This window comes from Amycolatopsis sp. NPDC004368 (assembly GCF_053602515.1).
Genome location: NZ_JBSGDT010000001.1, coordinates 113657 through 169089 on the forward strand (window position 1 = coordinate 113657; position 55433 = coordinate 169089).

The 55433-nt window shown below is 70.4% G+C and carries 56 protein-coding genes (2 of these 56 running past the window's edge); 22 read left to right on the forward strand and 34 right to left on the reverse strand.

Translation table 11 applies throughout. The features are described from left to right. The 5 genes from purF to ACWEOE_RS00475 form a co-directional block, all read right to left on the reverse strand. A protein-coding gene (gene purF / locus ACWEOE_RS00455) for an amidophosphoribosyltransferase (protein WP_452001824.1) crosses the window boundary here: on the reverse strand, positions 1–524 show its start. It extends 1012 nt beyond the left edge of the window; only the first 524 of its 1536 coding nucleotides appear in the window; its start codon is at positions 522–524; its stop codon lies beyond the left edge, outside the window. Between the two features lie 215 nt (positions 525–739). Continuing rightward, positions 740–1105: a hypothetical protein gene (locus ACWEOE_RS00460; protein ID WP_452001827.1), complete on the reverse strand. Its 366-nt coding sequence runs from the start codon at positions 1103–1105 to the stop codon at positions 740–742. After that, positions 1092–1331, reverse strand: coding sequence for a DUF397 domain-containing protein (locus tag ACWEOE_RS00465; RefSeq protein ID WP_220245081.1), 240 nt, complete (start codon positions 1329–1331; stop codon positions 1092–1094). Before ACWEOE_RS00465 ends, ACWEOE_RS00460 begins: the two co-directional genes overlap by 14 nt. Positions 1332–1784: 453 nt before the next feature. Beyond that, positions 1785–2660, reverse strand: coding sequence for a helix-turn-helix domain-containing protein (locus ACWEOE_RS00470; protein WP_452001831.1), 876 nt, complete (start codon positions 2658–2660; stop codon positions 1785–1787). Between the two features lie 188 nt (positions 2661–2848). Beyond that, the gene (locus ACWEOE_RS00475) at positions 2849–3229 is read right to left on the reverse strand and encodes a sterol carrier family protein (RefSeq protein ID WP_452001834.1); all 381 of its coding nucleotides are present in this window, start codon (positions 3227–3229) and stop codon (positions 2849–2851) included. 59 nt (positions 3230–3288) lie between these two features. Here ACWEOE_RS00475 and ACWEOE_RS00480 point away from each other — a divergent pair, with 59 nt between their 5' ends. The 6 genes from ACWEOE_RS00480 (at position 3289) to ACWEOE_RS00505 (ending at position 9139) form a co-directional block, all read left to right on the forward strand. Continuing rightward, positions 3289–3966, forward strand: coding sequence for a type VII secretion system-associated protein (locus ACWEOE_RS00480; protein WP_452001837.1), 678 nt, complete (start codon positions 3289–3291; stop codon positions 3964–3966). Between the two features lie 255 nt (positions 3967–4221). Continuing rightward, positions 4222–5013, forward strand: coding sequence for a lysozyme (locus ACWEOE_RS00485; protein WP_452003284.1), 792 nt, complete (start codon positions 4222–4224; stop codon positions 5011–5013). Between the two features lie 172 nt (positions 5014–5185). Continuing rightward, positions 5186–6082: a lysozyme gene (locus tag ACWEOE_RS00490; RefSeq protein WP_452001840.1), complete on the forward strand. Its 897-nt coding sequence runs from the start codon at positions 5186–5188 to the stop codon at positions 6080–6082. Between the two features lie 185 nt (positions 6083–6267). Beyond that, on the forward strand, positions 6268–7119 hold the full coding sequence (locus tag ACWEOE_RS00495; RefSeq protein ID WP_452001843.1) for a hypothetical protein: 852 nt from the start codon (positions 6268–6270) through the stop codon (positions 7117–7119). A 3-nt stretch (positions 7120–7122) separates the two neighbouring features. Continuing rightward, positions 7123–8190, forward strand: coding sequence for a pentapeptide repeat-containing protein (locus ACWEOE_RS00500; protein WP_452001846.1), 1068 nt, complete (start codon positions 7123–7125; stop codon positions 8188–8190). Between the two features lie 103 nt (positions 8191–8293). Next, on the forward strand, positions 8294–9139 hold the full coding sequence (locus tag ACWEOE_RS00505) for a GNAT family N-acetyltransferase (protein ID WP_452001849.1): 846 nt from the start codon (positions 8294–8296) through the stop codon (positions 9137–9139). Between the two features lie 45 nt (positions 9140–9184). Here ACWEOE_RS00505 and purL read toward each other — a convergent pair whose 3' ends face one another. Continuing rightward, the gene (gene purL, locus ACWEOE_RS00510) at positions 9185–11461 is read right to left on the reverse strand and encodes a phosphoribosylformylglycinamidine synthase subunit PurL (protein ID WP_452001852.1); all 2277 of its coding nucleotides are present in this window, start codon (positions 11459–11461) and stop codon (positions 9185–9187) included. Positions 11462–11623: 162 nt separating this feature from the next. Here purL and ACWEOE_RS00515 point away from each other — a divergent pair, with 162 nt between their 5' ends. After that, positions 11624–13252: an ABC transporter ATP-binding protein gene (locus ACWEOE_RS00515; RefSeq protein ID WP_452001855.1), complete on the forward strand. Its 1629-nt coding sequence runs from the start codon at positions 11624–11626 to the stop codon at positions 13250–13252. Further along, a complete protein-coding gene (locus ACWEOE_RS00520; protein ID WP_452001857.1) occupies positions 13249–14988 on the forward strand; it encodes an ABC transporter ATP-binding protein in 1740 nt (579 codons plus the stop codon). Before ACWEOE_RS00515 ends, ACWEOE_RS00520 begins: the two co-directional genes overlap by 4 nt. On the opposite strand, the gene ACWEOE_RS00525 is transcribed toward ACWEOE_RS00520, so the two are convergent. Then, positions 14989–16272 (reverse strand): serine hydrolase domain-containing protein, encoded by a 1284-nt coding sequence (locus ACWEOE_RS00525; RefSeq protein ID WP_452001860.1) that lies wholly within the window; start codon positions 16270–16272, stop codon positions 14989–14991. It lies immediately after the preceding gene. A gap of 81 nt (positions 16273–16353) precedes the next feature. On the opposite strand from ACWEOE_RS00525, the gene ACWEOE_RS00530 reads away from it, so the two are divergent. Beyond that, a complete protein-coding gene (locus ACWEOE_RS00530) occupies positions 16354–16947 on the forward strand; it encodes a TetR/AcrR family transcriptional regulator (protein WP_452001862.1) in 594 nt (197 codons plus the stop codon). A 47-nt stretch (positions 16948–16994) separates the two neighbouring features. Beyond that, entirely contained in the window at positions 16995–17777 is a 783-nt protein-coding gene (locus tag ACWEOE_RS00535; RefSeq protein ID WP_452001865.1) for a TIGR02452 family protein, read from the forward strand. Here ACWEOE_RS00535 and ACWEOE_RS00540 read toward each other — a convergent pair. Continuing rightward, a complete protein-coding gene (locus tag ACWEOE_RS00540; protein WP_452001868.1) occupies positions 17687–17914 on the reverse strand; it encodes a winged helix-turn-helix transcriptional regulator in 228 nt (75 codons plus the stop codon). The genes ACWEOE_RS00535 and ACWEOE_RS00540 overlap by 91 nt on opposite strands. A gap of 20 nt (positions 17915–17934) precedes the next feature. On the opposite strand from ACWEOE_RS00540, the gene ACWEOE_RS00545 reads away from it, so the two are divergent. Further along, a complete protein-coding gene (locus tag ACWEOE_RS00545) occupies positions 17935–18150 on the forward strand; it encodes a zinc-binding dehydrogenase (RefSeq protein WP_452003287.1) in 216 nt (71 codons plus the stop codon). 85 nt (positions 18151–18235) lie between these two features. Here ACWEOE_RS00545 and purQ read toward each other — a convergent pair whose 3' ends face one another. Continuing rightward, a complete protein-coding gene (gene purQ / locus ACWEOE_RS00550) occupies positions 18236–18913 on the reverse strand; it encodes a phosphoribosylformylglycinamidine synthase subunit PurQ (RefSeq protein WP_452001871.1) in 678 nt (225 codons plus the stop codon). After that, complete coding sequence (gene purS, locus ACWEOE_RS00555; RefSeq protein ID WP_360597951.1) at positions 18910–19149, reverse strand: phosphoribosylformylglycinamidine synthase subunit PurS; 240 nt, start codon at positions 19147–19149, stop codon at positions 18910–18912. The genes purQ and purS overlap by 4 nt, the downstream gene beginning before the upstream one ends. 218 nt (positions 19150–19367) lie before the next feature. On the opposite strand from purS, the gene ACWEOE_RS00560 reads away from it, so the two are divergent. Next, positions 19368–20954 carry a GMC family oxidoreductase gene (locus tag ACWEOE_RS00560; RefSeq protein WP_452001875.1) on the forward strand — a complete coding sequence of 529 codons (1587 nt, stop codon included), beginning with the start codon at positions 19368–19370 and terminating at the stop codon, positions 20952–20954. A 179-nt stretch (positions 20955–21133) separates the two neighbouring features. Here ACWEOE_RS00560 and ACWEOE_RS00565 read toward each other — a convergent pair whose 3' ends face one another. Both ACWEOE_RS00565 and ACWEOE_RS00570 read right to left on the reverse strand, forming a co-directional pair. Beyond that, entirely contained in the window at positions 21134–22297 is a 1164-nt protein-coding gene (locus tag ACWEOE_RS00565; protein WP_452001877.1) for an alpha-hydroxy-acid oxidizing protein, read from the reverse strand. A 59-nt stretch (positions 22298–22356) separates the two neighbouring features. Next, a complete protein-coding gene (locus ACWEOE_RS00570; RefSeq protein WP_452001879.1) occupies positions 22357–23853 on the reverse strand; it encodes an aldehyde dehydrogenase family protein in 1497 nt (498 codons plus the stop codon). Between the two features lie 941 nt (positions 23854–24794). Between ACWEOE_RS00570 and ACWEOE_RS00575 the strand changes: the two genes are divergently transcribed. Continuing rightward, on the forward strand, positions 24795–25430 hold the full coding sequence (locus ACWEOE_RS00575; protein WP_452001881.1) for an MBL fold metallo-hydrolase: 636 nt from the start codon (positions 24795–24797) through the stop codon (positions 25428–25430). Positions 25431–25471: 41 nt separating this feature from the next. On the opposite strand, the gene ACWEOE_RS00580 is transcribed toward ACWEOE_RS00575, so the two are convergent. From ACWEOE_RS00580 to ACWEOE_RS00595, 4 genes are all read right to left on the reverse strand, one after another. Next, positions 25472–26176, reverse strand: a complete 705-nt coding sequence (locus tag ACWEOE_RS00580; protein ID WP_452001884.1) for a DUF2334 domain-containing protein — start codon at positions 26174–26176, stop codon at positions 25472–25474. A gap of 65 nt (positions 26177–26241) precedes the next feature. Continuing rightward, positions 26242–26763 (reverse strand): NADPH-dependent FMN reductase, encoded by a 522-nt coding sequence (locus tag ACWEOE_RS00585; RefSeq protein WP_452001887.1) that lies wholly within the window; start codon positions 26761–26763, stop codon positions 26242–26244. A 97-nt stretch (positions 26764–26860) separates the two neighbouring features. Continuing rightward, the gene (locus ACWEOE_RS00590; RefSeq protein ID WP_452001890.1) at positions 26861–27697 is read right to left on the reverse strand and encodes a patatin-like phospholipase family protein; all 837 of its coding nucleotides are present in this window, start codon (positions 27695–27697) and stop codon (positions 26861–26863) included. Between the two features lie 57 nt (positions 27698–27754). Then, positions 27755–28642 (reverse strand): phosphoribosylaminoimidazolesuccinocarboxamide synthase, encoded by an 888-nt coding sequence (locus tag ACWEOE_RS00595; protein WP_452001893.1) that lies wholly within the window; start codon positions 28640–28642, stop codon positions 27755–27757. 47 nt (positions 28643–28689) lie between these two features. Between ACWEOE_RS00595 and ACWEOE_RS00600 the strand changes: the two genes are divergently transcribed. Both ACWEOE_RS00600 and ACWEOE_RS00605 read left to right on the forward strand, forming a co-directional pair. Beyond that, positions 28690–29481, forward strand: coding sequence for an SAM hydrolase/SAM-dependent halogenase family protein (locus tag ACWEOE_RS00600; RefSeq protein WP_452001896.1), 792 nt, complete (start codon positions 28690–28692; stop codon positions 29479–29481). Positions 29482–29549: 68 nt separating this feature from the next. Further along, positions 29550–30788 carry an alpha/beta hydrolase family protein gene (locus ACWEOE_RS00605; RefSeq protein ID WP_452001899.1) on the forward strand — a complete coding sequence of 413 codons (1239 nt, stop codon included), beginning with the start codon at positions 29550–29552 and terminating at the stop codon, positions 30786–30788. Here ACWEOE_RS00605 and ACWEOE_RS00610 read toward each other — a convergent pair. The 11 genes from ACWEOE_RS00610 to ACWEOE_RS00660 form a co-directional block, all read right to left on the reverse strand. After that, complete coding sequence (locus tag ACWEOE_RS00610; RefSeq protein ID WP_452001902.1) at positions 30730–32088, reverse strand: FAD-binding oxidoreductase; 1359 nt, start codon at positions 32086–32088, stop codon at positions 30730–30732. The two genes, ACWEOE_RS00605 and ACWEOE_RS00610, sit on opposite strands and share 59 nt — an antisense overlap. Positions 32089–32216: 128 nt before the next feature. Beyond that, a complete protein-coding gene (locus ACWEOE_RS00615; RefSeq protein ID WP_452001904.1) occupies positions 32217–32957 on the reverse strand; it encodes an amino acid ABC transporter ATP-binding protein in 741 nt (246 codons plus the stop codon). Continuing rightward, on the reverse strand, positions 32954–33706 hold the full coding sequence (locus ACWEOE_RS00620; protein WP_452001907.1) for an amino acid ABC transporter permease: 753 nt from the start codon (positions 33704–33706) through the stop codon (positions 32954–32956). The genes ACWEOE_RS00615 and ACWEOE_RS00620 overlap by 4 nt, the downstream gene beginning before the upstream one ends. A 7-nt stretch (positions 33707–33713) precedes the next feature. Further along, a complete protein-coding gene (locus ACWEOE_RS00625) occupies positions 33714–34481 on the reverse strand; it encodes a transporter substrate-binding domain-containing protein (protein ID WP_452001910.1) in 768 nt (255 codons plus the stop codon). 43 nt (positions 34482–34524) lie between these two features. Further along, entirely contained in the window at positions 34525–35328 is an 804-nt protein-coding gene (locus ACWEOE_RS00630) for a substrate-binding periplasmic protein (RefSeq protein WP_452001913.1), read from the reverse strand. A gap of 151 nt (positions 35329–35479) precedes the next feature. Beyond that, the gene (locus ACWEOE_RS00635; RefSeq protein ID WP_452001916.1) at positions 35480–35686 is read right to left on the reverse strand and encodes a hypothetical protein; all 207 of its coding nucleotides are present in this window, start codon (positions 35684–35686) and stop codon (positions 35480–35482) included. A gap of 93 nt (positions 35687–35779) precedes the next feature. Beyond that, the gene (gene purB, locus ACWEOE_RS00640) at positions 35780–37207 is read right to left on the reverse strand and encodes an adenylosuccinate lyase (RefSeq protein WP_452001919.1); all 1428 of its coding nucleotides are present in this window, start codon (positions 37205–37207) and stop codon (positions 35780–35782) included. 410 nt (positions 37208–37617) lie between these two features. After that, positions 37618–38508: a DUF4380 domain-containing protein gene (locus tag ACWEOE_RS00645; RefSeq protein WP_452001921.1), complete on the reverse strand. Its 891-nt coding sequence runs from the start codon at positions 38506–38508 to the stop codon at positions 37618–37620. Then, complete coding sequence (gene dgoD / locus ACWEOE_RS00650; protein ID WP_452001923.1) at positions 38502–39650, reverse strand: galactonate dehydratase; 1149 nt, start codon at positions 39648–39650, stop codon at positions 38502–38504. The genes ACWEOE_RS00645 and dgoD overlap by 7 nt, the downstream gene beginning before the upstream one ends. 42 nt (positions 39651–39692) lie before the next feature. Continuing rightward, complete coding sequence (locus ACWEOE_RS00655) at positions 39693–40397, reverse strand: SDR family NAD(P)-dependent oxidoreductase (protein ID WP_452001926.1); 705 nt, start codon at positions 40395–40397, stop codon at positions 39693–39695. A 29-nt stretch (positions 40398–40426) separates the two neighbouring features. Further along, positions 40427–42535: a hypothetical protein gene (locus ACWEOE_RS00660; RefSeq protein WP_452001929.1), complete on the reverse strand. Its 2109-nt coding sequence runs from the start codon at positions 42533–42535 to the stop codon at positions 40427–40429. Positions 42536–42672: 137 nt separating this feature from the next. Here ACWEOE_RS00660 and ACWEOE_RS00665 point away from each other — a divergent pair, with 137 nt between their 5' ends. From ACWEOE_RS00665 to ACWEOE_RS00675, 3 genes are read left to right on the forward strand one after another with little or no spacing between them, the layout of a single operon-like run. Beyond that, complete coding sequence (locus ACWEOE_RS00665; protein ID WP_452001932.1) at positions 42673–43617, forward strand: sugar kinase; 945 nt, start codon at positions 42673–42675, stop codon at positions 43615–43617. Then, positions 43614–44228 carry a bifunctional 4-hydroxy-2-oxoglutarate aldolase/2-dehydro-3-deoxy-phosphogluconate aldolase gene (locus ACWEOE_RS00670; protein WP_452001935.1) on the forward strand — a complete coding sequence of 205 codons (615 nt, stop codon included), beginning with the start codon at positions 43614–43616 and terminating at the stop codon, positions 44226–44228. Before ACWEOE_RS00665 ends, ACWEOE_RS00670 begins: the two co-directional genes overlap by 4 nt. After that, positions 44225–45223, forward strand: coding sequence for a lactonase family protein (locus tag ACWEOE_RS00675; RefSeq protein ID WP_452001937.1), 999 nt, complete (start codon positions 44225–44227; stop codon positions 45221–45223). Before ACWEOE_RS00670 ends, ACWEOE_RS00675 begins: the two co-directional genes overlap by 4 nt. Positions 45224–45289: 66 nt before the next feature. On the opposite strand, the gene ACWEOE_RS00680 is transcribed toward ACWEOE_RS00675, so the two are convergent. The 4 genes from ACWEOE_RS00680 to ACWEOE_RS00695 are packed head-to-tail and all read right to left on the reverse strand — an operon-like array spanning position 45290 to position 50448. After that, positions 45290–47338 (reverse strand): alpha-galactosidase, encoded by a 2049-nt coding sequence (locus ACWEOE_RS00680; protein WP_452001940.1) that lies wholly within the window; start codon positions 47336–47338, stop codon positions 45290–45292. Then, on the reverse strand, positions 47335–48222 hold the full coding sequence (locus ACWEOE_RS00685; protein WP_452001943.1) for a carbohydrate ABC transporter permease: 888 nt from the start codon (positions 48220–48222) through the stop codon (positions 47335–47337). Before ACWEOE_RS00685 ends, ACWEOE_RS00680 begins: the two co-directional genes overlap by 4 nt. Positions 48223–48224: 2 nt before the next feature. Next, the gene (locus ACWEOE_RS00690; protein WP_452001946.1) at positions 48225–49109 is read right to left on the reverse strand and encodes a carbohydrate ABC transporter permease; all 885 of its coding nucleotides are present in this window, start codon (positions 49107–49109) and stop codon (positions 48225–48227) included. Between the two features lie 31 nt (positions 49110–49140). Beyond that, entirely contained in the window at positions 49141–50448 is a 1308-nt protein-coding gene (locus ACWEOE_RS00695) for an ABC transporter substrate-binding protein (RefSeq protein ID WP_452001948.1), read from the reverse strand. A gap of 162 nt (positions 50449–50610) precedes the next feature. Here ACWEOE_RS00695 and ACWEOE_RS00700 point away from each other — a divergent pair, with 162 nt between their 5' ends. Then, positions 50611–51315, forward strand: coding sequence for a FadR/GntR family transcriptional regulator (locus ACWEOE_RS00700; protein WP_452001951.1), 705 nt, complete (start codon positions 50611–50613; stop codon positions 51313–51315). Between the two features lie 4 nt (positions 51316–51319). Here the strand turns inward: ACWEOE_RS00700 and ACWEOE_RS00705 are convergent, their stop codons facing one another. From ACWEOE_RS00705 to ACWEOE_RS00715, 3 genes are read right to left on the reverse strand one after another with little or no spacing between them, the layout of a single operon-like run. Then, the gene (locus ACWEOE_RS00705; RefSeq protein WP_452001954.1) at positions 51320–51919 is read right to left on the reverse strand and encodes a TetR/AcrR family transcriptional regulator; all 600 of its coding nucleotides are present in this window, start codon (positions 51917–51919) and stop codon (positions 51320–51322) included. A gap of 36 nt (positions 51920–51955) precedes the next feature. Further along, the gene (locus tag ACWEOE_RS00710) at positions 51956–52663 is read right to left on the reverse strand and encodes a hypothetical protein (protein ID WP_452001956.1); all 708 of its coding nucleotides are present in this window, start codon (positions 52661–52663) and stop codon (positions 51956–51958) included. Next, positions 52656–53165, reverse strand: a complete 510-nt coding sequence (locus ACWEOE_RS00715; protein ID WP_452001959.1) for a SigE family RNA polymerase sigma factor — start codon at positions 53163–53165, stop codon at positions 52656–52658. The genes ACWEOE_RS00710 and ACWEOE_RS00715 overlap by 8 nt, the downstream gene beginning before the upstream one ends. A gap of 137 nt (positions 53166–53302) precedes the next feature. Between ACWEOE_RS00715 and ACWEOE_RS00720 the strand changes: the two genes are divergently transcribed. The 3 genes from ACWEOE_RS00720 to ACWEOE_RS00730 all read left to right on the forward strand — a co-directional run. Continuing rightward, on the forward strand, positions 53303–54319 hold the full coding sequence (locus ACWEOE_RS00720) for a threonine aldolase family protein (RefSeq protein ID WP_452001962.1): 1017 nt from the start codon (positions 53303–53305) through the stop codon (positions 54317–54319). After that, complete coding sequence (locus tag ACWEOE_RS00725; RefSeq protein WP_452001965.1) at positions 54316–54897, forward strand: HAD family hydrolase; 582 nt, start codon at positions 54316–54318, stop codon at positions 54895–54897. Before ACWEOE_RS00720 ends, ACWEOE_RS00725 begins: the two co-directional genes overlap by 4 nt. Positions 54898–54989: 92 nt before the next feature. Then, positions 54990–55433: the 5' portion of an SAM-dependent methyltransferase gene (locus tag ACWEOE_RS00730; protein WP_452001968.1), read on the forward strand. Its footprint extends 369 nt past the window's final position; only the first 444 of its 813 coding nucleotides appear in the window; its start codon is at positions 54990–54992; its stop codon lies beyond the right edge, outside the window.

A 55433-nucleotide genomic window follows, 5' to 3' on the forward strand; every position in this document is an offset into this window, starting at 1 on the left:
GCTTCCTCGATGCCCTTGTCGGCGGCGTTCGCGGCGAGCAGGCCGCAGACCAGGTCGGAGTCGCTCGACGAGCCGGTGAGGCCCGCGTGCGGCTTGAGGCCGGCGGCCTTCGTGCGGTCGCGCAGCTCGGCGGTGTTGACGAGGTTGCCGTTGTGCGCGAACGAGATGCCGCTGCCGGTGGCCGTGGTGCGGAAGATCGGCTGCGCGTTTTCCCACACCGTGGCGCCGGTCGTGGAGTAGCGGCAGTGCCCGACGGCGATGTGGCCCTGCAGCGACTGCAGCACCTGCTCGTCGAACACCTGGCTCACCAGGCCGAGGTCCTTGAAGACCACGATCTGCGAGCCGTCGGAGACGGAGATGCCGGCCGCTTCCTGGCCGCGGTGCTGAAGCGCGTACAGGCCGTAGTAGGTCAGCTTGGCGACTTCTTCCCCGGGAGCCCAGACGCCGAAGACGCCACACTCCTCGCGGGGTTCCGGTTCGGGCTGGTCGAGTCGATCAGTGCTGGCGGAGGGGTCGGAAACCACCGAGGAGCTCCCAGGAAGACGTGGGCGGGCCAACTCCAAGTGTAAGGGAGGTGAAGACGCGGTTCGCCTCGCTCGACGTGGTTCTCCCCACTCCGGCGCGGCGCCGGGGAGAGCAGTGCTCGCGTTTTGGATCTTGGTTCCGGAGCCGGAACGTGAACCAGGCCCCGCACGACGTGGCTGTCCACGTCGCACGGGGCCTGAAGATCAAGGGAGTGTCAGCGGGCCGCGAGCCACTTCGAGGTGCCGCCGCGCCCGGGTACCCAGCAGCCCTTGGCGCTTTCGGCGCTCTGCTCGTCCGGCAGCGCGAGGACCTCGGAGAGCACCTGGGCCACTTCGCCGCGGCGGCGCCACAGCCACTTCTCGGGCTGGAAGACGTTGTCCTCCGTGCCCGGCATGCGCGTGGCGACGGCGTCGTCCTCGGCGTTGAGCCGCACGACGTCCACCACGTTGTCGTGCACCCGGACCCCGACCACGGCCTCGAACTCGCCGTTGGCGTCCGTCTCGTGCACGAACTGGTAGCCGCGGCCGATCAGCGCCTGGAGACCGGACTCGACGGTCTCCAGCGCGTCAGCCGAGGACATCGTCGAATTCGCCGTCCTTGGCGCCGGCGAGGAACGCGGCCATCTCGGCGCGCGTGTAGACGAGCGCCGGGCCGGTCGGGAAGCGGGAGTTGCGCATCGCGATCTCGCCGGACGCGAGCGGGGCCACCTCCACGCAGTTGCCCACCGCCCCGCTGTAGCTCGCCTTGCGCCACTGGGCGCCGGTCAGACGGTCGGCCGGAATGCCGTTCTCGAACCGCTCAGCCATGATCCCCACCTTCCGGGACGGTGAAAAGCTCAGGAATCTGCACGTGCATCTACCTGTGACAGGGACGCTAGCACGCGCCCATGCAACGGTAAATGCACGTGCAGAAACTTCTGCAAGTTTCTCACTGCGTGACGACAGACTTCAGTAGAAAGTCCCAGTCGGGCGATTACATCACCACTCGAAGGGGTGAAAAATCACGCTGGGTCGCGATTCTGGCGGTCGCGGTCGCGCTCCGCGAACTCGCCAACGGGAGGCGGTGGCAACGGGTGAACGCCAGCTACGGATTGTGAGCACCGAAGTTTTCAGCGGACGAGCGGTTTTCGAGCCGGTGAGCCGCAGATGGGCATGGCGAGACGCTCACAACGCGGCGAGCGGGCCTTCAAGTGCGCCGATACGAGATCACCAGCACATGCAGACGCGCGGGATAGAAAACCCCGGGACAGGGCAGCCCGATCAGATCTCCGCGCGCCGCTTCGCCAACCGAGCGCGGCTGCGCTCCGGCGTCTCCGCGTCCACGGCCAACAGGTCGAGCGCGCGGCCGTACTTCTCGATCTCGTCGCGCTTGTCGAGGTAGTGCGCGCCCGTGAGGTACTCCACGTAGGCGATGTTCGGCAGCTCCGACTCCGCGAACCGCAGCAGCGTGAAGGCGTGTTCGGCGGACAGACCGCTGCGGCAGTACGGCAGGATCTGCACCGACACGTGCGGCAGCGTGGTGACCTCGAGCAGGTACTCCAGCTGCTGCTTGAACACCTTCGGTCCGCCGATCGGCCGGTGGAGCACCGACTCGTCGAGCACGGCCCACACGCGCGGGGCGTCGGGCCTGGCCAGCATCTTCTGCCGGCGCATGCGCAGGGCCACGAGCTGGTCGACCTTCTCGTCGGCCATCTCCGGGCGGCCGTGGCTGAAGATCGCCCGCGCGTACGGCTCGATCTGCAGCAGGCCGGAGACGAACAGCGGCTCCCAGATCTGGATGCGCGACGCGGCTTCTTCCAGGCCGACGAGGTCGGTGAACCAGCCGGGCACGGTGTCGCCGAACTTGCGCCACCAGCCGGCCTCGTTCGACTGCTTGACCATGTCCAGGAAGGCCCGGCGCTCACCTTCGTCGGCGACGCCGTACATGGTGAGCAGGTCGGCGACGTCGCGTTCCTTGAAACCGACGCGGCCCAGCTCGAGTCGCGAGATCTTGGACTCGGAACCCCGGATGTTGTAGCCGGCCTGCTGACGCGTGATCCCGGCTTCCTCACGCAGCTTGCGCAGCTGCGAGCCGAGGATCATCCGGCGCGCAGTCGGGCCGAGACTCTGCTCGCCGGACGCGTTCACCGCGTTCATGACCGGGGACCTTCCGTACGTCGCTCGCCTTGACCTGGGGATTCCAGCCCGACTACCCAAAGTACACGTACAGAGCCAACCCGTATAGCACGGCTCGGCACGCGTCGGGTTTCAGTTCCCGATTCTACGGAGAGGACGAGACCAACAACAGCGGCGGGTGAGTATTCACCGGTCACGGCCCCGGACGGTCAGAGCCGAACCACCGGCAGCCAGTGGGACAGGTCGGCGCGCGAGCCCGACGCCGTCACGCGCGCGCTGTCCACGGCGCTGGGCCAATCGAGCAAGCCCGTCGCCAGTTCGAGCCACGTCCGGGGGTCGGTTTCGATCACGTTCGGTGGCGTCCCGCGGGTGTGGCGGGGACCTTCGACGCACTGGACGGCGGCGAACGGCGGCACGCGCACTTCGACACTGCGCCCGGGCGCGTCGGCGGCGAGCGCCTTGAGGCTCAGCCGCACCGCGGCGGCCAGCTCCGACCGCGCCGGATCCGGGCCGTCACCTCGCAACCAGCCCGAAACGGCCAGCACCGCCGCTCGTAACTCAGCGGGATCGACCGAACGCGAAGAGGCCATGGCCCAACAGTAGAGTGACATCGGACGAACTTTCAGGCACCCGGCACCGAGGGACGGCGATGGCGCAGCGGGACGAGGCAGATCGGATGGTTTCCCCGACCACCCCCGCGGGGCGCCGCGGCAAACCGGCGGGCAAACCCGCCACCGCCGGGCGGCACGGCCGGCGCGGACCGCAGGGCAAACCGGAGATCACCCCCGAGATGCGGGCCAACGCGCGCGCCAACCCCAACAGCTGGCTCTACGTCATCGACGAGGCATTCGACCCCGGCGGCCCGGTGCCGTCGTGGGCCGTTGTGGGCGCCTACCCGGTGAACGCCGCGGGTGACGTCGTCGAGGACTTCCACCCCAACGACCGCTACCGGCCCTCGCCGAAGGCGCTCGGTTATCCCGAGCCCGGTACCGAGCTCGAGCGGCTGCTGCAGCTCGTGCGAACCGAGCACCGCCCGGCCGAGGATCTGCCGAAGGTCATCCTCGACTCGACGCTGTTCGTCTACGCCATGTCGCCGGTCCAGCGCACGGTCATCGGCTTCCACAACACCGACGGCCGCGTGATGGTGCCCGCCTACACGGCCAAGTCGCTCGTCCCGCGCGAGTGGCCGCACGCGCGCGCGGTGCTGGGGCGCGACATCGTGGGTCTGCTCGCCGGCCACCCGGTGGCCATCAACCCGCACGACGTCATCACCGCCGTCGTGCCGGCCGAGCACCTGCTGAAGGCGCTGGCCGAAGAACGCCGCTGAGCTTTTCACCGTCCACTCAGGTCGAATTGCTACGAAAAGCCTGCTGTCCACTTCAGACGGCGGGCTTTTTCGTATCCCGAATCCGTCACCCTCACGGATCCCGACCCCTTCCCGACCTGCGGCGCTCACTCGATCAGGTGATCACCGAGTCGCCGGAACGGCGGCTTGCGGGCATCGTTCACGGCGGTGGGAGTACCCGCGTCCGGCAGGGAGTCCAGGGTGAAGCGTCGTGATCCGTTGCTGCGCCGACCGATCCTGCGCGGCCTGACCGCGGGGGGCGCACTCGTCGTTTCCGCGCTCACGCTGTGCACCCCGGCCACGGCCGCGCCGAGCTACGAAGGCGCGGAAGACCACTACGCCGGCTCGCAGATCGAGAAGTACGAGGGCGTCGGGGGCACGCCGAACGTCGAGTACACCGCGAGCGACCAGGTCCTCGGCCACGACGTGAGTGGCCACCAGGGCGCGGTCGACTGGGGCGCGGCCGCGCGGGCCGGCTCGAAGTTCGTGTACGTGAAGGCCACCGAAGGCACGGGGTTCGTCAACCCGCAGTTCGCCCAGCAGTACAACGGTTCGTACCAGGCCGGGATCATCCGTGGTTCGTACCACTTCGCGCGTCCCGACGTGTCGGACGGCGCGACGCAGGCGAACTACTTCCTCGCCCACGGCGGCGGCTGGTCCGGTGACGGCAAAACGCTGCCGGGCGCGCTCGACGCGGAGTACAACCCCTACGGCGAGACCTGTTACGGCAAGGATCCCGCCGGCATGGTCGCCTGGATCAAGTCCTTCTCGGACACTTACCGCGCGCGGACCGGGCGCCTGCCGACCATCTACACGTCCACGAGCTGGTGGAAGCGCTGCACCGGGAACAGCCCCGCGCTCGCCGGGAATCCACTGTGGCTCGCGCGCTACAACACGCAGATCGGCGAGCTGCCGGCCGGCTGGCACAGCCAGGCGATCTGGCAGTTCGCGGACACGGGTTCGCTGCCGGGCGACCAGAACTGGCTCAACGGTCCACTCGCGAGTCTCCGCAATCTGGCAATCGGGTGAACATTTATTACGACCTCACGAATTGGTCGCCATGACCCGATGAAAATCACCCTCGCGTGCCTCTGACTTCACGGATCTGGATGACAAACCGCGTTGTGTCATCAAGAATCTCCTCCGGGCGGCTACCTGCAATAGCCGCCCTCAGCGAGGGTATCTGTGAAGGGATTCAACGATGTCCACTTCCCGAAGAGGACGGCGAGCGACCCTGCTCTCCGCCCTGGCCATCCCCACCGTGGCGCTCCTGCTCGGCTCCGCGGTCCAGGCGACGGCTGCTCCGTACAACCCTGATCAGTCGGCGAGCGCGATCAACGCGATCAACGCCGACATCCAGCAGCACAACCACGAACTGGGGTCGCAGATCCGCCGCGTGGAGGGCGATTCCTCCACGCCGGCGTCCAAGACCGCCGCCCAGCAGCCGCAGCCCGCGGCCGCCGTCCCGAACCAGGCCCTGGCCACCGTGCCGGGCATGGACGTCGCCAGCTACCAGGGCAACGTCAACTGGGCGAGCTGGTGGAACCAGGGCAAGCGGTTCGTGTGGACGAAGGCGACGGAAAGCACGAGCTACACCAACCCGTACTTCGCCCAGCAGTACAACGGTTCGTACAACCAGGGCTTCATCCGCGGTGCGTACCACTTCGCCACCCCGAACACCTCCAGCGGCGCGGCGCAGGCGACCTACTTCGTCGCCCACGGCGGCGGGTGGTCACGCGACGGCAAGACCCTGCCGGGCGCGCTCGACATGGAGTACAACCCGTACGGCGCCACCTGCTACGGCCTGAGCCAGGCCGCGATGGGCGCGTGGATCCGCGACTTCCACGACACCTACCACGCCAAGACCGGCCGCTGGCCCGTCATCTACACCTCGACGAGCTGGTGGAACCAGTGCGTGGGCACGTCGCAGAACTTCTCGTCCACGGTGCCGCTGTGGGTCGCGCGGTACGCGTCGTCGGCCGGCACGCTGCCGAACGGCTGGGGTTACTACACCGTCTGGCAGTACACCTCGAGCCCGCTCGACCAGGACACCTTCAACGGTGCCTTCGACCGGGTGCAGGCGCTCGCCAACGGCTGATCGAGCACCGAGAGTTCCCGGCCACCCCGACCTGGGCGGGTGGCCGGGAACTTCGTTCACCCCGTGTCTTTTGTGCCGGGGCTGCCGACCTTGCAGAATGCACCTCACGTGGGGAGGAACCGCCGGCGCCCGCCGGTCGTCAGACCACGGCGCGAAACGGTGCACCAGGAAGGGCGGAAGCGGAAATGACCTACCCACCGCAGCCAGGGCAGGGCGGCCAGCCGGACCCCTACGGCCAGGGTTGGCAGCAGCCGGGCACAGGCGGGGTTCCCCAGCAGCCGGGGTGGGATCCGAACGCCCAGCAGCAGGGCCAGCAGCCCGGCTGGGACCCGAACACCCAGCAGTACCCCGGGCAGCAGCAGCCCTACGGCCAGCCCTACCAGCAGCAGTACCCGGGGACCCAGCAGTACCCGCAGCAGGGCTGGGATCCCAACAACCCCTATGGCGGCGGGTACGGCGTTGGCCCGCAGCCGCCGAAGAACAACAAGACCGGGCTGTGGATCGGCATCGCCGTGGCCGTGGTGGTCGTGGTGGCGCTCGGTATCACCGGCTTCGTCGCGCCCGGGTTCTTCCTGAGCAAGGACTCCGGGACCACCGCGCAGTCGCAGAACCCCACGCCACCGCCGCAGGTGCCGACGTCGCGCCCGCAGCTGCCCACCGGTGAACCGTCGCTGCCGGGCCTGCCGACCGACGAGACCGGCATCCCCGGCACCGGCATTCCCGGCTCCGGCGACGGCGCCAACTCGCCGGCCGAGGGAAAGCAGGCCGTCGACGCGTTCGTCGCGAAGATCAACGCCAAGGACGGCGCCGGCGCCACCGCCATGACGTGCCAGGGCAGCGAGGCGTTCTCGAAGGACAGCATCGACGAGGCCACCGGCGGCAGCCCGCAGCTCAAGGTCGAGGGCTACGACGGCACGGCCACCGTCACCGCGACGCTCGACGGCAGCCTGTCCGGAAAGGACGCCAACGGCTCGGTGATCGCCACCAGCGTCGGCGGCAACTGGTGCATCGGCTTCTTCTTCGTCATCGCGTTCTGACGGGTGCGGTCCCCACTGGTCTGGACGTTCGTCGCGTCCGTGCTGCTGCTGTGCGGGGTCGGGGGCTGGCTGCTCACCGACCCCGCCACCAGCCGCAGCGATGCCCTGAAAACGGCCGGCCTGGCCGGCGGCGCGGTGGTGGCGCTGTACGCGCTGTGGCTCAACGACCGGCGCCGCCGCGTCGAGGAGGCGCGGCAGGAAATCGAGCGGCAGCGCCACGACCTGGAGATGCGCCGCGCCGAACAGGACCGTGAGCGCGTGTCCGACGAGCGGTTCGCCAAGTCGGTGGAGCTGCTCGGGCACGAGGCCGACCAGGTGCGCGTCGGCGCGCTGCACGCGTTGGCGGGACTGGCCCGCAGCCGGCCCGCGTACACGCAGACCGTGCTCGACGTGCTGTGCTCGTACCTGCGGCGGCCGTTCAAGCACCAGCGCTACGACTCGACGGTCGAGGAGAGCCCGGAGCAGGAGCGGGAGCTTCAGGTGCGCCTCACCGCGCAGCGGCTGGTGACCGAGCTGCTGCCGTTCGCGTCCGAAGAGGACGGTGCGAGCTACAACCTCGACCTCACCGGCGCCACGCTGGAGTACCTCGACCTGTCCCGCCGCCGCATCGGCGGCCTGCTGCTGCGGTACGCGTCCTTGCACAGCAGCACGAACCTCAGCGGCTGCGTGATCACGCGCCGCGCCTACTTCACCGCCGCGGGCACGGACCACGGCCGGCTCATCGGCTACTTCCGCTGCCGCGGCGCGACTTTCCTCGACTACGCCTGGTTCAGCGGCACCGCGTTCGCCGAGGACGCGGACTTCACCGAGACGACCTTCGCCGGCCGCACGGACTTCAAGGAAGCCGTGTTCGCCAAGGACGCCGTGTTCACCGACGCGGTGTTCACCGATTCGCTCGACCTGCGACGCACGTCGTTCGGCGGCCAGACGGACCTGCGGTTCGCGCGGTCACCGGAACACTTGTCGTTGTACAACACGACCTGTTCGTCCACAAAGGACGTCCAGCTCCCCGGCGGCTGGGCGTTGGAACCGCTCGAAGACGGTGTTGCCCGGATCACCGTGGCCGAGTAGCCGGTGCCCGCGAGGCACTTTACTTGCCTTTTCGCCGCTGGTAGCGCCCCTTGACGACGGTGGTGTACTCGATCTTGTGGCGTCGTCCGAAGGAGGGCCGAGGATGAACACCGGCATACCCGGCGCACTGTCCGACCGCGCCGAAGCCGAGGCGTACTTCGACTTCGTGCAGGGCGCCGACGAGCGCACCCGCGAGATCCTGGATCTGGAGACCACCCGGATCGCGGGCGCCGCCGTGCTCTCGGCCCGCAACGACTCCTCCGGGTTCTGGACCCGGGCGCAGGGGTTGGGCCACGACAGTCCGCTCACCACCGAGCGGCTCGACGAGGTCCTCGGCTACTTCCGCGGCCGAGGGCACGAATCCGCCGCGCTGCACCTCGACTCCGACGCGCTCCCCCACGACTGGGCGACGCTGCGGGTCCGCCACGGCCTGTCGGCCGGCCCGAAGTTCGCGAAACTCGTGGCCCGGGTGGGGACCGTCCTGGCCGCGGCCGGGGAGACCAAGCTCGACGCCGCGCTGCGGATCGCGCCGGTCGTTCCCGAGCAGGCCGCGACCTGGGGTTCGGTGATGTGCGAGGTCTTCGGGTGGAGTGCCGTCGCCGGGCTGCCCGAGCTGTGCGCGAGTTCGGTGACGAGGCCGGAGTGGGCGCCGTTCGCCGTCTGGGCGGGTGAGCGCATGGTCGCGACAGCCAATGCGCACCGGTTCGCCGGCACCGCGCACATGTTCGGCGGCGCGACCCTGCCGGAGTTCCGCAACCGCGGCGCGCAGTCCGCGCTGCTGCTGGCCCGCGCCGAAGCGGCGGCCGAGGCCGGCTGTGAATGGCTGGTGGCCGAGGCCTACGCGCCGGACGAGGGCAAGAACCCGTCGCTCACGAACATGCGCCGGCTGGGTTTCGAGGAGTACCAGCGGCGCCCGGTGTGGCGCTGGGCGCGCGCCGACGAACGGTGACCGAGGGCTCCCGGGCGGCCGTGACCGCCCGGGAGCGACCAACGATCAGTCGAACAGCGCCGGGAGCGTCTTCTCCCACGGCTCACGCAGCTCGTCGAGCGTGAACTCCGTGATGCCCTGCAGCTCGAGCGTGCCCGAGTCCGGGTCGACGACGCCGGTCTTGCGCCACGGCAGGCCGCGGGCGGTGCACATCTCCGTGAAGCGCAGCTCTTCCGTGCGCGGCACCGCGACGAGCACCCGGCCCGAGGACTCGGAGAACAGCTGGACGAACGGGTCCTGGTCGCGGTCGAGGAACACCCGCGCGCCGCACTGTCCGATGAGGACGGTCTCCACCAGTGCCTGGGCGAGGCCGCCGTCGGCGAGGTCGTGGGCGGCGGAGATCATGCCGTCGCGCGAGCCGGCGACGAGGACCTCGCCGATGAGCTTCTCGCGGGCGAGGTCGACCTTCGGCGGCACGCCGCCGAGGTGGCCGTGGAGCTCACGGGCCCACGCGGAGCCGTCGAGCTCGTCGTGGGTGTCGCCGAGCAGCAGGAGCGTCTCGCCGGCCTCCGCGCCGATCCCGGTGGGGATGCGGCGGGTCACGTCGTCGATCACGCCGAGCACGGCGATCACCGGCGTCGGCAGGATGGCCGTGTCGCCGGTCTGGTTGAAGAAGCTCACGTTGCCGCCGGTCACCGGGATGCCCAGCTCGACGCACGCGTCGGCCAGCCCGTGCACGGCCTGCTCGAACTGCCACATCACGGCCGGGTCGGTCGGGGCACCGAAGTTGAGGCAGTCGGACACCGCGACCGGCGTCGCACCACCCGTGGCGACGTTGCGGTACGCCTCGGCCAGCGCGAGCTGAGCGCCGCGGTACGGGTCGAGGTAGACGAACTTCGCGTTGCAGTCGGTGGACACCGACACGCCGCGGCCGCTCGACTCGTCGATGCGGATCATGCCGGAGTCGGACGGCTGGGCGAGCACGGAGTTGCCGCGCACGTAGCGGTCGTACTGCGCCGTGACCCATTCCTTCGACGCCTGGTTGGGCGCCGCGATGAGCTTCAGCAGGTCGGCGCGCAGTTCTTCGGGGGTCGACGGCCGGGGCAGGTTCGCCGACGTGTCCGCGATCAGCGCGTCCTGGGAAGCCGGGCGCTGGATCGGCCGGTCGTACACCGGGCCCTGGTGGGCGACGGTGTGGGCCGGGACGTCGACCACGACCTCGTCGTGCCAGGTGATCACGAGGTTGTCGCCGTCGGTGACCTCGCCGATGTCGGTGGCGATCACGTCCCACTTCGCGCACACGGCCATGAACGCCTCGACGTTCTCCGGCGCCACGACCGCGCACATGCGTTCCTGCGACTCGCTAGAGAGCACCTCGGCGGGCGTCATGCCGGTGGCGCGCAGCGGCACGCGGTCGAGGTAGACGTGCATCCCGCCGTCACCGGCGGCCGCGAGCTCCGACGTCGCGCAGGACAGCCCGGCGCCGCCGAGATCCTGGATGCCGACGACGAGCTTTTCCTTGAACAGGTCGAGGCAGCACTCGATGAGCACCTTCTCGGTGAACGGGTCGCCGACCTGCACGCTCGGCAGCTTGCGGCGGCCGGCCGCGGATTCGTCACCGGAGAACGTGTCGCTCGCCAGCACGGACACGCCGCCGATGCCGTCGAGGCCGGTGCGCGCGCCGAACAGGATGATCTTGTTACCGGTGCCCGAAGCGAACGCCAGGTGCAGGTCCTCGGTGCGCATGGCACCCACGCACAGGGCGTTGACCAGCGGGTTGCCACTGTAGGACGGGTCGAACACGAGCTCGCCGCCGATGTTCGGCAGGCCGAGGCAGTTGCCGTAGCCACCGACGCCGGCGACCACACCGGGCAGCACGCGCTTGGTGTCGGGCGCGTCGGCCGGGCCGAAGCGAAGCGCGTCGGCCACCGCGAGCGGGCGCGCGCCCATGGCCATGATGTCGCGGACGATGCCGCCGACGCCCGTGGCCGCACCCTGGTACGGCTCCACATAGGACGGGTGGTTGTGGCTCTCGACCTTGAAGGTGACCGCCCAGCCGTCGCCGATGTCGACCACGCCGGCGTTCTCGCCGATGCCCGCGAGCATCTTCGACTTCATCTCGTCGGTGGCGGTCTCGCCGAAGTAGCTCAGGTGCTTCTTCGAGGACTTGTAGGAGCAGTGCTCGCTCCACATGACCGAGTACATCGCCAGCTCGGCGTCGGTGGGCCGGCGGCCGAGGATCTCGCGGATCCGCGCGTACTCGTCTTCGGCGAGGCCGAGCTCGATGTACGGCTGCGTGGTTTCCGGGGTCGCCTTCGCGCGTTCGGTGGTGTCAGTGTTCATGACAGAGCTGCTGGTCACAGTGTTGGATCCAGGGTCCGTGTCAGGGTTCGCCACACCTTCAAGAGTACGTGTCAGCCGCGTCACACCCGCAGGTGCCCGACGTGTTCGCCTACCGATAAATCAGTCGCGCACACTGCGTGAACCGGCTTACCGTCGACAATCGTGCTCTCCGCCACATATCCCTTCGCCTCACCTCGGCTGCCCGAACGGCCGACGGCCGGCCGCTACCTGCTCGCGGTGCTGCGTTCGCGCCCGTGGCTGGCGCTGACGGCCGCGCTCACGGGTGCCTGCTGGTCGCTGCCGAGCGCGCTGTTGCCGTTGGTGATCGGCCGGGGCATCGACGCGATCGCGGCCGGCGACGGCGGCGCGCTCTGGCGCTGGGCACTCGTGGCGGCGGGGCTCGGCGTGTGCCAGGCGGGGTTCGGTACCTGGCTGCACTTCACGTCGTACGGCATGTGGCTGCACGGCGCCGGCACGACGCAGCGCCTGGTCACCGAGCACACCACCCGTCTGGGCGCGACCCTGCGTGAGGCCACGACCACCGGCAACGTCGTGGCGGTGACGTCGTCGGACATCAACTGGATCGGCAACACCTACGAGGTGATCGGCCGGACGGTGGGTTCGGTGGTGGCGTTCGTGGTGATCGGGATCGCGATGCTGGGTTCGTCGCCGTTGCTCGGTGTGGTCGCGCTGGTGGGCGTGCCGCTCGCGGTGATCGGGATCGGGCCGCTGCTGAAGCCGCTGCAGAACCGCAAGACCGTGCAGCGCGAGAACCTGAGTGACGTCAACGCGCTGGGCGCCGACATCGTGTCCGGCCTGCGGATCCTGCGCGGGGTCGGCGGCGAGCGCCGGTTCCTGAAGCGGTTCCACGAAGCCAGCCAGCGCGTGCGCCGCTCGGGTGTCGAGGTCGGGCGCGCGGAGGCGTGGCTGGCCGCGGCGGCGATCGTGCTGCCGGGCCTGGTCACCGTGGCGATCACGTGGCTGGGCGCGCGGCTCGCGCTCGACGGCACGATCGGCGTGGGTGAGCTGGTGGCGTTCTACGGCGTCTCGGCGTTCCTGGTGGTGCCGGTGGACACGGCGACGGAGGCCGTCGGCGCCTACAGCTCAGGTCTCGTGGCGGCGCGCAAGATCTGCGGCCTGCTGTCGTTGCGCGCGCGGCTGACGGACCCGGCGACGCCCACGCCGCTGCCCGCCGGGGCACTCGACCTGGTGGACGTCGAGAGCGGCATGCACCTGGTGGCGGGCAAGCTCACGGTGGTCGACCTCGGCGCCGACGCCGAGGCGCTCGCGGACCGGCTGGCGCGGTTCACGGACGCGGCCGAGCCGGTGCTGGTCGGCGGCGTGCGCGCGGACCAGGTCGCGCTGGCCGAGCTGCGTTCGCGGGTCGTGTACGCGCACAACCAGGACCTGTGGTTCTCGGGTGTGCTGCGCGAGCAGCTCGCCCCGGCGTCGCCGAACACCGTGACGATCGAAGAAGCCCTGTTCGCGGCGGATGCCGACGACATCGTGGAGGCGCTGCCGCGCGGGGTCGACGAGCTGATCGGCGAGCGCGGCCGCGAGGTGTCGGGTGGCCAGCGGCAACGGCTGAGCCTGGCGCGGGCGCTCGCGACGGACGCCGACGTGCTGCTGCTCGACGAGCCGACCTCGGCCGTGGACGCGCACACGGAGGCGCGGATCACCCGGCGCGTGGCCGAGCTGCGGCGCGGGCGCACGACGGTGGTGTTCAGTCAGAGTCCCTTGTGGACACACGTGGCCGACGAGGTCGTGAGCGGAAAGGCGGTGCCGGTGTGAAACGGCTTCCCCTCGCCTCGGGCCGCGACGTGCGGCGCTGGGCGGCGCGCACGGCCGCCGAGCACCGGCGCGAGTTCTCCGTGATGCTCGGGCTGTTCTGCCTGGCCACGCTGATCGGGCTGGCCACGCCGCAGCTGCTGGGCCGGCTCGTGCAGGGTGTGGTCGACGGCGGCACCAGCACCCGCGTCGACCTGCTGGCCGTGGGTTTCGTCGTGGTGCTGGTGCTGCAGGCCTGGGCGAAGAAGGCCGCGCGGCTGCGGGGCCGCATGTTCGGCGAGCGCGTGCTGGCGCAGACGCGGGAACGCTTCGTGGCCAACTCGCTGAGCCTGCCGCTCGGCACGGTCGAGGCCGCGGGCACCGGTGACCTGCTCAGCCGCGCGACGAGCGACATCAGCCGCCTCGACCACGCCGTGCGCTTCGCGGCGCCGGAGATCCTGATCGCGGTGGTGACGGTGGTGCTCACCACGATCGCGATGTTCGTGACGTCGCCGCTCTTGGCGTTGGCGCTGCTCGTGGCGCTGCCGCTGCTGGTGCCCGTGAACATCTGGTACCAGCGCCGGATCCCGGCGCTGATGGCGTGGATGCTCGACCGCTGGGGCGACCTGCAGTCGGCCACGCACGAGACCGTGGAGGGCGCGCGCACCACCGAGGCGCTGAGCCTGACCGACCGCCGCGTGCGGCTCGGGCGCGACGCGCTGGACCAGGCCGTGCTGGGCGAACGCCGGATGCGTGCGTTGCAGCTGCGGTGGATGCCGTCGCTGGAGATCAGCTACGTGCTGCCGATCGCCGCGCTGCTCGGCATCGGGTTCTTCGCCTACTCCCAGGGGTGGGCCGAGATCGGCACGATCACGACGATGCTGGCCTACGCGCAGGCGATGACGGCGCCGCTGAACGACGCCCTGTTCTGGATGGAGGACCTCCAGGTGGCGATGGCGGCTGCCCGCCGGATCCTCGGCGTGCAACCGGTACCTTCGCCGGCTTCGGTGACCACCGTCCCGGCCGGGCGCGACATCGAGGTGCGCGGCGTCCACTTCGGCTACACGGCCGACCGGGAAGTGCTGCACGGCATCGACTTGTCGGTGCCGCGTGGCGAACGGCTGGCCATCGTCGGCCCTTCGGGTGCCGGCAAGTCGACGTTGGGCCGCTTGCTCGCGGGCATTTCGGCGCCGTCGCGCGGATCGATTTCCGTGGGCGGCACCGAGGTTTCGTCGCTGGCCGAGGACGTGCTGCGTGGTGAGGTGCTGCTGTTGACGCAGGAACACCACACGTTCTCGGGTTCGCTGCGGGAAAACCTGGCCCTGCCGGCTCGGCGTGGCGGCGGCGACTGGTCGGACGCGGAGCTCCTGGACGCCTTGACCGCGGCCGGTGCTGCCGCGTGGTTCGCGTCGCTGGAAGCCGGTTTGGACACCAAGCTGGGTTCCGGTGCCTACGCCGTGCCGGCTGCCCTGGCGCAGCAGCTGGCGTTGGCGCGGGTCGTGCTGGCCGATCCCCACACCCTCGTGCTCGACGAAGCGACTTCCTTGCTGGACACGGGTTCCGCGCGTGAGCTGGAGCGTTCGCTGAACGCGGTTCTGGCCGGGCGCACCGTGATCGCGATCGCGCACCGCCTCCACACCGCGGCCGCGGCGGACCGCGTCGCGGTGGTGGAGGGCGGGCGGATCACGGAACTGGGCTCGCACGCCGAGCTGCTGGCCGCCGACGGCCCGTATGCCCGGCTGGTGGCAGCTGCTTCGTGATCAGCCGGGCTGGTGGCAGATCAGCAGGTTGCACTGGGCGTTGGGTGCGAGGTCGCGCAGCAGCACCACCGGGTCGAGGTAGTCGACCGGGTTGATGTCCAGGTCCAGCGGCGGCGTCTTGAACGGCCCCGGGTCGGGCACGGGCGTGTCCTCGACGCCGCTGAGCAGGATGCGGAAGAAGTTGTAGTACAGGTTCGAGCCGGACGGCGAGGCGCTGAGCAGGCCCGCCAGGTTCGGCGCGGTGTCGCCGAGCACGCCGGTCCAGGTGACGGTGATGCCGAGGCTCGGGATCATGAAGTTGTTCTGCTGCAACGCGCCGACCATCGCGAACAGGTCGTCGGGAGCGCTGCCGACCATCGGGCCCGCCACCGTCTGCGCGTGGGGTAAGTTGGCCGACGTGCACGACGAGCCGCCGTTGTGCCAGAACAGGAACCCGTAACACGGGTTGGTGGGCGTGTTCGCGCGCGCCTGCGTGATGTAGTCGCCGGAGAGGACGCGCCGGCCGCGCCAGGTGCCGTCGTTTTCCATCAGCAGCCCGAGCTTCGCGAACTGCGCGGGCGGGATGAACAGGTTGGCGTACCCGTAGGAGTTGCCGGCGTGGTCACGCAGCCAGATGTAGCTGCCGCGCGGGATGCCGAGGGGTTCGAACAGCTCCCGCTGCGCGAAGTCCTGCAGGTCCTCGCCGACCGCGCGCTGCAGCACCGCCGAAAGCAGGTCGGGCGTGCGCTGGCTGTACTCGAAGTGCGTGCCCGGCTCGTGGGTGAGCGGCTGGGCCATCGCCTCCTGCGCGAGATCGGGATCGAGGCCGACGGACGCCAGCTCCGCCAGGATCGACTCGTCGAGGCCGGAGGTCTGCGTGAGCAGGTTGCGGATCGTGATGGCGCGGTGCGCCGCGTCGCCCACGCCCGCGGGCAGGTACTTGCCGACCGGGTCGTCGAGCCCGATGCGGTGCTGGTCGTAGGCGATGCCGGTGAGGATCGAGATCACGGACTTGGTGGAGCTGAAGATCTCCATCGGCACCTGGTCGAGCAGACCGCGGCCGATGCGGCAGTTGTCGCGGAAGATCTGCACGGACGCACGCAGGTGGGTCTGCGCGTAGGCGATCGCGGCGTCGACCGCGGCCGGGTCCATCGCCTCCTCGGCGGGCGTGGCCGTGGCGAACGACGTGCCCGCGGACGGCAGCTCGCAGCCCTTCCGCGGCGCGGCTGCCGCTTCCTGGGGTGCGACCAGGGCCGCCGCCAGCAGCAGTGCCGCGGTGATTGAGGTGACCACGCGTCGTCGCATGCCCTGCTCCTTTTGCTTGACCCGGCGGTAAAGCTAGCGCAGTTTTACCGTCGGGTAAAGCCGAACGGATATGCTGATCGGATGAGCCGCTCCACTCGCGCCCGCCCCACCGACGACGAACTGCTCGACGCCGCCAGGACGGTCTTCGTGGAGTGCGGCTTCCGCGCCACCACCATGAACGCGATCGCCGACCGCAGCGGTTCCACGAAACCCACGCTGTACGCCCACTTCGGCGACAAGAACACGCTGTACCGCCGCCTGCTCGACCGCGAGGCCGCCGCGTGCCGAGCGAGCCTCTTCGCCGAGTACGAACGCAACGACGGCCTCAGCCTGCGCACCCAGGTCGCCGCCGACACCCAGGCCTTGTTCTCCTACGCCGCCGCCGAACCCGACGGCTTCCGCCTCCTCTTCGGCGTCGACATCACCAGCGACACGATCGCGGTGCGCGAACACCTGCTCGCCGACCTCGACGAGCAGGTCACCCGCCGCATCCGCGCCTACCTCACCGCCCGCCGGCTGCCCCCACGCCCCGACGAACGCCGCCTGGCCAACATCCTCGTGGGCGTCGCCACGACGTCCGCCCGCCACGCCATCGACCACGGCCTCGACCTGGGGGAAGCGGCCCGCCTGGCGGCGGACTTCTCGACGGCGGCGTTGATCAACCTGCCGGCCTGAGGTATTTCCTTTGTGCTCGGTCGTTCGCGCAGGCCACGATTGCCTGCGTGAGCAGCAGATTGAGGGCCATCGCCACCGAGACGGTCGAGATCGTCGCGCGCGGGGCGTATGGCTCTGTCGTGATCGAGGATCAAGTCGACAGCGCCCGGAGGGGCACTCGGCTCTACCTGCCCGAGGACGACGTGCCGCCGGTTGCCTCGATCCGGGTGATCCCTCGGATCGAGGTGACCAACGAGTCGAGCACCGCGGCCGCGCGTCGGCTGGGTGGTGACGTCGCATGCCTCGTGTTCGCGTCGGCCCGCAACCCCGGCGGCGGTTTCCTGAACGGCGCGCAGGCGCAGGAGGAGGCGATCGCGCGGAGTTCGGCTCTGTACACGTGCCTTTTGGCAGCCCCCGAGTTCTACGCCCACCACCGCGCCGACCCTGACCTGCGCTACTCCGACCGCGTGATCCACTCCCCCGGCGTGCCGACCTTCCGCGACGACAACGCCGCGCTGCTCCCCACGCCGACCCCCGTGTCCTTCCTGACCGCGGCGGCACCGAACCTGGGGGCGATCCGCCGCAACCAGCCTGCGCACGTCGACTCGGTGCCGGGTGTCCTACGCCGGCGAGCGCGGCGCGTCGTGGAGATAGCCGCTGGTCACGGGCACCGGCACCTCGTGCTGGGCGCCTGGGGCTGCGGGGTGTTCGAGAACGATCCGACCGTGGTGGCCGAGGCGTTCCGCGAAGCGCTCGACGTTTACCCGCACTTCGAGCGGGTCGTCTTCGCGGTGCTGGACAAGCGGGCGGGCGCCCCTACGCATGCGGCGTTCGTCCGTGCGTTCGGCTGAGTCGCGTGGTTCTCGTAGGCGTCGCGAGCGGCCAAGACGGTGGGCAGGTGGTCCCGTGCCCAGCACCGGCTGGCGTCGATGAGGTCGAGCAGGGTCCGGCCCAGTGAGGTCAGTTCGTAGTCCACGCGTGGTGGCACCTCGGCGTAGCCGGGTGATCATGTTGTCGCGCTCGGCCGTGTCGGTCACCGGCTTCGCGTCCGTCACCCTGCCCGCACAGCAGCTGGCCCGGCTACGCGACCAGGCGTTCACCCTGGCTGCCTCCGGTGAACTGCGGCCGATCATCGGCGCGGTCCTGCCGCTTGCGCAAACCTGGGCAGCCCATCAGGCGTTCGAGGATCGGGCAGCCGTCGGGAAGACGATCCTCACGCCGTGACCGGCCGGCCTGACGCCGGAGGAAGCCCAGCAACAGCAACAAAAAGGGGCGACACCACGGTGCCGCCCCTTTCACACGAACTCGATCAGGCCTTCGCGAACGCGTCCACCGCGCTCAAGAACATGCCGAGACCGTCGTCGGATGGGCCGGTGAGGGCGTCGATCGCGTGTTCCGGGTGGGGCATGAGGCCGACGATGCGACCGTTTTCGCTGCGGATGCCCGCGATGTCGTTGCGCGAGCCGTTGGGGTTGCCGTCCACGTAGCGGAACGCGACGCGGCCCTCGCCCTCCAGCATGTCCAAAGTGGACTTGTCGGCCATGTAGCAGCCGTCGTTGTTCTTGAGCGGGATGAGGATTTCCGCGCCCTTGTCGTAGCGGCTGGTCCAGGCCGTGTCGGTGTTCTCCACGCGCAACCACTGGTCGCGGCACACGAAGTGGAGGCCGACGTTGCGGATCATCGCGCCGGGGAGCAGGCCGGCTTCGCAGAGGATCTGGAAGCCGTTGCAGATGCCGAGGACCGGCATGCCCCCGCGGGCGGCGTCGATGACCGAGTCCATCACCGGCGCGAAGCGCGCGATGACGCCGGCGCGCAGGTAGTCGCCGTAGGAGAAGCCGCCGGGGACGACCACGCCGTCGACGCCGCGCAGGTCGGCGTCGGCGTGCCACAGGGGCACGGCTTCGGCGTCGGCGTAGCGGACCGCGCGGGCGGCGTCGCCGTCGTCGAGGGTGCCCGGGAAGGTGATGACACCGATGCGCGCGCTCACGCGTCCACCCGCCGGATGGTCCACTGCTCGATCACGGGGTTCGCGAGGAAGCCCTCGGCGATCTTGGCGAGCGTCTCGTCATCGACGGTGTCGTCGATCTCGAGCTCGAAGTGCTTGCCCTGGCGCACTTCCGTGACGCCGGTGAACCCCAGCCGCGGCAGCGCTCGGGCCACCGCCTGGCCCTGCGGGTCGAGGATTTCTGGCTTCGGCATGACGTCGACGACGACTCGGGCCACGGCAGGCTGCTCCTTATTCACGCAGGTCGTGGGTACGGGACCGAGGGTACTTGACCCTCCGCGACCGGCGCCCGTCCGGTATCGGGGACAGATGCGCAGGTCACAACTGGCCCGGGTCGCGCGGCAGGAGGATGCTGCTCGCGGGGCCTTTCCCCGGCGCGCGTGCTGGGCCATGATGAGTCGTTGACAGCACGCCAACATGAGCAGCTGGAGGCATCGTGGCCGGTCAGGACTCGTTCGACTACGTCATCGTCGGAGCAGGCAGCGCCGGCTGCGTGCTGGCGGCGCGGCTGAGCGAGGATCCGGCGGCCCGAGTATTGCTGCTCGAGGCGGGCGGCGAGGACACCGCCGACGAGATCCACATCCCGGCGGCGTTCGCGTCGCTGTTCAAGACGCGGTGGGACTGGAACTACGAGACCGTCGAGCAGAAACACACCGGCAAACCCGCCTACTGGCCGCGCGGCAAGATGCTCGGCGGCTGCTCGTCGATCAACGCCATGATCTACATCCGCGGCAACCGCGCCGACTACGACGGCTGGCGCGATTCCCACGGTGCCACCGGCTGGGGTTGGGACGACGTGCTGCCGTACTTCAAGCGCGCCGAGGGCAACCAGCGCCTCGACGGCCCGCTGCACGGCACCGACGGACCGCTGAACGTCGAGGACCGCCGCTTCACCCACGAGCTCTCGAACGCGTGGGTCAACAGCGCCGTGGCCTGGGGGTTGAAGCGCACCGACGACTTCAACGGCTCGTCGCAGGAAGGCGCGGGCCTCTACCAGGTGACGTGCAAGCGCGGACGCCGCTGGTCCACCGCGGACGCGTACCTGCGGCCGGCGTTGGACCGACCCAACCTGGTTGTCCACACCCACGCGCAAGCCACGCGGGTGGTGTTCGAGGGCACGCGGGCGGTGGGTGTGACCTACCTGCACAAGGGCGTCGAGGTCACGGTCCGCGCGGACGCCGAGGTGCTGCTCGCGGGTGGCGCGGTGAACTCGCCACAGCTGCTGATGCTCTCGGGTGTCGGGCCGGCCGAACACCTGCGTGAGCTGGGCATCGACGTCGTCGCCGGGCTCGCGGGCGTCGGGGAGAACCTGCACGACCACCCGGCGGCCGGGATCATCTGGTCGACCAAGGGCACCACCGACCTCGTCGACGCGGCCACTCCGGCCGGTCTCGTCCGCTGGCAGCTCACGCGGCGCGGGCCGCTGGCGTCGAACATCGGCGAGGCCGGCGCGTTCTTCCCGACGCGTGACGGGCTGATCGCGCCGGACATGCAGATCCACGTCGCCCCGACGTTGTTCTACGACAACGGCATGCGCGAACCCACCGTCCCGGGCTTCACCTCCGCGGCCACGCTGGTCGACGTCGCGAGCCGCGGACGGCTGCGGCTGAAGTCCGCGAACCCGTTGTGGAAGCCGGAAATCGACCCGGCGTACTACGCCGAGCCGATCGACCTTGACACGATGAAGTCGGCCTTGCGCTCGCTCATCGACATCGGCGAGTCGGGTCCGTTGGCGCGGTTCCTGGACAAGCCGTTCCTGCCGACGTCCCACGACCTCTCCGACGACGCGCTGACCGAGCACATCCGCGAGAACACCCAGACGCTGTACCACCCCGTCGGTACGTGCGCGATGGGTTCGGACGAGCGGTCGGTGGTGGACCCGACGTTGCGGGTGCGCGGGGTGGAGGGCCTGCGGGTCGTGGACGCCTCGGTGATGCCGGTGGTGCCGCGGGGGAACACCAATGCTCCGACGATCATGGTGGCGGAGAAGGCGGCTGATTTGATTCGGGGTCGCTCGGTTTAGGTCCGGCCCAATTTGGTTGGGCCTCGTTGAGTCTCGTTGGGCCTCGTTGAGTCTCGCCGGGTCTCGTTGGGTCGGACCCACGCCGGTTGTCCACAGGTGGACAGTTGGTTGGGTCCGACCCCATCATTTGCTCTCGACTTGGGTCGGACCCATCAAGCTGTCCACAGGTTAGGTCCGACCTAACCAACCTTCCGTAGGCTGTCCCGCGTCAGGTCGGCGAGCGCCGGGTAGCCGTCGACGGCCATGATGAGGTCGGCTTCGGCCAGGAGGCTGCGCAGGACGTGGACGGCGCCGTCCACCCCGCCCAGGGCGAGGCCCCACACGTACGGTCGCCCGATCCCCACGGCCCTCGCGCCCAGGGCCAGGGCTTTCACGATGTCCGCCCCGGAGCGCACCCCGGAGTCGAAGAGGACCGGGGTGTCGGCGGAGGCGTCGACGACGTCGGCGAGGCAGTCGAGGGCGGGGAGCCCGCCGTTGGCCTGGCGGCCGCCGTGGTTGGAGCAGTAGATGCCGTCGACGCCACCGTCGATGGCGCGGCGGGCGTCCTCCGGGTGCTGGATGCCCTTGACGATCAGTGGCAACGAAGTGAGCGACCGCAGCCACGGCAGATCGTCCCAGGTCAGCGGGTTGCCGAACAGCTGCGCCCACAGGCCGACGGCCGCCACGGGATCGTCCTCGGGAGCCTTCCCCAGGCGCGCGCGGAACACCGGGTCGGTGAAGTAGTTGGCGAGGCAGTGGCCACGCAGCTGGGGAAAGTTGGCTGTGGACAAGTCCCTCGGCCGCCAGCCGGTGACCCACGTGTCGAGCGTGACCACGATGCCCTTGAAGCCCGCCTTCTCCGCCCGCGCGACCAGTGACGCCGCCAGCTCGCGGTCCGTCGGCGTGTACAGCTGGAAGAACCCGGGCGTGTCGCCGAGTTCGGGCACGACCTGTTCGATCGGGTCGACGGTGAGCGTCGACGCGACCATCGGCACGCCCGTGCGCGCGGCGGCGCGTGCGGTGGCCAGGTCGCCGTGGCCGTCCTGCGTGCACAGGCCGGCCACCCCCACCGGCGCCAGGAACAGCGGCGACGGCAGCTTCAGCCCGAACAGGTCCACCGACAGGTCCCGGTCCTTGGCCCCGACGAACATCCGCGGCACCACACCCCAGCGCCCGAACGCCTCGGCGTTGCCGCGCTGCGTCGCCTCGTCACCCGCACCACCGGCTACATAGGACAGAACCGACGGCGGAAGTGCCTGTGCCGCACGGGCCTCGAGTTCGGCGTAGACCATGGGCATGGTCGGGACGCGGCCGGTGAGCCCGGCGAAGTAGATCTCGTTCTGAAAGTCACCGAAGCGCGTCATGCGGGCTCTTTCTGGCTCGAGGCGGACCGCGCCCCGGAACCCGGGACGCGGCCCAGACCTTAGCGCTTGCCGTGCATGATGGTGATGAGCTTGGCCACCAGAGCGTCGGTCGATTCCTTGCGGCTGAACGAAGTCAGGGTGATCGGCGCGGTGAACCGCTGGCGCGCGACGGCCTTGGTCCGGGCGAACTCGCGCAGGCCTTCGGGCCCGTGGATGCGCCCGAAGCCCGAGTCGCCGACGCCGCCGAAGGGCAGCGAGGCGATGCCGGCGAACGAGAGCGGCGCGTTGATCGAGGTCATGCCGGTGCGCAGCCGCGCGGCGAGCTCGACGCCGCGGGACTTGGAGAACACGGTGGAGCCGAGGCCGTAGGTGGTGGCGTTGGCCTTGTCCACAGCCTCGTCCATGTCGCGGACCTTGGCGATGGTGACCGTCGGGCCGAACGTCTCCTCGCGCACCGCCTCGGAGTCCTCCGGCACGTCGACGAGGACGGTGGGTTGGGCATAACGATCGCCGACGCTGTCCACACCCCCGAGCACCGCGCGGCCGCCGCGTTCGAGGGCGTCGGCGATGTGGCGGCGGATCACGGCGAGCTGCGAGGGCATGGTGACGGGGCCGTACTGGGCGTCCGCGTCGGAGCCGGCGCGCACGTTCTGCGACCTGTCCACAACCTTCTGGACGAAGGCGTCGTGCACGCGCTCGTGGACGTATACCCGCTCGACGCCGATGCAGGTCTGGCCGGAGTTGGAGAAGGCGCCCCAGACGGTGGCGTCGGCGGCGGCGTCGAGGTCGGCGTCCGCGTCGACGAGCACGGGGTCCTTGCCGCCGGCCTCGATCACGACCGGGGTGAGCGTGTTCGCGGCCGCGGCCATGATTTTCTTGCCGGTGGCGGTGGAGCCGGTGAACGCGATCTTGTCCACGCCGGACGTGACCAGCGCGCCACCGGTCTCGCCGAACCCCGTGATCAGCTGCAGCACGGGCTGCTCGGGCACGACCTCGGCGAACGCGTCGACCAGCCACTTGCCCACGCCCGGGGTGTATTCGCTGGGCTTGAAGACCACGGCGTTGCCGGCCGCGAGCGCGTAGGTGACCGAGCCCAGCGGCGTGTACACGGGGTAGTTCCACGGACCGATCACGCCGACGACGCCCAGCGGGCGGTACTCGACCGTCGCCGCCTGGTTCGACATGAGGAGGCCGGCCGAGCGGCGCTGCCGGCCCAGGTACTTGCGCGCGTGCTTCGCAGCCCACGCGATGTGCTCGATGGCGAGCACGGTCTCGAGCTGGGCGTCGGCGATCGGCTTGCCGGTCTCGTCGCGCACGACCTGGCACAACTGCGGCAGGCGGCGCGTGATCACGCCCTTCCACTGCCGCAGGCGGTCCGCGCGCCCCGCGAAGCCCAGCCCGTCCCACCACTCCGCCGCGACACGCGCCCGCTCGACCGCCGCGCGCACGTCGTCGGCCGTGTGCACCGGGTACGTGCCCACCACCTCGTCGGTCGCCGGGCTCAGCGAATCGAAGGTCTCACCGACCCAGGTCGGCTTCGGCTGGACGGCGGTCATCGGCGTCTCCCCTGCTCTTCGGCCCTGCTCTTCGGCCCTGCTCGTTCGGTCCTGCTTGTTCGGTCCTGCTTGGTCGGCATTGTGGTCCAGGCTACGAGGTTGCTGACGCAGTGCCAATAGCCTGAGACTCCGCGTCAGCATGGCACCGGCGAGCGGTTCGGGGAAAGGGTGGCTGGGCGGGCTCGTGGGCACTGCTGCCGCCTTGACGGTCGATGTCACCCACAGGGGCAACGCAGCGTTCGCCGGTGACGTCGGGCCCGAGTCCGGCCGTTTCGCGCCGAACGGCCCTTCGGGCGGGCGACACCTTGTTGACCAGCGCCGACACGTCTGGGTGAACACGGTGTCGCGTGTTGTCGTGCGGCGTCTCGGGCGCCGCGGATTCGCCTATGGCCCAACGTTTCCGGGGCGATTTCTCGACTTGTCCACAGGGGTCCCTTCGTTGTGGATAACTGGGCCTTCACCTGGGCGTTTTGTCGGTTTTCGACGGAGGTGGCCGGTAGGATGGAACCGGGGACGCCCCCCTGGGAGGGCGGGGGTTTGTCCGGCGGCCGGAAGGCTCGGGGCACAGGTCGCCGCGGGCGTTCGAGAGCCGGCCGGTTGCCACAGGAGCAGGGGTGGAAGGGGCGCGACGGCCAGGATGTGTGCAGCGGAAGGGCTGGCGGCGGCGGAGCGCGAGGCAGGACAGGGATGGAGCGCGCGTGGCTAGACGGAAGCGGTCCATAGGACTCGGGCCGGGGCCTGGCGTTTGGTCGTGGTGATGCGCGGCAGGCCGGCGTGGGGGCCTCAGGGCCGAGACGGAACGCGTGCTTGGGGAACGGTCCATGGGCCTTGTGGCGACCTCGGGCGAACGGGTTGGTCGTGGTGATGCGCGGCGGGCGAGCTTGGCGGCGTGCGCACGGCGGGCATAGGGTGAATCCGACTATGTGTGAAGGAGAATCCTGATGCGGATCGTCCATTTCGGACATGCCTGCGTACTTCTGGAGACCGACGGGGAGCGGATCCTGGTCGACCCGGGTGCGTTCTCCACCGACTTCGAGCGGGAGCGCGAACTGTCGGCCGTCCTCATCACCCACCAGCACTTCGACCACATCGACGGCGAGCGGCTGCCGAAGGTGCTGGCGGCGAACCCCGGCGCGAAGCTGATCGTGGACCCGGGCTCCGTGGAGACCGTGCAGAAGCTGAACCTGCAGTACGAGGTCGCGAACCCCGGCGACGCGTTCGAGATCGGTGGCACGGCGGTGAACGTGGTGGGCGGCGAGCACGCCGTGATCCACAGCGACATCCCCGTGATCCCGAACATCGGCTACGTGCTGGACCACGGCGCCTTCTACCACCCGGGCGACTCGTTTTTCGTGCCCGAGCAGAAGATCGACGTGCTCGGGCTGCCGACGGGCGCGCCCTGGCTCAAGGCCGGGGAGGCGGTGGACTTCCTGCGCGCGGTGGCGCCGCGGAAGTCGGTGCCGATTCACGAGGCCGTGTTGTCGAGCCCGGCGTTGCACTACGGGCTGTTCGAGAACCTCGCGCCGGAGGGCACTGAGGTGAAGGTCGTCGAGCGCGGGGTCGCCACGGAGCTGTGAGTGAGCCGGGGTGGTCGTCGGGTGGCGGCCACCCCGAAAGCTCAGGCGTCGGCGCGGTGCAGGGAGCCGTAGGTGCTGCCGAAGGCGCGGTTTTCGATGGCGACGTCGACCGCGTCGAGCAGGGCCTGGCGCAGGCCGGGGCGGGTGAGGTCGGCGGCGTCGATGCCGAGGCGCACCAGGCCGCCGCGGCGGGCGGCGCGGGCCGAGGCGAGCACGAGGGCGAAGCAGCGGACCGTCTCGGTGCGGTGCGACTGGCTCGTGAACTCCTGGACGCGCGCCCGCAGCACCTCGCCCGTCACGAGGTCACGCACGGAGCCCGCGTCGGCGCAGAGGGTGAAGCCGTGTTCCCGCAACGCTTGCAGCGTGCCCTGGGAGGCGAGCCAGCGCGGCGGCGCGAACCCGTCGACGGTGACGCCGGTGGTGGCGAGTGCGGCCTTCGCGGCGATCAGGCGCAGACGCGCTTCGTGAGCGGGTAGGTCGGCGAACTCCGCGCGCCGGCCGAGGTGGACGGTTCGGTGGGTGGGCGTGATGCGGTGGTCGTAGCCGTGCAGCAGCACCGAGTCGCCGGCGGCGGCGCGGGTGCGGACCCAGGACGTGACCGGGCCGTCCTCGGTGCGGGCGACGTGCAGGATCGACAGCGGCACCCGCCGCCGCTCCAGCTCCGCCGCGAGGTCGGCGCAGCGGTGCAGCGTGCGCGGGGTGGCGCCGGACAGCGAAACCAGCAGGCGAGCATCCACGTGCCCCATTGCGCCTCAGCCCGGTGGCGCCTGGCTGACAACGCCGTGAACTGCGCAGAAAGGACACGTGAGAGTCAGAGTTTGGCGGCCTCCACCAGCCGGTTGACGGCCATGGCGATCCGGCCGCGCAGGTCGGGGTCGACGATGGCGCCGTCGGACACGGTGTGGCGCGGGATGGGGATGCGCACGCACGCGTCGTCGACGATGCGCGCGCCGGCATAGGTGAGCACCTTGCGCAGCGACTCGTGCGCATCGGCGCCGCCCGTGGGCGCGGCCACGGACGAGGCGTTGATCCACGACACCGGCTTGCCGTAGATCTCCCCGCCGCCGACGGTCCAGTCCAGCAGGTTCTTGAACGACCCCGGCAGGCCACCCGCGTACTCCGGCGTGCAGATCAGCACGCCGTCGGCCGCCGCGACCTCCGCGCGCAGCTTCGCGACGGCCGGGTGCAGGGGCTCGTGGTCGTCGTCGGGGTTGAAGTGCGGGAGGTCGGCGAGGCCGTCGTACACCGCGGACTCGGTGAACCTCGCGGCGGTGCCGATCACCGCCGCGTTCACCGAACCGCCCCGCAGACTGCCGCAGATGAGCAGGATCACGAGCGCCAGTGTGCCAGTGAAAGTCGCGGGGTTGCCTGGTTTCGGGTCTCACTCACGGCTCGATCACGACGCGCGCGGCGTCTGACCGCCAAGCCGATCACGACCAGGCGATCTCCAGCTCCTTCCCCTGCGCCCGGCCGGCCTCGGCGGCGGGGCGGCGGGTGGCCGGGTCCAGGGGGTTCGTGCCGATCGCGGCCAGCGACGCGGCGTCCGGTTCCACGACGGCCACCGAGGAGCCCGAGGCGCGCAGGGAAGCCACGACGTCGGCGAAGGGCTGGTCGGTGGGGAAGACGTCGGCGGAGCCCAGGGGCTGGACGATCAGCACGCGGTCGTGGCCGGAGGCGTAGTCGGCGTTGTCGGAGGAGCGCACGCCGCCGTCGACGTAGCGGGACGCGCCGATGGTGACGGGCGGCCAGATGCCCGGGACGGCGCAGCTGGCGGCCACGGCGGTGACCAGCGGGACGCCGGAGTCGTTGCGGAAGACGCGGGGCTCACCCGTGACCGCGTCGACGGCGACGATGGCCAGGGCACGAGCGGGCCAGTCGTGGGACGGGAGGCGGGACTCGATCACCGCGAGGCGCTCGGCTTCGGGCACCGTCGACGCCCCGAGGGCGAACGCGCCGATCGAGCGGCGCATGTCGGTGACCGTGCCGCCGCTGCCGAGGGCGGCGGCGAACTGCGCGCCGAAGCTCTCCAGGTCGACCTCGACCGCGATCTCGGCGGCCTGGAGCGCCGGGTCGGTCTGGCGTGCGTAGAGGTCGGCCAGGCTGAGGCCGCTGCCGATCTGGGCGGCGACGGTGGAGCCCGCGGACGTGCCGACGATCAGGTCGGCCCCGCTGACGTCGCGTCCCGCGTCGGCGAGGCCCGTCAGCAGGCCCGTGATCCATGCGATTCCTGCGACGCCGCCGCCGCCCAGTACCAAAGCCTCGGTCATGCGCTCAGTGTGCCAGTGAGCACCGACAAGTAGCCGCAAACCGCGCGGCGAAAAGCGTCAGGCGCCCGGCCAATCCGACAGCGACCGGCCGCTGAGGCGCTCGTAAGCCTCGACATAACGTGCCCGCGTGGCGGCCACCACGTCGTCCGGCAGGGGCGGCGGCTGGGTGTTCGACGCGCGGTCCCAACCGGAGTCCGGGCCGGTGAGCCAGTTGCGCACGAACTGCTTGTCGAAGGACGGCTGGGTGTGGCCGGGGGCGTAACCGTCGGCGGGCCAGTAGCGGGACGAGTCCGGCGTGAGGACCTCGTCGGCGAGCACGAGGCGGCCGTGGGCGTCCAGGCCGAACTCGAACTTCGTGTCGGCCAGCAGGATGCCGCGCTCGGCAGCGAACTCGGCGCCGCGGCGGTAGATGGCGAGGGTGGCGTCGCGGACCTCCGCGGCGCGGGCTTCGCCGATCTGGGCAGCGACCGTCTCGAACGACACGTTCTCGTCGTGCTCGCCCAGCTCGGCCTTCGTGGCCGGCGTGAAGATCGGCGACGGCAGCTTCGACGCCTCCACCAGCCCGGCCGGCAGCTCGACGCCGCAGACCGAGCCGCTGCGCTGGTAATCGGAGAAGCCCGAGCCCGTGAGGTAGCCGCGCGCGACGGCCTCCACCGGCAGCATGTCCAGGCGCTTCACGAGCAGGGCGCGGCCGAGGACCTCGGTGGGGATGCGCGGGTCGTCCCAGGCCTCGAGGTGGTTGGGGATGACGTCCGCGAGCTCGGAGAACCAGAACACGCTCATCGCGGTGAGGACGCGGCCCTTGTCCGGGATGGGGGTGTCCAGCACGAAGTCGTAGGCCGAGATGCGGTCGGAGGTGACCAGCAGCAGGTGGTTGTCCCCGGCGGCGTAGAGGTCCCGGACCTTGCCGGAGGCGATCTTCGGAAAATCGGCGAGCGTCGTCACGGCTGCACCCTAACCCGAGGCCGTCGGAATCGAGGATGATGCAGGTCATGCGCTACCGCTGGATTTCGTTCACCACCGACTACGGCCTGCGCGACGGCTTCGTCGCCGCCTGCCACGGGGTGGTCGCGCGCCTGGCGCCCGACGTGCGGGTGATCGACGTGACCCACCTCGTGCCGCCGCAGCAAGTGCGCCCGGGGGCGGCCGTGCTGGCGCAGACCGTGCCTTCGCTGCCCGAAGCCGTGCACCTGGCCGTGGTGGACCCCGGGGTGGGGACGACGCGGCGCGGGCTCGTCGTGGTCACACCCGGGGGCTTGCTGGTCGGGCCGGACAACGGGCTGCTGCTGCCCGCCGCGGCCGCGCTCGGCGGTGTGACCGGGGCCTACGAGATCGAGGGGACCGAGCCCACGTCGGCGACGTTCCACGGCCGCGACGTCTTCGCCCCCGCCGCCGCGCGCCTGGCGCTCGGTGCCCAACCGGCGTCGTTCGGTCCGGAGGCGCACGATCTGGTGCGGCTGCCCGATCCACTGGTGGCGGCGTTCCCGGGCAAGCTGGTGTCCGATGTGCTCACCGTGGACCACTTCGGCAACGTCCAGCTCGCCGCCACCCCCGCCGACCTGGAGCTGACCGGGCTCGCGGGCGGGGTGACCGTGCACAGTTCGCGCGTCGCGGTGTCGGCGACGATCGGGCGGACGTTCGGCGACGTGCCCCAGGGCGCGAACCTGGTTTTCACCGACTCCGCGGGGCACCTGGCGATCGCGGTGAACGGCGGATCCGCTGCTGCGGTGCTGAATCTGGGCGCCGCCGAGGAATGCACGATCACCGCTTCTCCCGCCGGCTGAGCACACCCACGCCTTGTCAACGCCCACACCGGCAGGCGAGTGTGGACGGAAAAATGGGGAGGCGGCAGATGGTTGCGTTGATTTCCCACGGCAACAAGGTGATTTCCGCGGGATTCTTCCGCGATCACGACCTCGATTTCGCCACGCGCGGAATGCTCGGGCGCGCCGTGCGCGGGGCCAGCGAGGTCGGTGAGGTGCTGGCGACGATCGCGCGCGTCGGCCGGGCCGCGGACTGGCCGCGGGAATGGGAACGCACGGCGATCCGCGTGCAGGGAGAGGCCGAACGGGCGCGCGAGGCCGGGCACCTCGTGAGCGCGAGCTCGCACTTCCTGCGGGCGGCGACGTATTGGTCCTGCGTGGTCGACGGACTGTCCACAGTGGATAAGCCAGTCGAGCTGCGGGAGGCGTTCGAGAAACACCGGCGCTGCTGGGAGGCCGTGGTGGACTGTTCGGACGGCGCGTACGTCCGAGTCCCCGTGCCCTACGAATCGACCGCCCTGCCCGGTTACCTGCTCAGACCCGACGCCTCCGGCAAGCCCCGGCCGACACTCGTCGTCACCAATGGCAGCGACGGCGCCCTGAGCGACCTGTGGACGTCCGCCGCCGCGGGGGCGCTGGCCCGCGACTGGAACGCGTTCCTCTACGACGGCCCCGGGCAGCAGTCCATGCTCTTCGAACGCGGCCTCTGCTTCCGCCCCGACTGGGAGGCCGTGCTCACCCCGGTCGTCGACACACTGGTCGCGCGTGCGGACGTCGCCGACCTCGCCGGTTACGGCATCAGCCAGGCGGGCTACTGGCTGCCCCGCGCGCTCGCGTTCGAGCACCGGTTGGCCGCCGCCGTGCTCGACCCGGGTGTGGTCGACGTGTCGGCTTCGTGGACGCGTTCGCTGTCGAAGGGCATGCGGACCGCGCTGGAGACCGGCGGACGGGACACGTTCAACCGCGATCTGGGGCTGGCCCTGCGTATCCCGGGGCTGCGCCGGACCTTGACGTTCCGCGCTCGGCCGTATGCGCACACGGATTGGTACGACCTGTTCAAGACCGTTTCCGCTTATCGGCTCGAGGACGACGTGGTGGCCGGGATCAAGACGCCGCTGCTCATCACCGATCCTGACGACGAGCAGTTCTGGCCGGGGCAGTCGAGCCGGCTGGCGGAGCTCGTCCGCGCGCGCGGCGGGCGTGCCGATCTGTTGCGGTTCACCGTCGAGGAGGGCGCCAACGAGCACGTGCAGCCGATGGGGCGGTTGCTCACCGAGAATCGGATGTTCGACTGGCTCGAAGAACGGATGGCACCGCAGCCGGTGTGAAGCTGAATACGTCGGCGGGATCCCAGACGTCCTTGAGCCGCGCGAGTTCGGTGGCGGTGGCCGGCTCGTAGCAGGACGTGGCGTCGGCGCGACTGGTCGGGAGGAAGGTGCGGAGGGGACCGCCGCAGCTCCACGCGCTGACGGCGGGGTAGACGTCGTGCTGTGGCCGTGGATCGGCGCCGGGGTGGGTCGAGGTGAACAGGTTCAGCCGGGCGGCGCGGTGGCCGACGGCGTTCGCGACCTCGGGTTGTTCGGCCAGCGCGCCGCCGAGGTGGCGCAGCTCCAGCATGAACGGTGCGCGCGGGTCCACGAAGGACGGAATGACCGCCAGCGCGTCCTCGCTGGTCAGCGCGAGGCTTTCGCTGTCGACGGGCATCGGGCCGACGGGATCGGCGTGGATCGAGCCGAGTTCGGTCATCGGGAGCCGCGTCACGGTGTCCAGGAAGGGGCCCAGTGCGAGGAAGCGCTCCACGAACCGCCGGCCGGCGTCCGGGTCGCCGAGGTAAGCCACGCGCAGGTGGCAGCAGAACCGGCCGCGCAGTGGCGCCGGTACACCGGGCACGTCCGGGAAAGCGAGGAACGCGAGCGACAAGCTCAGCTCCCGCGGCGCCGTTTCGAGGCTCGCCTGGAACTGCGAAAGGACCGCCGGTGCGTGGTCCGCGGTGAAAAAGAGGCCGCCGCCGTACAGAGAAGTCAGGGGTAACAGCGCGACTTCCAGGGCGGTCACCGCCGCGAAGCCACCACCGCCACCGCGCAGGGCCCAGAACAGGTCCGGGTGGCGTTCGGCCGTCACGGTGAGCTCGTGGCCGTCCGCGGTGACGACGTCGAGGCTGCGCACGTGGTCGGCGGCGTAACCGTGGCGCCGGCCGAGCAGGCCGAGGCCGCCGCCGAGGCTGTAGGAGACATAGCCGACGCCTGGTGCGGAGCCGACCGGCGCGGTCAGTCCGTACGGGCCGGTCGCGGTGACCACATCGGCCGCGGTCGCGCCGGCCGAGACGCGCGCGACCTGGCGCCGCGGGTCGACCTCGACGTGGCGCAGGCCCCGGGTCGTGATGAGCAAGCCGCCGCCCATCGAGCGGTGCGCGCCGTGGCCGGTGGCCTGCACGTCGACGCCGAGGCCGTGCGCCGCGGCGAACCGCACGCCCTCGGCCACGTCGGATTCGTCCTCGGCCGCCACGACGACGTCCGGCCGGTGGTCCAGCGCGAGGTTGAACCCGCCGCGTTCGCGTTCGTAGCCCTCATCCCCCGGAAGAAAAACCCCGCCCCGCACGCGCGCGGCGAGCTCGCCGGCTCCACCCATCTCGTTTTCCTCGCTCTCGCCTCGAGCGTGAATTCGATGGAGAGCGACACTACCCGGGTCGATTCTGCCGTCAAGTCACCGAATTTCGTGATTGGCGCGGGCGATTCGGGGAAATTGCCGAGCGAGGTTCAGAGCACCTGCGACAGGAACTGCTGCAGACGGGGGCTTTGCGGGTTGTCGAAGATCTGGTCCGGTGTTCCCTGTTCCACGATGCGGCCCGCGTCCATGAACGCCACCTCGTCGGCGACGCTGCGGGCGAAGCCCATCTCGTGCGTCACCACGATGAGGGTGAGGCCCCGGGAAGCGAGGCCGGCCATGAGGGTGAGGATGCCCTTGACCAGTTCGGGGTCGAGGGCGGAGGTGGCCTCGTCGAAGAGCATCACCTCGGGGTCCATGGCCAGGGCGCGCGCGATGGCCACGCGTTGCTGCTGCCCGCCCGACAGGGCCGAGGGGCGGAAGGGCGCCTTGTCCGCCAGGCCGACCTCGGCCAGCCGCGCGTGGGCGACCGCGGACGCCTCCTCTTTGGACAGTCCCTTCACGCTGCGCAACGGCAGCACGATGTTGTCCAGCACGCTGCGGTGCCCGAAGAGGTTGAAGTGCTGGAACACCATGCCCACGCGCTGGCGCAGCACGTCGGGGTCGGCGTGGATCACGCTCTCGCCGTCGAGCAGGAGGTCGCCGCGGTCGGGTTCCTGCAGGCGGTTCACGCAGCGCAGCAGCGTGGACTTGCCCGAGCCCGAGGGGCCGATCACGCACGTCGTCTTGCCCGAAGGCACCTGCAGGTCGATGCCGCGCAGGACTTCGAGCGTGCCGAAGCTCACGTGGATGTCGCGAAGCTCCACACTGGACGATCGCACCGCGGTGGTCACAGGTTCATCCCCGATCCGCTCGTCACGAGCTGCAGGTCGGACTCCGCGCGGACCTTGCGGCCCGTCTGCAGGCGTTTGTCGATGTAGTTCACCAGGTGCGTGAGCGGCACGGTGATCACGAGGTACACGAACCCGGCCGCCACCAGCGGCGACAGGTTGCCCGTGTTGGCCGCGAGGTCCTGGCCGATGCGGAACAGCTCGCGCTGCGACGTGATGAACCCGAGGAAGTAAACGAGGGTCGAGTCCTTGACCAGCGCGATGAACTGGTTCACCAGCGCGGGCAGCACGCGGCGCACGCCCTGGGGGATCACCACGAGCAGCATGGCCTTGGTGTAGGTCATGCCGAGCGCGCGGCTGGCCTCCATCTGTCCTTTGTCGACGCTCTGGATGCCCGCGCGGAAGATCTCGCCGATGTACGCCGCCGCGATCAGGCTCAGCGCCGTGATGCCCAATGGGTACGGGTTGTGCCCGACGATCGGCCGCGCGAGCGTGCCGAGGCCCTGGCCGATCACGAGGATCGTGAGGATCGCCGGCAGGCCGCGGAAGATGTCGGTGTACACGCGGGCCGGCCAGCGCAGCCAGACCTTCGTGGACAGGCCCATCACCGCGAGCACCATGCCCAGCAGCGTGCCGATGATCGCCGACGCGCCGGCGAGGATCAGCGTGTTCCACAGGCCCGTCTTGAGCAGGTCGGGGAACACCTGCCAGATGTAGTCCCAGTTGAGGAAGGTGTCGAGGAACTGGTCCATCGGAGAACTACTGCCCGCCCGCGAAGCCGGCCGGCACCGGCTCGTTGGGTTCGAACTGCTGGTGCACCCTCTTCCAGGTGCCGTCGGCGACGGCCTTCTTGATGCCGTCGTTGAGCTTGTTCAGCAGGTCGGTGCTGCCCTTCTTCACGGCGAACCCGTGCGGGATCGTCGTGGTGATCTCCTTGGTCACCTTCAGGCCCGGGTTCTTCGTCGCGTAGTCCTCGGCCGAGGCCGCGTCGAACACCGCGCCGTCGATCGCCGCCGACTTGAGCGCGCTCAGCGCCGCCGCGTCGTTCGGGAAGCGCACGGCCTGGGCCTGGGGTGCGTTGGCGCCGAGCCAGGTGTCGGAGACGGTGCCCTGCACCACGCCGATTCGCTTGCCCGACAACGACTTCTCATCGGTGATGCCCGCCGTGTCCTTGGCCTCGATGCCGAGCGACTGGTAGTTGTACGGATCGGAGAACGCCACGGTCTGCTTGCGCGCGTCGGTCTGCGCGATGCCCGCGCTGCCGATGTCGAACGTGCCGTTGGCGACCTGGCCCAGCAGCGCCGAGAAGTCGACCGCGACGAACTCGACCTTGAGGTTCTCCTTGGCCGCGATGTCCTTCAGCAGCTCGTTGTCGAACCCGGTGAACTGGCCGTTTTCCTGGTACGCGTTGGGCCGCGAGTCGCTCAGCGTGCCGACGCGCAGGGTGTCACCACTGGCGTCGCCGCCGCACGCGGTGAGCGTCGCGACCAGAGCCGCCGTGACGGCTGTGACCAATGTCTTCTTCATGTCACTCCTCAGCTTGCTGGCCGGAAAATGCAGGATAGGGCAGTCACGCGTTCTTCACCGGCAGACCGGGACCGCCCTGGGCGAGCTCCGCCGCCACGGGCGCCTGCTTGAAGAACTGCGCGTGCAGCCGCGCGACGGTACCGTCCGCGATGGCCTTCGCGAGCCCGTCGTTGAGCTTGGCCAGCAAGTCCGGATTGGACTTGGCCACCGCGTAGGCCGAGGGCGTGTCCTTGTCCAGCACGGTGTACCCGAACTCGAGCGGGACACTCGGGTTCTGGTCGAGATACTTCTGCCCGATGTCCTTCGGCACCACCCAGCCGTCGAGCCCACCGTCCTTGAGCTGCGCGAAACCCGCGTTGTAGTCGGGGAAGCGCACGACCTCGGCGCCGCCGAGCTTGCCCGCGAACTCGTCCTGGACCGAACCCTGCACCACACCCAGGCGCTTGCCCGCGAACGCACCCGCGTCGGCCGGCGCAGCGCCTTTCTTGCCGACGACGGTGGTGTAGCTCGTGTCGTAGCCGTTGGAGAAGGAGACGGTCTTCTTGCGCGCGGCGGTGGCGGAGATCGTGGAGCTGCCGATGTCGAGCTGGCCACTCGCGACCTTGGCGAGCAGGCCCGAGAACTCGGTGCCGACGAACTCGACCTGGAAGCCCTCGCGCTTCGCGATGTCGCGCAGCAGTTCGTTGTCGTAGCCGGTGAACTGGCCGTTTTCGAGGTAGATGCTCGGCGGCGCGTCCGTGAGGGTGCCGACGCGCAGCGTCTGGCCCGACGCGTCCGACGAGCCACACGCGGTGAGTGTGAAGACGGAAGCGACCACGACGGCGACAAGGGAAACGAGCTTGCGCATGACTTCTTCCTGGAGCTTGGAACGGGTGCCGGAAACGAGGAAGCGCCAGGCCGCGGGGTGCGGCCTGGCGCTTCCGGGGTTCAGCGTCCGAGATTAGGGCTTTCGCCCGATCGGGTAACTTCGTCTCACTAGGTGGACTGAGTAAGCGCAATCACAAAGACGCGCACCAGTCGAGCCGGGATCGGATTCCGGTGAGCGGGATGCGGCGGCGGCACCGGGTACCGAGACCGGCGTCTGCACCACCCGGCACGCCACCTGCGCCGCAGCCGGTGGCGGTGGCGGTGGCGGGCCGCTCGAACAAGCGGCCCGCCGGCCCGGCGGTGAACAGGAGGACCAGGGCACGGCGGGCGAGGGGCATCGTCGACTCTCCTTCTGTCGCCAGTGCCCAGGGGCTGGGACGCCGCCTCGCTCCGCAGTAGCCCGATATTCCGTCAGGTCCCGTCAGCGCTGCTCACAGAATCGGCCGCGGCGAATAACCCGACGCCTCCGGGAAGCGCTCCAGCACTCGCTCCACGCGCTGGGCCACCTCCTCGACCTGCGCCGGCGCCACACCCGTGAACGAGATGCGGTCGGCGAGGAGTTTGTCGAGGTCACCGCGGTCCAGCGGCAAGCGGGAGTCGGCCGCGAGGCGGTCGAGCAGGTCGTTCTCGGTGCCGCGCTCGCGCATGGCCAGCGCCACGCCGACGGCGTTCTCCTTGATCGCCTCGTGGGCCGCCTCGCGCCCGACGCCGGCGCGCACCGCCGCCATGAGCACCTTCGTGGTGGCGAGGAACGGCAGGTAGCGATCGAGCTCACGCTCGACCACCGCAGGGAACGCGCCGAACTCCGCCAGCACCGTGAGGAACGTCTCGAGCAGGCCGTCCAGCGCGAAGAACGCGTCGGGCAGCGCGACGCGGCGCACGACCGAGTCGGAGACGTCACCCTCGTTCCACTGGTCGCCCGCGAGCTCGCCGATCATCGACAGGTGCCCGCGCAGCACCACCGCCAGGCCGTTGACGCGTTCGCACGAGCGCGTGTTCATCTTGTGCGGCATGGCCGACGAGCCGACCTGGCCCGGCTTGAAGCCCTCGGTCACGAGCTCGTGGCCGGCCATCAGCCGGATCGTCTTGGCGAGGCTCGACGGCGCCGCGGCCAGCTGCACCAGCGTGGACAGCACGTCGAAGTCGAGCGACCGCGGGTAGACCTGGCCCACGCTCACGAAGTGGTTGCGGAAGCCGAGGTGCTCCGCGATCTTCGACTCAAGAAGGTCCAAAGTGGACTCATTGCCGAGCAGGTCGAGCATGTCCTGCGCGGTGCCGACCGGGCCCTTGATGCCGCGCAGCGGGTAGCGCTCGATGAGGTTGTCCAGGCGGGAGAACGCGACCAGCAGCTCGTCGGCCGCCGTCGCGAACCGCTTGCCGAGCGTGGTGGCCTGCGCGGCGACGTTGTGCGAACGCCCGGCCATCACGAGGTCCGAGTGCTCCACGGCCAGCGCGGCCAGGCGCGCGAGCACCGCGGCGACACGGCCGCGCATGAGCTCCAGCGACCGCAGCTGCTGCAGCTGCTCCACGTTCTCCGTGAGGTCGCGCGAGGTCATGCCCTTGTGCACGTGCTCGTGGCCGGCGAGGGCGTTGAACTCCTCGATGCGGGCCTTCACATCGTGGCGCGTCACCCGCTCGCGCTCGGCGATCGAGTCGAGGCGCACGTCGTCGATCACCCGCTCGTAGTCGGCGAGCACGCCTTCGGGCACCTCGACGCCCAGCTCGTTCTGCGCGCGCAGCACGGCGAGCCACAGTTGGCGCTCCAGCACCACCTTCTGCTCGGGAGACCACAGCCGCACCAGCTCCGGCGAGGCGTAGCGGGCGGCGAGCACGTTGGGAATCCGGGGCTTGTCCGTCACGCGGCCACGATACCCGTGCAGGTCAGAGGTGGTCGGGGCCGGTGGGACCCAGGTGGGCACCACCGGTTCGGCCTCGCGAAGGCCTCGGCACCCCGTGCACCGAGCCGGGCCAGAGCCTGACACAACCGACACGGCGGACGCGAGGGATTTATCCCGGGGCCCCGCGAATTGGAAAATCCAACCCGACTGGTGTGAGCACTTCTGGTGCGGCCGGCAGGCCAAGCTCGTCGCCGAAGACATCCTGGTCGGCAACGCGGGCACCGGGGTGTCCGGGCCCATAGGCTCGATCACGCAGGCCGACGTTGACCGGATATGGGCGGTCAACGTCCACGGTCTGGTCACCGTGACCGAGCGCACACCGACGAACGCCTGAGCCGCTCGGCCCGGCACTCCGGCGAGCGGGTGCCCGGTCAGCGGCCGACGGATCCCATGACCGTCAACGAAGTCCGCGCACCCGGCGCGAGCGTGGTCATCGGGCCGAGTGCCTCAAGCTCGACGATCCGCCCCGGCGGGTCGAGGTCACCGAGCGCGGCGAGCGGTTCCGGCAACGGGTGCTCGAGCCAGATCTCCAGCGGCGAACCGGAGTCCGGGTACTCAGCGCCGGCGTCGACGTCGAACGACAGCGTGAGCGTGACCCCGGAGACCGAGCACGACACCCAGCCCGCCGTGTCGGGCACCCCGAGCTTGCCGACGACGTCCTGGGGCGGCACCACCAGCGTGGCACCGTCCACTGTGTACTCGGGGTTCCCGGTGCCCGCCACGAGCTCCACCACGGCCGGCGCCTGTGTACCCGCCAGACCCGCCGTGACGGTGCCGCCGCCGGGCAGCTGCGTCACGTTCCACAAGGCCCAGCGCACGGGCGCCGAACTGCAGTTCTCCGCCGTGAGCCGCAGCGTGTACGACGCGCCGGAACCCAACGTCAACGAGCGGGTGAACCGCAGGCCTGTGCGCGGATCGACGCCGCTGGTCAGCGTCACCGACAACGGGGAAAGACCGGAGACGGCGTACGGGCCCGAGTCCAGCACGGGGTCCGGCGGCCCCGCCCATTCCCCGGGCCCGTCCCAGCCCTGCGGTGCGGGCCAGGTCTTGTCGCCGCCGTAGTTGACCCAGTCGCCCATCCGCCCGGAGTTGGGCACCGGGTCGCGACCGTCCAGGAGCCGCAGGTCGTCGCCCAGCAACGCCGGGTTGCGCCACAACAACTCCACGCCGCCGTGGACCAGCGACAACAGCCGCCCGCCCAGGGCCGGGACGATGCCGAGGCGCAACACGCCGTTGTCGAGCCACACGACGTCGGTCACCATTCGGCGAGCCCGCCGTCGTCCAGGCGCCACACCGGCGAACGCCAGGAGTGGCCCTTCTCGTCGGCGCGGCGCACCGCGGCCTCGTCGACCTCGATGCCGAGGCCCGGGCCGGTGGGGCGGGCCGCGTAGCCGTCGGTGAAGCGGAACAGGCCTGAGCCGGTGAGGTAGCTCAGCGGTTCGAGGCCCTGGTGGTAGTGCATGCCCAGGCTTTGTTCCTGGATCAGGAAGTTGGGCGTGGCGAACGCGACCTGCATCGAGGCCGCGAGCGAGATCGGCCCGAGCGGGCAGTGCGGGGCCATGCTCGCGCCGTAGACCTCGGCGAGCGCCGCGATGCGCCGCAGCTCGGAGATCCCGCCCGCGTGCGACGGATCGGGCTGCACCACCGCGACGCCCGCGTCGAGCACCGGCTTGAACTCCCAGCGCGAGTACAGCCGTTCGCCGACCGCGACCGGCACCGTCGACGCGGACACCACCGAGGCCAGCGCACCACCCTGGGTCTCGGGCAGCACCGGCTCCTCGACGAACATCGGCTGCACTTCTTCGAGCATCTTCACCAGCCGGCGCGCCATCGCGGGCGACACGCGGCCGTGGAAGTCGATGGCGAGGTCGCGCTCCGGGCCCAGCGCCTCGCGCGCCTCACGCGCCCGGGCCAGCGCCGCGTTGGCTTCGGCCGGTGACGCGATGGGCGCGAGCGGTCCCGCCACGTTCATCTTCACCGCGGTGAACCCGGCTTCGACCTGCGCCGACACGGCGTCGAAGATCCCCGAGGGCCGATCGCCGCCGACCCACGAGTACACGCGCACGCGGTCGCGCACCGGGCCGCCGAGCAGCTCGTGCACCGGCACCCCGTGCACCTTGCCCGCGATGTCCCACAGCGCGTGGTCGAACCCCGCGAGCGCACTGGAAAGCACGGGTCCGCCGCGGTAGAACCCGCCGCGGCGCAACGTCTGCCAGTGGTCCTCGATGCGCAGCGGGTCCTGGCCCACGAGCAGCTCGGCCATCTCGTGCACGGCCGCACGCACCGTCTCGGCGCGGCCCTCGACCACGGGCTCGCCCCAGCCGGAGACGCCCTCGTCGGTCGACACCTTCAGGAACAACCAGCGTGGTGCGACGAGGAATGTCTCGATACCGGTGATCTTCACCTGGCCCCCATGTTCTAAGAGACACGGTCTATGAGACGCGGTCTAAGCGGAATCCTTGGCGGCCGACCAGCCGCCGTCGACGGTCAGGTCGGCACCCGTGACGTACGACGCCCCCGACGAGAGCAGGAACGCGATCACCGCGGCGACCTCGCCCGGGTCGCCCAGCCGGCCCGCGGGGGTCGCCCGCGCACTTCGTTCGGTGTCCTCTTCGCTGATCCGGTCCCACGCCTGCGTGCGCACGGGCCCGGGCAGCACCGAGTTCACGCGCACCTCGGGCCCGTACTCCACGGCGAGCTGGCGCGCCAGCGAAACCAGCGCGCCCTTGCTCGCCGCGTACGCCGGGTGGCCCGGCAGACCGAAGCGCGCGTGCACCGAGGACACCAGCACGACGGAACCGCGCCGCGCCCGCAGCGACGGCAGGCACGCCTTCACCGCGAGGTAGGAACCGGTGAGGTTCACGTCGAGCTGGTGCTGCCACTGCTCCCGCGCCATCTCGTGCAGCGGGCCGGTGGTCGGCACATAGGCGTTGCTGACGAGAGCATCGACCTCGCCGGCCTGCTCGATGACCCGCGCCCAGGTCGACTCGGCGGTCACGTCGCCGCGCACGCCGGCGAGGTCGCCGGGGAGGGGGGCGAGGTCCACACCCACGACCCGGTAGCCGTCGGCCTGCAGCCGGCGGGCCGTCGCCGCGCCGATGCCGGACGCGGCACCGGTCACCACGGCCGTCGGGTTGTCTGGTGTGGACATCGCCCCATCCTCTCCTTGAAGCCCTGAGCTCAGAGCTTGTCTACGCGGACATGGTCGTCCGGACCACGCACTCCGAGCCAGACACCATTCGCGTCAGCCGCACCGCCGAGGGTGCCGACGACACTGCCGGACGGGTACTTCGCCTGCTTGAACCAGCCGGAGAAGGCGGCGCCGTTGCGGTCGTTCTGCCACAGCGTGTAGTCGCTGGCCAGCGCGAACACCGACACCTTGTCGCCCTGCGCCACGAGCGTGGGGCTGCTGGAGATCGTGCCGCCGATGTTCGTCCAGTCCGACCAGCTGCCACTGCCGTCGCGGGTGCGGACCCACACGCCGTCGTCCGGGGTGCGGACGGCGACCGTGGTGCCGGTCGTCGAGGTCGCGGCGCCGGGGCGGCCGTAGATCTGCGTGTCGTTCGGCGCGCCGAGCGAGGACCAGCGGCCGTCGGTGGTGCGGGTCCAGACCAAACCGTCGGTGCCGCGCGTGTAGAGCGTGCCGTCGGCGGTCACGGACGGCGAGTCGGTGAGGTTCCCGCCGAGTCGGTGCCACGCGCCCCAGCGCTTGCCGTCGTAGGTCAGCTGCCACACGGCGTTGTCCAGACCGCGGACGTAGACGTCGATGTTCGAGCCACGGACGTTCGCCGCCGGCTGGCCGAGGAACGGGCCGCCGATGACCGAGGTGCCGCGACCGAGGCCCTGCGTCTCCAGCACGCCGAGCGGGCCGCGGGTGAAGGTCACGGTCTTGCCACCGGTGCGCACCACGGCCGGGCTGGCCGTCGCGCCGCTCGCGACGCTGGTGCCCGGCACCAGGTCCGTGCCGTGCAGCTTCAGGAACGCCGTGCCGTGCGCGGGAACCGTGACGGTGTACGTGCCGGTGGCGCTGCCACGGTCGGCGCGGGCGCGCAGGTCGCGGATCGAGACCTTGCCGGTGAGGCCGGCGTCGGCGAAGTTCAGCGTCATCTGTGTGGCCGCGTCACCGCGGTTGAGCAGCACGACCGCGCGGTCGCCGTCCTTCGACAGGCGCTTGCTGTAGGTGTCGGTGGAGCCGTTGTTCGCCACGCGGACGCCCTGGATGCCGAGCTTGTCCTGGTCGACGGCGATGATCTCGGGGTTCTTCAGCGTGTCGATCATCGACTGCGGCAGCGTGCGCGGGTCCGAGCCGATGATGAGCGGGGAGGCCATTTCCGCCCACAGCACGAGCTGCGTGGTCGACTCCTCCTCGTTCATCTCGAGGGTGCCCTGCTCGGTCTTGCGCATCGGGATCAGGAAGTCGGGGTCGTTCCAGTGCCCGGGGCCGTTGGCTTCGGGGTGCGCCGCGTTGACGTCGGCGTTGCGCAGCATGTCCTTGTAGATCCCCTCGTACGGGGTTCCGAAGGCCACGTCGGTGTTGGTGCGCCAGGAATCGGCCACGAGCGGGCCGAAGGTGTAGGACACGCCGGCGGTCTGGCTCGGCGTGTGCGGCACGCCCCAGTCGTCGGTGACGGGGTTGCAGATGTTCAGGATCATCTTGCGGCCCGCCTTCTGCAGGGCCGCGCTGAACTCGGTGTACGCCTTCGCCGGGTCGAGGTTGTTCGCGATGCCGCAGAGGAAGTCGACCTTGATGGCGTCGAACTTCCAGGTGGCGAAGCGTTTTGTGTCCTGCTCGTAGTAGCCCTGGCTGCCTGCGGCGCAGTTCTTGCCGTCGGACGGGCCGGCGTCGGTGTAGATGCCGGCGAGCAGGCCGCGGTCGTGGATGTACTTGACCAGCGCGTCCATGCCCGAGGGGAACCGCTCGGGGTCGGGCACCAGGTTGCCGTTCGCGTCACGCGGGACCTTGGCGTTCCAGCCGCCGTCGATCCACACGTACTTGTAGCCGGCCTTCGCGAGACCGCTCGACACGAGGTAGTCGGCGACCCCCTTCACGCCGGCCTCGGTCACGGTCGGCATGCCGAAGTAGTTGTTCCAGCCCATGTACGGCGTCTGTGCCAGGCCGGAGTTGTAGTAGTCCGGGGCGCCCTGGTCGGCGGCGCCGGACTGCTGGGGGAAGAGCGAGGCCGGGGCCGCGGAAGCGGGGGTCGCGAGCCCGAGCACGGTGGCGGCCGCGGCGGCGGCCGCCGTGATCGCTAGTGCCCTGCGGGATCTGCGTGGGGAACGCGGGAGCATGTGGGCGACACCTTTCGTCGTCGAAACAGCGCCGAACGGGGCCGTGATCTTCCGGCCCGCGAGCAGCATGCCGGGGCCGCGGAGGTCACGTCAAGAATAAATCCTAAATTAAGATTTCACGCGGTATGCTGCCTGCGATGAACGACATCGAAGTCCTCACCCTGGGCGAAGCGATGCGACTGCTGCTCGCCGAGCCCGGCGTCGCGCTGCGGCGTGCGCACTCCTTCCAGGCCTCGGTAGCCGGGGCAGAAGCCAACGTTTCCGTCGGGCTCGCCCGGCTCGGCCACCGCGTGCGCTGGCTCAGCCGCCTCGGCGACGACTCCTCGGGCGCCGCTGTGCTGAGCGCGCTGCGGGCCGAGGGCGTGGACGTCTCGGGCGTCGGGGTGGACCCGGCCGGGTTCACCGGGCTGCTGCTGCGCGACGACACCCCGGGCCGCGGCATCGACGTGCAGTACCACCGCGCGGGATCGGCAGCGTGCTCGATCTCCGCCGACTTCGTGCGGACCGCCGGCCTGGGTGGCGCGCGGCTCGTTCTCGTCTCCGGGATCACGGCGATGCTGTCGCCGTCCGCGCGCGACGCCGTGCTGGCGTTGTTCGAACTGGCGCGTGCGGAGGGGGCGACGATCGCGTTCGACCCCAACGTGCGGCTCAAGCTCGCGGCGCCGGCGCAGTGGCGCGAGACCGTGGGACCGCTGCTGCCCCAGGCGGATCTGGTGTTCGCCGGTGAGGACGAGCTGGAACTGCTCGACGCGTCGGCCGCCGATCTGATCGTCAGGGGGGTCGGCACGGTGGTGGTGAAGCAGCGCGACAAGGTGGCGCGCGCGGTCACGGCCGAGTACGAGTGGAGCCAGGAAACGCTGGTCACGCACGTCGTCGACCCCGTGGGCGCGGGTGACGCGCTCACGTCCGGCTACCTGTCGTCTTGGCTGCGCGGCGGCTCCCCCGCCGAGGCACTGCTGGCGGGGGCGGTTTCGGCCGCACTGGTCGTCGGCACGCGCACTGACCTTGAAGGACTGCCCGACCGGGCCGAGCTGGCCCGCACGAGCGCCGCCCTGGGTGGCGGCGAGGAGGTACATCGATGAGCTACCGGTGGGAGATCACGCACGCGGCCCTGCGGCAGGGGGTCGTGGGGATCGTGCGCACGCCCGACGCCGCGTCCGCCGTGGTCGCCGCGCGCGCCGCGCTGGACGCGGGCCTGCGGTCGATCGAGGTCCCGCTCACGAACCCCGGTGCCCTGGCGGCGATCGAGGAGCTCGGCGCGGCTTACCCCGACGCCACGATCGGCGCCGGCACGGTGCTCGACGAGGCTTCGGCCGTGCTCGCGATCCGCGCGGGGGCGCGGTTCCTGGTGTCGCCCAACGTCGAGGCCGCCGTGATCCGCACCGCTCACCGGTACGGCGCGGCCGCGTTCCCGGGCGCCGGTTCCGTGACGGAAATCGTGCGGGCGCTGGAAGAAGGCGCCGACGCGGTGAAGGTTTTCCCGGCCACGGCACTCGGCCCGCGGTGGGTCAAGGACGTGCGGGCCGCGCTGCCGCAGGCACCGCTCGTGCCGACGGGTGGAATCGCCCCCGAGGACGTGCCAGAGTGGCTCGCGGCGGGAGCGGTGGCCGTCGGCATGGGTTCGGCGCTCACGCGCGGGACGGCCGAGGACATCCGCGCCCGCGTGGCCGCGATGGTGAGGGAGGGCTCGTGACGGACGTCGTGCTGGTCGGCTGCTACACCGCCGAGATGGGCGGGAAGGGCAGCGGGATCTCCACGTTCCGCCGGGACGCTTCCGGGCTGGTGCTGGAGTCGACGCTGGAGCTGCGGTCACCGTCCTGGCTGGTCAAGCACCCGACGTTGCCGGTGCTGTACACCACGAACGAGACCGACGACGGCGCCGTCTCGTCGGTGTCGCTTGTGGACGGTGCGCTGTCCGTGCTGGACTCGGAGGTACCGAGCGGCGGTGCGCACCCGTGCCACCTCGCCGTGACGCCCGACGGCCGGTTCCTGCTGTGCGCCAACTACACCGGCGGCAGTCTCGCGGTGTTCGGGCTGTCCCCGGAAGGCCGGATCACGGGCCGGACGGACCTCGCGCAGCACAGCGGCACCGGCCCGCACGAGGTCCGGCAGGAGGCGGCCCACGTGCACATGGCGGTGCCGAACGCCGACGGGTCCGTGGTGAGCGCCGTGGACCTCGGGACGGACGAGATCCGCAGCTACACGCTGTCGGCCGCCGGTGAGCTGACGTTGCTGGCCGTGTCCCCCTTGCCGGCGGGGAGCGGGCCGCGGCAGCTCGTGCGGATTCCCGGCACCGACCTGGCGTACGTGGCCTGTGAGCTGTCCAGTGAGCTGCTGACGGTGCGGGAGACATCGCCGGGCGCGTTCTCCGTTGTCGCTTCGACGCCCGCTGTCCACGGAGCTTTCGACGGCGAGAACATCGTGGCCCACCTCGAGGTTCTCGACTCGGGGGTGTACCTGTCGAACCGCGGGGCGGACGTCGTCACGGCGTTCTCGGGGTCGCCCGTGGCCGCCGTGGCGGATCAGGCTTGCGGCGCGCACCCGCGGCACTTCGCCGTGGTGGACGGGATTTGTTACGTCGCGGCACAGTTCGCCGACAAGATCACGGCGTTTCCGCTGGATGAGCTGGGGAAGGCCGAGGTCGTGGAGTTTACGACGGGGTCGCCGAGTTTCGTGCTGGCACTCTGACCTGGTTCACACGAAAGCGCCCTGCCGGTGAAGAACCGGCAGGGCGCTCTTTTTGTCGAACCTGCTTCAGACCTGCGTCAAGGCGAAGATCTCGGCATCGCGGGAGGCGGTCCACTCCACCGGCAGACCGACGTGCACGAGATGGGCACCGGAGTACTCGGCGCCGGCTTCGTCGCGGTAGGTCGCGGACGCGTCCAAGCCGCGCAGCTTGATGCGGGACGAACGGCCGGGCACCAGCGGCGTCCCCACCAGCTCGCCCGTGCTCCAGGCCAGCACGACGGTCTGCGAGCCCAGCGTGTACTGCGTGGCCACCGTCGCCTCGGCGGGTCCCGAAAGGACCCGACACTGTCCTGTGTGGATGATCGTGCGCAAGTCCTTGTACCGCGCGATCAGCTCCGCGGCCTCCGAACGCTGGTCGGCGTCCCATTTCGAGAGGTCCGCGCCGATGCCCAGCACACCGGCCATCGCGAGCACGAACCGGAACCGCAGCGAACGCGGGCGCGGGTCGAACACACCGGGCGCGTCGGTGACCCACGAGCTCATCAAGTGCGGCGCGTGCATCAGCAGGAAGCCGTCCTGGATGCGCAGGCGGTCGAGCGGCGCGGTGTTGTCGCTGGGCCACACCACGTCCGAACGCGACACCGTCGCCAGGTCCGTGCGGCCGCCACCGCCGGCGCACGATTCCACGATGAGGTCGGGGTACGTCGTGCGCAGGTGGTCGAGCAGGCGGTGGTAGCCGGCCACGTGCTCGGCGTCGAGGTCGGCCGTCGGGGCGCCGGGGCGGCCGCGTTCGGTCGGCGGGCGGTTCATGTCCCACTTGAGGTAGCTGATCGGGTACGTGGTGAGCAGGTCGTCGAGCATCCCGCGCACGTACTCGAACACCTCGGGTTTGCCGAGGTCGAGCAGCAGCTGGTTGCGGATCAGCGTGGGCTCGCGACCGTCGCGGCGGTAGATCCAGTCGGGGTGCTCGGCGTACAGCTTCGACTTCGGGCTGATCGCCTCGGGCTCCACCCACAGGCCGAAGTCGAGCCCCAGCGCGCGCACCGAGTCCGCGAACGCGCCGAATCCGCCCTCGAACGACGACTGTTCCGGCGTCCAGTCGCCCAGGCCGCCGGTGTCGTCGTCGCGGCCGATGAACCAGCCGTCGTCCACCACGAACAGTTCCACACCGAGTTCGGCGGCCTGCTTGGCCAGGTCGAGCTGGCGGGCGCCCTGAACCTCGAATCCCGTGGCTTCCCAGGAGTTGTAGAGCACCGGACGCCGGTTCTTCAGGCGTGAGCCGGCGAGCTTGCGCGAGTACGCGTGCCACACGGAAGCAAGGCCCGTCAGACCGTCCACACTGGAGGCCAGCGCGAGTTCCGGAGTGGCCAGCGAGGCACCGGGTTCGAGCCAGATCGGACCGGGACTGGCGAGCCGACCGGCCCGCACGCGAGTGAGCCCACTGGGCTCGATCTCCGCGTCGATCTCCCACGAACCCGACCAGGCCAGGGAAACGCCGTACGCGGGGCCGTCGGGCACACCCGCGTCCTGCACCGCCAGCCACGGCACGTACTGGTGGCCCGGCACGCCGAAGCGGCTCTCCATGCGAAACGAACCGGCTTCGAGCACGGTCGAGCGGCGCGTGAACTCCTGCGACCACTGGCCGGTGAGGTACGTCAACCGGGAAGGTCCCGTCGGCACGCACACGCCGGCCGACCCGAGCCGGTCGATCTGCACCGCCGCGGAGCCGGTGTTGGTGAACTCGACCCACCGGCACAGCACGTCCGTGCCCGGCTCCGCGCGGTAGCACTGCACCGCCCGCAACCCCGTCAGCGAGTCGGCGAACGCCAACCGCAGCTCCGTCGGCATGGACTCGTCGGCGACGAACTGCCACCAGGAGTCCCCGGCCACCACCAGATCGGCGCCCGAGAACGGCCGCAGCCCGCGCGGTGCGTACTCGACCGGAGCCGCGTCCGCGTCGGTGATGAAGTGCACGTCACCGCGGTTCGCCAGCGGCGACGGCCCGTGCTCGACGCCGCGCGGACCCCACGCGACGAGCTCCAGCCACCGGTTGCCCGGCTCCAGCGCCACGGTGTACGAAGTGGACTCGAGTTCGAGTGTCCACCGCAAGCTCACTTGATCGCCCCGATCGCCAGTCCTGAGATGAAGTGCTTCTGGAACCGCAGGAACACGGCCACGGTCGGCACGGCGGCGATCACCGAACCGGCCGCGATCACGTTCCAGTTGGACACGTACTGGCCCTGCAGGCCCAGCAGCGCCGGCGTCACCGGCATCACGGTCTCGGTGCGCAGCACGGTGATCGACCACAGCAGGTCGTTGAACGTCCAGGTGAACGCCAGCGCGCCGAGCGCCGCCAGCGCTGGGCGGGTCATCGGCAGGATGATGCGCCAGAAGATGGTGATCGGCCCGGCGCCGTCGATGAGCGCCGCCTGCTGGATCTCGTCCGGAATGGACCGCATGAAGCCCTGCAGCACGAACGTGTAGAAGCCGAGCCCGAAGCCGACCTGCACGATGATGAGCGCCGTGAGCGTGTCGTAGATGCCGAGCAGCTCGGACAGCTTCGACACCGGGACCAGCAGGATCTGCGGCGGCAACAGGTTGCCCGACAGCATCACGAGGATGATCGTGCGCCGGAACGGGATCTGGAAGCGGCTCAGCGCGAACGCGGCGGCCGAGGCGAGCAGCAGCGAAAGCAGCACGGTCGGGACCGTGACGATGATGCTGTTGAGCATCGCGTGCCCACCGCCGCCGACGCCCCACGCCTCACCGAACGACCCGAGGTCGAACGAGTGCGGCAGCGCGCCGAGGCCGTTGCTCGCGATGTCGGAGAAGGACCGCACGCTCGTGGTGATCACGAGCACGATGGGCAGCAGCCACAGGACCGACAGCCCGCCGGCCAGCAGGTGGAAGCCGAACGTTCGGCCTTGCTTGCGGTGGTTGCGCTTGGCCGGCACGCGCTCGGCCGGCTCGGCGGCCGGCGCCGGCGCGGTCGTGGTCACGCTCACTGGTCCTCCCGGAACGCCCGCACGAGGTAGGTCACGATCACACCGAACGCGAGGATGAAGATCACCACGGCCAGCGCGGACGCGTAGCCGAGCCGCAGCGACTGGAACGCGGTGGAGTACATGTAGGTGCTCAGCAGCTCCGACGAGTGGTACGGCCCGCCCTTCGTCATCGACCACACCACGTCGAACGACCGCAGCGAGTCGATGATGATCACCGACAGGACCACCGAGTTCACGCTGCGCAGCTGCGGCCAGGTCACGTGCCGGAACTGCTGCCGGCCCGTGGCACCGTCCAATTTGGCCGCTTCGTACAGCGCCGGGTCGATGCCCTTGAGGCCGGCCAGGTACAGCACCATCACGTAACCGAGCTGACGCCACAGCGCCGGCACGAGCACCGCGTACAGCGCGGTGTCGGGATCGGCGAGCCACGAGTGCTTCCAGCTGTCGAGGCCGAGGGCGCCGAGGACGTTGTTGAACACCCCGTCGGGCTGGTAGATCGCCTGCCAGATCAACGCCGTCGCGACCAGCGAGAACACCACGGGCGTGAACAGCGCGGCCCGGTAGAACCCGACGCCCTTGCGTTCGCGGTTGAGCAGCATGGCGAGCCCGAGGCCGCCGACCGCCGACAGGCCGCCGAACAGCACGATCCAGATCACGGTGTCGAGCGCGGCCGTGCCGAAGATGTCGTCGGAGAACATCTCGGCGTAATTGCCGAAACCGACGAACGACGGCGCGGACACCCCGTCCCAGTTGGTCAGCGACAGGTAGAACCCCTGCAGCGCGGGCCAGAACACCCAGAAGCCCTCGACGGCCACGGGCACCAGCACGAACAGGAGCAGCGTCGGGGGCACGCGGCGGACCGCGCGCCTCCGACGCTTCACCGGGGCAGCCGGGGCTGCGAGCACCGCCATGTCAGGACTGCCCCTGGAAGACCTTCGCCGCGGCGGTCTGCCAGTCGCTCAGGATGGAGTCGAGCTCGTTCGGCTTCTGGATGAAGCGGATGAGCGCGGCGTCGGCCGTGGGCTGCAGCGCGTCGGAGGAGTCGCGGTTGAAGAACTGCGTGAGTTCCTTGGCCTCGTCGAGCATCTTCTTGCCCTTGACGACCAGCGGCGTGCCGTTGTTCTTCGCCGACGGGTTCGCGGGCAGCACCGTGCCGGAGGAGTTCTTGATGTAGAGCTCCTGCGCCTCGGCCGTGGCCACGTACTTGAACCACTCCTTGACCTCGGCCACGTGCGGCGTGCGGGCGCTGGCGAAGAAGCCGTCGGTCGGGCCCTCCTCGGCGACGGGCACGCTCGGGTCGAGGATCGGGAACTGGAAGAAGTCGAGGTCGTCCAGCGCGTCCTTCGGAGCGGCGTCGGCGAAGAAGGTGCCGGTGAGCACCATGCCGGTCTTGCCCTGCAGCAGCACGGTGGTGGCGTCCTGGAACGCGAGCGCCGTGCCGTTCGGGTCGGTGTAGGGCAGGGCCTGGCGCCACGGGTCGAAGATCTTCTTGACCTTCGGGTCGTCGAAGCGGCCGCGGCCGGCGAGCAGGTCGCGGTGGAACTGCGCGCCGTTGATGCGGATGTTGAGGTAGTCGAACCAGGCCGAGGCGGTCCACTGGGTGCCGCCGCCCGCGCCCATGCCGATGGGCGAGATGCCCTTGCCCTTCAACGTCTCGCACAGCGCGAGGAACTCGCTCCAGGTCTTCGGCGGCGTCACGCCCCACTTGGCGAAGTTCGACTTGCGGTAGAAGAAGCCCCAGAAGTAGTAGCTCGTGGGCACGAACACCTGGTGGCCCGCGCCGTCGCCGGAAAGGCTGCGCATGGCCGGGGTGTAGTTGCCCATCGTCTGCCACACGTCGCCGACGTCGAGCAGCAGGCCCTTCTTGGCGTAACCCGACAGGAGCGAACCCGGGTACCAGGTGAAGGTGTCGGGCGGGTTCGCCGAGGTCAGGTAGCTCGGCAGCTGCGTGCGGAAGGTTTCCGACGCGACCGTGTTGACCGTCGCCGTCGCGCCGCCCTTTTCGCCGAACGCCTTGGCGAGCGCCTCGATCGCGACCTTCGCCTGCGGTGAGGAGAGGTTCGACTGGACGGTGACCGCACCGGCGGCCTGTTTCACCGGGCCGTTGGAGGCCGAGGTGGCGCACGCGGCGAGGAAGCTGCTCGAACCGAGCGCGCCCAGGCCGACGAGGCCGGCGTTGCGCAGGAAATGACGGCGGGACAGGCCTTCTGCAGTCGTCATCGCGGTGACCCCTTTGTCTGAATGGAGCGTCGCTCCCCTGCGGGGGAGTGACTGCTGGCACAGACTTGCAACCGGGCTGGCGGCTGTCAAGATGTATTCATAATTTATGACGTAATCGCGTCCGAGGTAGGATGCCTTCGCTGCCGACTGAGGGGACCTCCATTGTCCGAACACCGGCCCCGCGGTCTGCACGGACAGACCGTGGAGACGCTCGCCGCCCGGATCCTGTCCGACGAGTGGGGCGAGGGCACCGTGCTCGACCTGCCCGCCCTGCGCGAAGAGCTGGACATCTCGTTGACCGCGCTGCGCGAGGCACTGAAAGTGCTGGCGGCCAAGGGAATGATCGACGCGCGCCAGAAGCGCGGCACCTTCGTGCAGCCACGCGACCAGTGGAACATGCTCGACACCGACGTGATGCGCTGGCAGACCGCGGCCAGCGACAACCCGGGCCTGCTCGACGAGCTCACCGAGGTCCGCACCGTCGTGGAACCCGCCGCCGCCCGCATCGCCGCCGAACGCGCCGACGACGCCGACCTGCTGGCCTTGCGCGCCGCCCTGAACGACATGATCACCGCCGGCGACGACCCGGAAGCCAGCGTGCGCGCCGACCTGACCTTCCACCGCGCCCTGATGACCGCGACGCACAACAACTTCCTGCTCCAGGTCGAACGCGTCATCGCCATCGGCCTCGCCGAGCGCGACAAGCTCGTGCACGGCTCGGGCCCGTCGGACAACCCGGTGCCTTCGCACCAGTTGGTGCTGGACGCAATCCTGGCCCGCGACCCGGCTGCGGCGGAGGGCGCGATGTTCGCACTGGTGACGAAGTCGCGGGACGACTTGGATCGGGCGAAGAAGTCGCGCCGGTAGCGGCTCAGCTCTCGGCCAGCGCCGCCTGCAACATCCGCGCCGCCGCGGCTCGGGGGGCCGGGTCGACGGCGATCAGGGCGTTCACCACGGCGCCGTCGACCAGGGCGACCAGTTTCTCGAGCTCGCTCGTGTCCAGAGGGGTGCCGGAGCGGGTGAAGATCTCCAGCAGCAGCTCGTTCAGCTGGTCCGACAGCGTGCGCATCAACGGCCGCAGGTACGGGCGGCGCCCGGTGGCCACCAACCGCTCGTAGCGCAGCAGCACGGCTTCCGCGTCGGCTTCCGGGTCGCCGCTGGGCGGGCCCAGCAGGAGGTCGAGCACGAGCTCGACGGTCGCCGAGACGCCGCGGTTGCGGGTGGCCAGCTCTTCCAGCTGCTGGCGCCCGTTGGCGAGCTCGACCTGCGAATGGTGCTCGACCGCAGCGGTGACGAGGTCTTCGAGGGAGTCGAAGTAGTACGTCGTCGACGCCAGCGGCAGGCCGGCACGCTCGGCGACGGCACGGTGGCGCACGGCGTCGAAGCCGCCCTCGGCGAGCAGCTCCGCGGCGGCTTCGACGAGGGTGGCTCGCCGGCGCTCGCCCTTCGGGGTGGTTGCTGCTGCCGTCATGGCCCATCATTCTGCCAGCCGCGCCCGCGGCGGGCGTCAGAACCGCGGCGCGAGCGAGGCGGCGAAGCGCGCCAGGTCACCTGCGTACGGCGCGGATTGCCCCAACCTCCCCGGAACGCTCACGAGCACGAGGGTCCCGCCGCTGCCGGTCGCGGACCGCTCGGTGACCGCGCCCGCCGACTGCGCCGGGTACGTCACGGGTGCGCCGCGCGGAAACACGGCCACGGAGATCGTTCCGCCGGGCACGGGGAACCCGGCGCCGCGGGCGCCCGTCGTGCAAATACTGCCCTGGGAGGCGCTCGTGGCGGTGAAGTGTCCTGGGAGCTCGCCAGCGAGGGCTGTGGCGAGCTCCCAGTCCACCTTTTCGCACCCGGAGGCGCCTTCGACCCGAGGGCCGGTCCTCCCGTCTCCACTACCTCCCTGCTGAGGCGGCAGAGCCGGGAAGTTCCCCTCCCCAGTACCCAGAGGACGCGCGGCCGAAGCCCCGGGTTGCGCCGGAGCCTCCGCCGAATTCATGACGGAGGCGGAATCGGACTTTCCGCCCGCGCCGCCGGCCACGAGACCCCACGCGCCGAAGCCCATCAGCGCCAGCACGACGGCACTGCCGCCCGCGGCGATGCGGTTGCGGCGGCGCAGCGTGAGCCGGCGCGACTCGCGCACGACGTCGTCCTTCGTGAACGTGGGTGGCGGCGGTTCGCCGGGCAGGCCGGAGAACAACGACTCGATGTCCCGGCGCTCATCCATTGGCCTCCACCTCCCGTTCCAGCACCTCTCGCAGGTTCGCCAGCCCTCGTGCGGTCTGGCTCTTCACGTTGCCTTCGCTGCAGCCCAGCGCCTTCGCGGCCGCACCGACGTCGAGGCCCTCGAAGTAGCGCAGCACCAGCACCGCGCGTTGCTTCGGCGGCACTTCCTTCAGCGCCGCCAGCAGGTCTTCCCTGGTCGCGACGTGGTCGGCCAGGCCCGGCGCGTCGGACGCGGGCTCCGGCAGCACCTCGGTCTGCCACTCCCGCCGCCACGGCCGGCGCGACTCGTCGATGACGGCGCGCACGAGCGTTTTGCGCACGTACGCGTCGGTCGCCGCGCGGTCCCTGATCTTCTTCCACCTCCGGTGCAGGGCGACGAACGCCGTCTGGGCGAGGTCGTCGGCCTTGTGCCAATCGCCACAGAGCAAGTACGCGGTCCGGCGCACGGCGTCGCGCCTCGCGGAGAAGTACTCCGCGAACTCGTCTTCGTCGCGCTGGTCCACGCGGTCCGTTGCTCCGCTCTTCTGCTCATCCGTCCCCAAGGACGGAACCGGGGGCGTCCACGGTTGCACGAGACCGCCGATCGCTTCCACCCCAGGCGCCGTTGATAGCGCGGGTGGCGGTGTGATGTGATCGCGGCGTGACCTCGACTCCGCTCGATTTCCGCTCCGACACCGTCACCCGCCCGAGCAAGCGCATGCGTGCGGCCATGGCCGAGGCCGAGGTCGACGACAACGTGATCGGCACCGACCCCACCATCGCGAAGCTCGAGGAACGCGCGGCCGGGATCCTCGGCAAGCCCGCCGCGCTGTGGACCCCGAGCGGCACCATGGCGAACCTGATCGCCCTGTCCGTGCACCTCGAACGCGGCGACCGGTTCCTCGCCACGCGCGGTGCCCACGTGCTCACCAACGAGCTCGGCTCCGCCGCCTGGCTCGCCGGCGGCATGCCCGACATCCTGGAGCACGACGCCGGCCCGGGCCGCCCGTCACCCGAGCGGCTGCGCGCCGCCATCGGCGGCCCCGGCCCGTACTTCACGCTGCGCACCACTCTGCTGTGCCTGGAGAACACGCACAACGCCGCCGGTGGCGCCGTCACCCCGCCCGCGGAGCACGAGCAGCTCGTGGCCGTCGCGAAGGAAGCCGGCCTCAAGGTCCACCTCGACGGCGCCCGCATCTGGCACGCGGCCGTCGCGCTGGGTGTGGCGCCCTCGGAGCTGACGGGTGGCGTCGACAGCGTGTCCGCCTGCTTCAGCAAGGGGCTCGGCGCGCCGGTCGGCTCGGTCGTCGCGGGCAGCGCCGAGTTCGTCGAGCGGGCGCGCCGGATGCGCCAGATGCTCGGCGGCGGTGTGCGCCAGGGCGGTGTGCTCGCCGCGGCGTGCCTGGTCGCGCTGGACAACATCGACGACCTGGCCGAGACCCACGAGCACGCCCGCCGCCTGGCCGCGGGCCTGGCCGAGCACGGCTGGGGCGTCGAGACGCCGGACACCAACATCGTGCTCGCCGCGGTCCCCGACCTGGCCGCCGCGCTCGAGTGGCTCGGTTCCCTGGGCATCCAGGCGCTGCCGATGGCCGGCAAGGTGCGCTTCGTGCTGCACCGCGACCTCGAACCCACCGCCGTCGACGAAGCGCTGCAGCGCATCAAGGCGGCCGCGTGACGAACTGGCTCGTCTTCGACTACGGCGAGGTGCTCTGCACGCGCACCACCGCGCTGCCCAAGCTCGCCGCGACGATGGGCGTGGCCCCCGAGGAGTTCGAGCCCGCGTACTGGGCGGTGCGCGAGCCGTACGACCGCGGCTCGAGCGACCTCGAGTACTGGACGTCGATCGGCGACCGCGTTGGCGCGCGGGTGTCCGACGCGATGGCCGACGAGCTCACGGCCATCGACATCGCGGGCTGGTCGAACCTGGCGCCTTCGTCGCTCGAACTGCTCGAAGCGCTGTCGGAGGCGGGGGCCGCGCTCGCGCTGCTGTCCAACGCGCCTTCGTCGTTCGGGCAGTGGGTGCGCGAGCAGGAGTGGGCGAAGCTGTTCCGCGTCACGCTGTTCTCGGGAGACGTCAAATTCGCCAAGCCCGACGCCGAGATCTTCCGGCTGTTACTGGAAAAGCTCGGCGCGAAGCCGGAGGACTGCCTGTTCTTCGACGACCGTGAGTCCAATGTGGAGGGTGCGCGGGCCGTCGGCATCCGGGCACACCTGTGGGACGGCGTGGAAGCCGCCCGCGCGGCCCTGGACTGACCACTCACCAGTACGACGTGGCCGCCTGCCGGGCGGGAAGTCGATCACCTAAGCTGTGCGCGTCCCGATCGATCCTCCCCGGTAGGTGCGCTGTGGCCGATCACCTCGCGCCGGTCGACTTCGACCGGCCGAGCAACGCACGGGTGTACGACGCCTTGATGGGCGGGCGCGACCACTACGCCGCCGACCGCGCCGTGCTGGACCAGATCCTCGAGCTCGCACCGGCCGCGCAGACGATGACGCGGGAAGTGCGCGCCTGGCTGGTGCGCGCGGTGCGATTGCTGGCCGGCCGGCTGGGCGTCGACCAGTTCCTCGACCTCGGTTCGGGCTTCCCCACGGTGGAGAACACGCACCAGGTCGCCCAGCACGTGAATCCCGCTGCCCACGTGGTGTACGTCGACCACGACCCGGTGGTGCAGGCCCACGGCCGCGCGCTGCTGGCCGAAAACGACCGCACGCACATGGCGGGCGCCGACCTGCTCGACCACGAGCGCACGCTGGCGCACCCGGAAGTGACGGCCCACCTCGACTTCACG

Coding starts and splice junctions, on each gene's coding strand:
- ACWEOE_RS00505 (WP_452001849.1), top strand. CDS start 8,294: ATGAACACCGGCATACCCGGCGCACTGTCCGACCGCGCCGAAGCCGAG.
- ACWEOE_RS00470 (WP_452001831.1), bottom strand. CDS start 2,660: ATGAACGCGGTGAACGCGTCCGGCGAGCAGAGTCTCGGCCCGACTGCG.
- ACWEOE_RS00600 (WP_452001896.1), top strand. CDS start 28,690: ATGCGCTACCGCTGGATTTCGTTCACCACCGACTACGGCCTGCGCGAC.
- ACWEOE_RS00465 (WP_220245081.1), bottom strand. CDS start 1,331: ATGGCTGAGCGGTTCGAGAACGGCATTCCGGCCGACCGTCTGACCGGC.
- ACWEOE_RS00655 (WP_452001926.1), bottom strand. CDS start 40,397: ATGTCCACACCAGACAACCCGACGGCCGTGGTGACCGGTGCCGCGTCC.
- ACWEOE_RS00625 (WP_452001910.1), bottom strand. CDS start 34,481: ATGAAGAAGACATTGGTCACAGCCGTCACGGCGGCTCTGGTCGCGACG.
- ACWEOE_RS00635 (WP_452001916.1), bottom strand. CDS start 35,686: ATGCCCCTCGCCCGCCGTGCCCTGGTCCTCCTGTTCACCGCCGGGCCG.
- ACWEOE_RS00530 (WP_452001862.1), top strand. CDS start 16,354: ATGAGCCGCTCCACTCGCGCCCGCCCCACCGACGACGAACTGCTCGAC.
- ACWEOE_RS00610 (WP_452001902.1), bottom strand. CDS start 32,088: ATGGGTGGAGCCGGCGAGCTCGCCGCGCGCGTGCGGGGCGGGGTTTTT.
- ACWEOE_RS00620 (WP_452001907.1), bottom strand. CDS start 33,706: ATGGACCAGTTCCTCGACACCTTCCTCAACTGGGACTACATCTGGCAG.
- ACWEOE_RS00460 (WP_452001827.1), bottom strand. CDS start 1,105: ATGTCCTCGGCTGACGCGCTGGAGACCGTCGAGTCCGGTCTCCAGGCG.
- ACWEOE_RS00645 (WP_452001921.1), bottom strand. CDS start 38,508: ATGGTGACCGACGTCGTGTGGCTCGACAACGGCGTGTTGCGCCTCGGC.
- ACWEOE_RS00525 (WP_452001860.1), bottom strand. CDS start 16,272: ATGCGACGACGCGTGGTCACCTCAATCACCGCGGCACTGCTGCTGGCG.
- ACWEOE_RS00590 (WP_452001890.1), bottom strand. CDS start 27,697: ATGACCGAGGCTTTGGTACTGGGCGGCGGCGGCGTCGCAGGAATCGCA.
- ACWEOE_RS00490 (WP_452001840.1), top strand. CDS start 5,186: ATGTCCACTTCCCGAAGAGGACGGCGAGCGACCCTGCTCTCCGCCCTG.
- ACWEOE_RS00495 (WP_452001843.1), top strand. CDS start 6,268: ATGACCTACCCACCGCAGCCAGGGCAGGGCGGCCAGCCGGACCCCTAC.
- ACWEOE_RS00660 (WP_452001929.1), bottom strand. CDS start 42,535: ATGCTCCCGCGTTCCCCACGCAGATCCCGCAGGGCACTAGCGATCACG.
- purL (WP_452001852.1), bottom strand. CDS start 11,461: ATGAACACTGACACCACCGAACGCGCGAAGGCGACCCCGGAAACCACG.
- ACWEOE_RS00545 (WP_452003287.1), top strand. CDS start 17,935: ATGTTGTCGCGCTCGGCCGTGTCGGTCACCGGCTTCGCGTCCGTCACC.
- ACWEOE_RS00670 (WP_452001935.1), top strand. CDS start 43,614: ATGAGCTACCGGTGGGAGATCACGCACGCGGCCCTGCGGCAGGGGGTC.
- ACWEOE_RS00570 (WP_452001879.1), bottom strand. CDS start 23,853: ATGACCGCCGTCCAGCCGAAGCCGACCTGGGTCGGTGAGACCTTCGAT.
- ACWEOE_RS00705 (WP_452001954.1), bottom strand. CDS start 51,919: ATGACGGCAGCAGCAACCACCCCGAAGGGCGAGCGCCGGCGAGCCACC.
- ACWEOE_RS00475 (WP_452001834.1), bottom strand. CDS start 3,229: ATGGCCTCTTCGCGTTCGGTCGATCCCGCTGAGTTACGAGCGGCGGTG.
- ACWEOE_RS00710 (WP_452001956.1), bottom strand. CDS start 52,663: ATGGATGAGCGCCGGGACATCGAGTCGTTGTTCTCCGGCCTGCCCGGC.
- ACWEOE_RS00575 (WP_452001881.1), top strand. CDS start 24,795: ATGCGGATCGTCCATTTCGGACATGCCTGCGTACTTCTGGAGACCGAC.
- ACWEOE_RS00630 (WP_452001913.1), bottom strand. CDS start 35,328: ATGCGCAAGCTCGTTTCCCTTGTCGCCGTCGTGGTCGCTTCCGTCTTC.
- ACWEOE_RS00565 (WP_452001877.1), bottom strand. CDS start 22,297: ATGACGCGCTTCGGTGACTTTCAGAACGAGATCTACTTCGCCGGGCTC.
- ACWEOE_RS00695 (WP_452001948.1), bottom strand. CDS start 50,448: ATGACGACTGCAGAAGGCCTGTCCCGCCGTCATTTCCTGCGCAACGCC.
- ACWEOE_RS00580 (WP_452001884.1), bottom strand. CDS start 26,176: ATGGGGCACGTGGATGCTCGCCTGCTGGTTTCGCTGTCCGGCGCCACC.
- ACWEOE_RS00480 (WP_452001837.1), top strand. CDS start 3,289: ATGGCGCAGCGGGACGAGGCAGATCGGATGGTTTCCCCGACCACCCCC.
- ACWEOE_RS00665 (WP_452001932.1), top strand. CDS start 42,673: ATGAACGACATCGAAGTCCTCACCCTGGGCGAAGCGATGCGACTGCTG.
- ACWEOE_RS00605 (WP_452001899.1), top strand. CDS start 29,550: ATGGTTGCGTTGATTTCCCACGGCAACAAGGTGATTTCCGCGGGATTC.